Annotated in this window: 56 protein-coding genes, 1 CRISPR repeat array and 1 riboswitch (1 of these 58 running past the window's edge); of the genes, 43 read left to right on the forward strand and 13 right to left on the reverse strand. The window is 30.9% G+C overall.

Annotated elements, in window-relative coordinates; all coding sequences use genetic code 11:
• Positions 1 to 53 precede the first annotated feature (53 nt).
• A CRISPR array of direct repeats spans positions 54 to 801; the repeat unit is 30 nt; unit sequence GATTAACTTCAACATGAGATGTATTTAAAT.
• A 144-nt stretch (positions 802 to 945) separates the two neighbouring features.
• On the forward strand, positions 946 to 2055 hold the full coding sequence (locus B3Z56_RS05555) for a hypothetical protein (RefSeq protein ID WP_346878406.1): 1110 nt from the start codon (positions 946 to 948) through the stop codon (positions 2053 to 2055).
• 289 nt (positions 2056 to 2344) lie between these two features.
• Here B3Z56_RS05555 and B3Z56_RS05560 read toward each other — a convergent pair whose 3' ends face one another.
• The 5 genes from B3Z56_RS05560 to B3Z56_RS05580 all read right to left on the reverse strand — a co-directional run bounded on the left by B3Z56_RS05560 (position 2345) and on the right by B3Z56_RS05580 (position 6836).
• A complete protein-coding gene (locus tag B3Z56_RS05560; RefSeq protein ID WP_346877664.1) occupies positions 2345 to 3097 on the reverse strand; it encodes an ABC transporter ATP-binding protein in 753 nt (250 codons plus the stop codon).
• 10 nt (positions 3098 to 3107) lie between these two features.
• Positions 3108 to 3941, reverse strand: coding sequence for an ABC transporter permease (locus tag B3Z56_RS05565; protein ID WP_346877665.1), 834 nt, complete (start codon positions 3939 to 3941; stop codon positions 3108 to 3110).
• 67 nt (positions 3942 to 4008) lie between these two features.
• On the reverse strand, positions 4009 to 5151 hold the full coding sequence (locus tag B3Z56_RS05570) for an ABC transporter substrate-binding protein (protein ID WP_346877666.1): 1143 nt from the start codon (positions 5149 to 5151) through the stop codon (positions 4009 to 4011).
• Between the two features lie 270 nt (positions 5152 to 5421).
• A complete protein-coding gene (locus tag B3Z56_RS05575; protein ID WP_346877667.1) occupies positions 5422 to 5655 on the reverse strand; it encodes a BhlA/UviB family holin-like peptide in 234 nt (77 codons plus the stop codon).
• 158 nt (positions 5656 to 5813) lie between these two features.
• Positions 5814 to 6836: a branched-chain amino acid aminotransferase gene (locus tag B3Z56_RS05580; protein WP_346878407.1), complete on the reverse strand. Its 1023-nt coding sequence runs from the start codon at positions 6834 to 6836 to the stop codon at positions 5814 to 5816.
• Positions 6837 to 7089: 253 nt separating this feature from the next.
• Between B3Z56_RS05580 and B3Z56_RS05585 the strand changes: the two genes are divergently transcribed.
• Positions 7090 to 7305, forward strand: a complete 216-nt coding sequence (locus B3Z56_RS05585; protein WP_346847135.1) for a heavy metal-associated domain-containing protein — start codon at positions 7090 to 7092, stop codon at positions 7303 to 7305.
• Between the two features lie 152 nt (positions 7306 to 7457).
• Here the strand turns inward: B3Z56_RS05585 and B3Z56_RS05590 are convergent, their stop codons facing one another.
• Positions 7458 to 7727, reverse strand: coding sequence for a hypothetical protein (locus B3Z56_RS05590; protein ID WP_035130968.1), 270 nt, complete (start codon positions 7725 to 7727; stop codon positions 7458 to 7460).
• A 281-nt stretch (positions 7728 to 8008) separates the two neighbouring features.
• Between B3Z56_RS05590 and B3Z56_RS05595 the strand changes: the two genes are divergently transcribed.
• From B3Z56_RS05595 to B3Z56_RS05610, 4 genes are all read left to right on the forward strand, one after another.
• Positions 8009 to 8851 carry a class I SAM-dependent methyltransferase gene (locus B3Z56_RS05595; protein ID WP_346847136.1) on the forward strand — a complete coding sequence of 281 codons (843 nt, stop codon included), beginning with the start codon at positions 8009 to 8011 and terminating at the stop codon, positions 8849 to 8851.
• A 325-nt stretch (positions 8852 to 9176) separates the two neighbouring features.
• Positions 9177 to 9476: a DUF2089 family protein gene (locus B3Z56_RS05600; RefSeq protein WP_346847137.1), complete on the forward strand. Its 300-nt coding sequence runs from the start codon at positions 9177 to 9179 to the stop codon at positions 9474 to 9476.
• Between the two features lie 2 nt (positions 9477 to 9478).
• A complete protein-coding gene (locus tag B3Z56_RS05605; protein ID WP_346847138.1) occupies positions 9479 to 9775 on the forward strand; it encodes a hypothetical protein in 297 nt (98 codons plus the stop codon).
• Positions 9776 to 9873: 98 nt separating this feature from the next.
• Positions 9874 to 10797 (forward strand): hypothetical protein, encoded by a 924-nt coding sequence (locus B3Z56_RS05610; RefSeq protein ID WP_346847139.1) that lies wholly within the window; start codon positions 9874 to 9876, stop codon positions 10795 to 10797.
• 109 nt (positions 10798 to 10906) lie between these two features.
• On the opposite strand, the gene B3Z56_RS05615 is transcribed toward B3Z56_RS05610, so the two are convergent.
• From B3Z56_RS05615 to B3Z56_RS05625, 3 genes are all read right to left on the reverse strand, one after another.
• The gene (locus tag B3Z56_RS05615; protein WP_035130962.1) at positions 10907 to 11575 is read right to left on the reverse strand and encodes a RusA family crossover junction endodeoxyribonuclease; all 669 of its coding nucleotides are present in this window, start codon (positions 11573 to 11575) and stop codon (positions 10907 to 10909) included.
• Between the two features lie 133 nt (positions 11576 to 11708).
• On the reverse strand, positions 11709 to 12266 hold the full coding sequence (locus B3Z56_RS05620) for a chromate transporter (RefSeq protein ID WP_346878408.1): 558 nt from the start codon (positions 12264 to 12266) through the stop codon (positions 11709 to 11711).
• An 11-nt stretch (positions 12267 to 12277) separates the two neighbouring features.
• A complete protein-coding gene (locus B3Z56_RS05625) occupies positions 12278 to 12841 on the reverse strand; it encodes a chromate transporter (RefSeq protein WP_346847141.1) in 564 nt (187 codons plus the stop codon).
• 114 nt (positions 12842 to 12955) lie between these two features.
• On the opposite strand from B3Z56_RS05625, the gene B3Z56_RS05630 reads away from it, so the two are divergent.
• The 17 genes from B3Z56_RS05630 (at position 12956) to B3Z56_RS05710 (ending at position 29740) form a co-directional block, all read left to right on the forward strand.
• Positions 12956 to 13837 (forward strand): LysR family transcriptional regulator, encoded by an 882-nt coding sequence (locus tag B3Z56_RS05630; RefSeq protein WP_346878409.1) that lies wholly within the window; start codon positions 12956 to 12958, stop codon positions 13835 to 13837.
• Between the two features lie 184 nt (positions 13838 to 14021).
• Complete coding sequence (gene tsaD, locus B3Z56_RS05635; RefSeq protein WP_346870760.1) at positions 14022 to 15062, forward strand: tRNA (adenosine(37)-N6)-threonylcarbamoyltransferase complex transferase subunit TsaD; 1041 nt, start codon at positions 14022 to 14024, stop codon at positions 15060 to 15062.
• Positions 15063 to 15380: 318 nt separating this feature from the next.
• Positions 15381 to 15659 carry a CD3324 family protein gene (locus B3Z56_RS05640; protein ID WP_346847144.1) on the forward strand — a complete coding sequence of 93 codons (279 nt, stop codon included), beginning with the start codon at positions 15381 to 15383 and terminating at the stop codon, positions 15657 to 15659.
• Positions 15660 to 15788: 129 nt separating this feature from the next.
• Positions 15789 to 16508 carry an MBL fold metallo-hydrolase gene (locus tag B3Z56_RS05645; protein ID WP_346877673.1) on the forward strand — a complete coding sequence of 240 codons (720 nt, stop codon included), beginning with the start codon at positions 15789 to 15791 and terminating at the stop codon, positions 16506 to 16508.
• Positions 16509 to 17057: 549 nt separating this feature from the next.
• The gene (locus tag B3Z56_RS05650; RefSeq protein ID WP_346847146.1) at positions 17058 to 17186 is read left to right on the forward strand and encodes a CGGC domain-containing protein; all 129 of its coding nucleotides are present in this window, start codon (positions 17058 to 17060) and stop codon (positions 17184 to 17186) included.
• The gene (locus tag B3Z56_RS05655) at positions 17180 to 17776 is read left to right on the forward strand and encodes a bifunctional transcriptional activator/DNA repair enzyme AdaA (protein WP_346877674.1); all 597 of its coding nucleotides are present in this window, start codon (positions 17180 to 17182) and stop codon (positions 17774 to 17776) included. Before B3Z56_RS05650 ends, B3Z56_RS05655 begins: the two co-directional genes overlap by 7 nt.
• A gap of 33 nt (positions 17777 to 17809) precedes the next feature.
• Positions 17810 to 18283 (forward strand): methylated-DNA--[protein]-cysteine S-methyltransferase, encoded by a 474-nt coding sequence (locus B3Z56_RS05660; protein WP_346877675.1) that lies wholly within the window; start codon positions 17810 to 17812, stop codon positions 18281 to 18283.
• Between the two features lie 33 nt (positions 18284 to 18316).
• Positions 18317 to 18988: a response regulator transcription factor gene (locus tag B3Z56_RS05665; RefSeq protein ID WP_346877676.1), complete on the forward strand. Its 672-nt coding sequence runs from the start codon at positions 18317 to 18319 to the stop codon at positions 18986 to 18988.
• 1 nt (position 18989) lies between these two features.
• Positions 18990 to 20003: a sensor histidine kinase gene (locus B3Z56_RS05670; RefSeq protein WP_346878410.1), complete on the forward strand. Its 1014-nt coding sequence runs from the start codon at positions 18990 to 18992 to the stop codon at positions 20001 to 20003.
• A gap of 212 nt (positions 20004 to 20215) precedes the next feature.
• Positions 20216 to 20983: an ABC transporter ATP-binding protein gene (locus B3Z56_RS05675; RefSeq protein ID WP_346877678.1), complete on the forward strand. Its 768-nt coding sequence runs from the start codon at positions 20216 to 20218 to the stop codon at positions 20981 to 20983.
• Positions 20976 to 22949, forward strand: a complete 1974-nt coding sequence (locus B3Z56_RS05680) for an ABC transporter permease (RefSeq protein WP_346878411.1) — start codon at positions 20976 to 20978, stop codon at positions 22947 to 22949. The genes B3Z56_RS05675 and B3Z56_RS05680 overlap by 8 nt, the downstream gene beginning before the upstream one ends.
• A gap of 481 nt (positions 22950 to 23430) precedes the next feature.
• Positions 23431 to 23931, forward strand: a complete 501-nt coding sequence (locus B3Z56_RS05685) for a helix-turn-helix transcriptional regulator (protein ID WP_312654316.1) — start codon at positions 23431 to 23433, stop codon at positions 23929 to 23931.
• 361 nt (positions 23932 to 24292) lie between these two features.
• Complete coding sequence (locus tag B3Z56_RS05690) at positions 24293 to 25078, forward strand: ABC transporter ATP-binding protein (RefSeq protein WP_346877680.1); 786 nt, start codon at positions 24293 to 24295, stop codon at positions 25076 to 25078.
• Positions 25079 to 25080: 2 nt separating this feature from the next.
• Positions 25081 to 26739 (forward strand): hypothetical protein, encoded by a 1659-nt coding sequence (locus B3Z56_RS05695; RefSeq protein WP_346878412.1) that lies wholly within the window; start codon positions 25081 to 25083, stop codon positions 26737 to 26739.
• Between the two features lie 76 nt (positions 26740 to 26815).
• Positions 26816 to 27625: a MerR family transcriptional regulator gene (locus B3Z56_RS05700; RefSeq protein WP_346878413.1), complete on the forward strand. Its 810-nt coding sequence runs from the start codon at positions 26816 to 26818 to the stop codon at positions 27623 to 27625.
• 374 nt (positions 27626 to 27999) lie between these two features.
• Positions 28000 to 28533: an NUDIX hydrolase gene (locus B3Z56_RS05705; protein WP_346878414.1), complete on the forward strand. Its 534-nt coding sequence runs from the start codon at positions 28000 to 28002 to the stop codon at positions 28531 to 28533.
• 151 nt (positions 28534 to 28684) lie between these two features.
• A complete protein-coding gene (locus tag B3Z56_RS05710) occupies positions 28685 to 29740 on the forward strand; it encodes a spermidine/putrescine ABC transporter substrate-binding protein (RefSeq protein WP_346878415.1) in 1056 nt (351 codons plus the stop codon).
• A 118-nt stretch (positions 29741 to 29858) separates the two neighbouring features.
• On the opposite strand, the gene B3Z56_RS05715 is transcribed toward B3Z56_RS05710, so the two are convergent.
• From B3Z56_RS05715 to B3Z56_RS05725, 3 genes are all read right to left on the reverse strand, one after another.
• Positions 29859 to 30902 carry an ABC transporter substrate-binding protein gene (locus B3Z56_RS05715; RefSeq protein WP_346877685.1) on the reverse strand — a complete coding sequence of 348 codons (1044 nt, stop codon included), beginning with the start codon at positions 30900 to 30902 and terminating at the stop codon, positions 29859 to 29861.
• A 74-nt stretch (positions 30903 to 30976) separates the two neighbouring features.
• Positions 30977 to 31750, reverse strand: a complete 774-nt coding sequence (locus B3Z56_RS05720) for an ABC transporter ATP-binding protein (protein WP_346878958.1) — start codon at positions 31748 to 31750, stop codon at positions 30977 to 30979.
• 9 nt (positions 31751 to 31759) lie between these two features.
• On the reverse strand, positions 31760 to 32854 hold the full coding sequence (locus B3Z56_RS05725; RefSeq protein ID WP_414632836.1) for a FecCD family ABC transporter permease: 1095 nt from the start codon (positions 32852 to 32854) through the stop codon (positions 31760 to 31762).
• Positions 32855 to 33034: 180 nt separating this feature from the next.
• Between B3Z56_RS05725 and B3Z56_RS05730 the strand changes: the two genes are divergently transcribed.
• The 19 genes from B3Z56_RS05730 (at position 33035) to pdxT (ending at position 55133) form a co-directional block, all read left to right on the forward strand.
• Entirely contained in the window at positions 33035 to 33838 is an 804-nt protein-coding gene (locus B3Z56_RS05730) for an AraC family transcriptional regulator (protein ID WP_346878416.1), read from the forward strand.
• A gap of 5 nt (positions 33839 to 33843) precedes the next feature.
• Positions 33844 to 34581, forward strand: a complete 738-nt coding sequence (locus tag B3Z56_RS05735; protein ID WP_346877688.1) for an alpha/beta hydrolase — start codon at positions 33844 to 33846, stop codon at positions 34579 to 34581.
• A gap of 412 nt (positions 34582 to 34993) precedes the next feature.
• Complete coding sequence (locus tag B3Z56_RS05740) at positions 34994 to 35317, forward strand: DUF2325 domain-containing protein (protein ID WP_346878417.1); 324 nt, start codon at positions 34994 to 34996, stop codon at positions 35315 to 35317.
• Between the two features lie 150 nt (positions 35318 to 35467).
• On the forward strand, positions 35468 to 37453 hold the full coding sequence (locus tag B3Z56_RS05745) for an aminopeptidase (RefSeq protein ID WP_346878418.1): 1986 nt from the start codon (positions 35468 to 35470) through the stop codon (positions 37451 to 37453).
• 141 nt (positions 37454 to 37594) lie between these two features.
• On the forward strand, positions 37595 to 39622 hold the full coding sequence (locus B3Z56_RS05750) for a urocanate hydratase (RefSeq protein WP_346878419.1): 2028 nt from the start codon (positions 37595 to 37597) through the stop codon (positions 39620 to 39622).
• Positions 39623 to 39942: 320 nt separating this feature from the next.
• The gene (locus B3Z56_RS05755) at positions 39943 to 40947 is read left to right on the forward strand and encodes a hypothetical protein (RefSeq protein ID WP_346878420.1); all 1005 of its coding nucleotides are present in this window, start codon (positions 39943 to 39945) and stop codon (positions 40945 to 40947) included.
• A 305-nt stretch (positions 40948 to 41252) separates the two neighbouring features.
• Positions 41253 to 42104 carry a formate/nitrite transporter family protein gene (locus B3Z56_RS05760; RefSeq protein ID WP_346878421.1) on the forward strand — a complete coding sequence of 284 codons (852 nt, stop codon included), beginning with the start codon at positions 41253 to 41255 and terminating at the stop codon, positions 42102 to 42104.
• A 183-nt stretch (positions 42105 to 42287) separates the two neighbouring features.
• Positions 42288 to 43307, forward strand: coding sequence for a cell wall-binding repeat-containing protein (locus tag B3Z56_RS05765; protein WP_346847176.1), 1020 nt, complete (start codon positions 42288 to 42290; stop codon positions 43305 to 43307).
• Positions 43300 to 43869, forward strand: a complete 570-nt coding sequence (locus B3Z56_RS05770) for a hypothetical protein (protein ID WP_346877692.1) — start codon at positions 43300 to 43302, stop codon at positions 43867 to 43869. Before B3Z56_RS05765 ends, B3Z56_RS05770 begins: the two co-directional genes overlap by 8 nt.
• Positions 43870 to 44024: 155 nt before the next feature.
• A riboswitch (Lysine riboswitch) is annotated at positions 44025 to 44196 on the forward strand.
• A gap of 265 nt (positions 44197 to 44461) precedes the next feature.
• Positions 44462 to 44842, forward strand: coding sequence for a hotdog domain-containing protein (locus B3Z56_RS05775; RefSeq protein ID WP_035130526.1), 381 nt, complete (start codon positions 44462 to 44464; stop codon positions 44840 to 44842).
• Positions 44843 to 44911: 69 nt separating this feature from the next.
• The gene (locus B3Z56_RS05780) at positions 44912 to 45736 is read left to right on the forward strand and encodes a 3-keto-5-aminohexanoate cleavage protein (RefSeq protein ID WP_150845313.1); all 825 of its coding nucleotides are present in this window, start codon (positions 44912 to 44914) and stop codon (positions 45734 to 45736) included.
• A 110-nt stretch (positions 45737 to 45846) separates the two neighbouring features.
• A complete protein-coding gene (locus B3Z56_RS05785) occupies positions 45847 to 46884 on the forward strand; it encodes an L-erythro-3,5-diaminohexanoate dehydrogenase (RefSeq protein ID WP_035130522.1) in 1038 nt (345 codons plus the stop codon).
• Positions 46885 to 46955: 71 nt separating this feature from the next.
• On the forward strand, positions 46956 to 48206 hold the full coding sequence (gene ablA / locus B3Z56_RS05790) for a lysine 2,3-aminomutase (RefSeq protein WP_035130520.1): 1251 nt from the start codon (positions 46956 to 46958) through the stop codon (positions 48204 to 48206).
• A 22-nt stretch (positions 48207 to 48228) separates the two neighbouring features.
• Complete coding sequence (locus tag B3Z56_RS05795; RefSeq protein WP_035130517.1) at positions 48229 to 49254, forward strand: hypothetical protein; 1026 nt, start codon at positions 48229 to 48231, stop codon at positions 49252 to 49254.
• Between the two features lies 1 nt (position 49255).
• Entirely contained in the window at positions 49256 to 50734 is a 1479-nt protein-coding gene (locus tag B3Z56_RS05800) for a MutS-related protein (protein WP_035130514.1), read from the forward strand.
• A complete protein-coding gene (locus tag B3Z56_RS05805) occupies positions 50724 to 52280 on the forward strand; it encodes a lysine 5,6-aminomutase subunit alpha (protein ID WP_346847178.1) in 1557 nt (518 codons plus the stop codon). Before B3Z56_RS05800 ends, B3Z56_RS05805 begins: the two co-directional genes overlap by 11 nt.
• The gene (locus tag B3Z56_RS05810) at positions 52280 to 53068 is read left to right on the forward strand and encodes an OAM dimerization domain-containing protein (RefSeq protein ID WP_346847179.1); all 789 of its coding nucleotides are present in this window, start codon (positions 52280 to 52282) and stop codon (positions 53066 to 53068) included. The genes B3Z56_RS05805 and B3Z56_RS05810 overlap by 1 nt, the downstream gene beginning before the upstream one ends.
• A gap of 597 nt (positions 53069 to 53665) precedes the next feature.
• Entirely contained in the window at positions 53666 to 54544 is an 879-nt protein-coding gene (gene pdxS / locus B3Z56_RS05815) for a pyridoxal 5'-phosphate synthase lyase subunit PdxS (protein WP_346878422.1), read from the forward strand.
• Entirely contained in the window at positions 54513 to 55133 is a 621-nt protein-coding gene (gene pdxT, locus B3Z56_RS05820) for a pyridoxal 5'-phosphate synthase glutaminase subunit PdxT (protein WP_346847181.1), read from the forward strand. Before pdxS ends, pdxT begins: the two co-directional genes overlap by 32 nt.
• Before the next feature lie 115 nt (positions 55134 to 55248).
• On the opposite strand, the gene abc-f is transcribed toward pdxT, so the two are convergent.
• Positions 55249 to 57162, reverse strand: a complete 1914-nt coding sequence (gene abc-f / locus B3Z56_RS05825; protein WP_346847182.1) for a ribosomal protection-like ABC-F family protein — start codon at positions 57160 to 57162, stop codon at positions 55249 to 55251.
• Positions 57163 to 57610: 448 nt separating this feature from the next.
• Here abc-f and B3Z56_RS05830 point away from each other — a divergent pair, with 448 nt between their 5' ends.
• Positions 57611 to 57671 carry the beginning of a redox-sensing transcriptional repressor Rex gene (locus B3Z56_RS05830; protein WP_035130502.1) on the forward strand. The gene runs 590 nt beyond the window's last position, so the window shows 61 of its 651 coding nt (coding positions 1-61); it begins with the start codon at positions 57611 to 57613; its stop codon lies off the right edge, out of view.

Here is a 57671-nt window from a genome sequence, read left to right on the forward strand (position 1 = left end):
ATGAGATGTATTTAAATCCTATTGTAAGTATAGTTTTAGGCATAGTAATTACAGATTAACTTCAACATGAGATGTATTTAAATTTGAATGGCTGAGGGTCAGAAAGAAATGTATCTATGATTAACTTCAACATGAGATGTATTTAAATATAAGCAGCAGTATAAGCAAGATTATAAAGATGACTGATTAACTTCAACATGAGATGTATTTAAATCCCATTAATCCAGTTCCATCAAAATCGGATGCGACGATTAACTTCAACATGAGATGTATTTAAATGTTATGATGTTATCAGTAATGGTATTAAGTGGAGGATTAACTTCAACATGAGATGTATTTAAATTGTACAAAGGTTTTATGACCTTTTGCATTAGGTACGATTAACTTCAACATGAGATGTATTTAAATAAGGCATTACATAGAGTTCCACTTGCAGGGTCTGGATTAACTTCAACATGAGATGTATTTAAATATGATGTATCTGGATATATCAACTTAGAGGATGGCTGATTAACTTCAACATGAGATGTATTTAAATTAAAAAAATAGCCTGTAATCTAGATAGCTAGACTAAGATTAACTTCAACATGAGATGTATTTAAATGCCATACCAGTTAGTAAATTAGTCCACGCTGACTTGATTAACCTTAACATGAGATGTATTTAAATGTAAATATTGGACAAAAGACCATTACAAAGATGATAGGATTAACCTTAACATGAGATGTATTTAAATTCTAGTATGGAAAATACGCTTAAATTTGCTATAGGGATTAACCTTAACATGAGATGTATTTAAATACGAATTTAAATTTATTTAAGGGGTTGTGTTAAATTGAATGGTATTAAAACTGAACTTTTATTAATATAAATGTTTAATCAATAAGTTATATAAGTTAATATTAAAGTAAGAAAATAATCATAAGATTAAGGGGATGGTTGCCAATGAACAACTCTTTATTTACTAAAATTAAATCATACATACCTACAGTTAAAAAGGATTCGAAGGAAGATTATCTTACGGAGTTATTTACCTTTATTTTAAATGAGGTTGATGGATTAGCTAATGCTTATTGCAAGTTTTTAGTTAGTAAGTTTAAAGATAAGGATGTCTTAATAAACCATCAAGAAGATGTTACCTTAGATACTCAAGTAAGTGTTAGTAAGGGGAGAATAGACTTACTAATTAGATCTGGAGATAAAGGATTTATATGTGAACATAAGGTGGATAGTGGTTTAGGAATTAATCAAATAAAAAAATATAAGGAATGTTCAAGTGAACTAGGAAGTGAAGAATTTTATACTGTTTTAGTAACAAGAACAAAATTACAACATACGCAAAAATCAGATATATCCTTAGTATGGGGTGAAGTTTGTGTTTTCTTAGAAAAATTTAAGGAAAGTAAAGATGAACTTAATCCTGTTAATGATTTTTTAGTAGAACAGCTTATACAATATTTAAGGGATCAAGGTCTTGGATTGTATGAGAATATAAAGGTTGAAGAAGTGTTATCAAATTTCTTAGCTCAGAGTTTTTTAGAAAAGGTTAGAGAGATTTTGTACATACCAACTATTGAAGAGCTTAGAGCAGAAGTTGGTGATTTAGAAATATTTAAAAGAGAAGATTTTATTAGAAAAAGACAAAATGATAGATGGGGAAGATGCGGTATTGAGTTATTTGAAAATTGGAGCCCTGGGATATTTGTAGGAATTATATTTGATCCTAAAGATCATAAAATAGAGCCATTAGATAAGGAAAAGGGACCTGATTTTGTTATATTAGTTGATATTTCAGAGGTTAAAAATAGAGCTGCTGTGGTTAATTCTAATAATTTTCAAGAATTAACAAGAAGACTAAAGGATAATAGTGGTGAATTTGATCTAATCCATACTGGTTTCAAAAATAAATACAGATTATTAGTATTAAGAAAGTCTTTTTTAGATATTATTCAAGATAGATACACTTTAGATGAACAAATTAAGGAGATAAAAAAAGTTACCTTTGAGGGATTAAAGTTAATGTTACAAGATGATTTATTATATAGTGCATTTTAATAATTTTTAAATAATACGAATGTAGCCTTAAAGAGTTGGACATACTATTAGTGTAAAAATAAAAACTTTAAATATCTATTCTATAAGGAGATGATAGCATGGAATTAATGATAATAGGTGCAGCTATGTATGTAGTAGCAAAGGGTGTTGAAATATTATTAAACATGATTTAATCTCAACAGTAAGAGCAATAAAAAAAAGGGGGCTGTCCCATTAACATAAGATAAATATGCTAACGTGACAGCTTTTTGTAGGTCCATAGAAAATTTGATGATATTTCATGTCTTATTTACTCTTCCTCAAGCATTTTCAGTATTTTTGCAGTTATATGAGCATATTCCACATTTCCTCTATCTCTAGGTCTATCCATATTAACATCAATAATGCTTCTAATATTTCCAGGGTTTTTGCCCATTACTACAATTTTATCAGATAGATAAACAGCTTCATCTACTGAGTGGGTTACGAATAGAATTGTTTTCTTATTTTTCTCCCAAATATTCAAAAGCTCTCTTTGTAATATTATACGAGTATAGGCATCAAGTGCTCCGAAAGGTTCATCCATTAAAAGAACTTCAGGATTATTAGCCAGGGCTCTTGCTATTGCAACTCTTTGCTGCATTCCACCGGAAAGCTCATAAGGATATGCATTTTCGAATTCTTCCATATTTATTAGCTTCAAATATTTTCTTGCTTCTTCAAGTCTCTGTTTTTTAGGTGCTTTTTTAAACTCAGCACCTAGAGCAATATTATTTATAACGTTTTTCCACTGGAGTAGAGAATAATGTTGAAAAACCATACCAATCTCAAAGGATGGCTTAGTAATCTCTTTGCCCTTGAAAAATACATTTCCCTTTGTTGCTTTTTCTAAACTGGATATAATTCTAAGTAGGGTTGACTTTCCACATCCAGAGGGGCCTACAATAGATATAAAATCATTTTCTTGGACTGATAGGTTTATATCTTTTAAAGCATGTACCTCTAGTGAACCCCCTGTAATAAATGTTCTGCTAAGATTTGATATTTCAATATAATTTTCCATACTATCACCCCTATCTTACTTTACTTTGCCAGGAAAAGTATTTCTTTTCTACGATTCTATAAATTCCATCAAGGCTTGCTCCTACAGCACCAATACAAATCATTCCTGTGATAACCAAGTCAGTTCTGCCGAGTTCATAAGCATGGGTTATTAAATAACCAACACCTGATAAGCTACCTGGAAGCATTTCTGCAGATACTAGGCAGGACCAAGCAATTCCGAGGCCTGTCCTAAGTCCTGTTATAATAGTTGGGGCAGAGGCTGGTAGGAGAATTTTAAAGAATATATCCCTTTCTGAAGCTCCAAGAACCTTTGCAGATTCTACTAGCGTTTTGGGAACAGTTCTAACAGCAAATATAGTATTTGTAAGTACAGGGAAGAAGGTACCTAAGCCGATAATAAACATCATTGAGAACTTAAAGTTATTTAAAAAGGCTTGGAGTTCTCCGCCCTCTATTTTAAAAACTGTTGAAAAACTTGCTACACCAAACCACGCCAAAACTAAGGGTACCCATGCCAGTGGTGGTATAGGTCTAAATATATTAATAAAATTATTAAATAAATTATATACCCTTGCCTTATATCCCATTAACAGACCTAATGGAATGGCAATAAATACACCTACAATATATCCAAGAAGTACTCGAGTTAAACTAACTAAGACATTTACAGGTATTGATCCAAGGCCGATAAAATCGTTTGTGGCATGAGCAAAGTTATCTAAAACTGATACTATTCTTGGCAAAATTACAGCATTATTAATCCTAAAGGAGAGTATATGCCATAATAGTATAAATAGAATAGGCACTAATAACTTCCACAATATTTTTTTTAGATGTTTCAAACCTTTAACCTCCCTCTATAAAAAAGCTTCCTAGCATAAATTAGGAAGCTTTTCCATAATGATAATTCTATTCTAAAAATCTAAAATCAAAAACTAGTTTCTTGACTTTTTCAAAATCTAATCCCTTTAGTTGTCCATTAAATTTATCCATCTCATTAAGTTTTTCCACATATATTTCTATACCCTTATACCAATTTTCTGATGGAGCTGTGAAGTATTTTATCTCACATTTATTAATGGTTTCTTCTGATACACCAATAACTTCTGCCATAATCTTTGACACTTCTCCATGGTGTTCAGTACAATATTTTGCGTTTGCAGCTACAAGCTTTGTAAAAGCTTTAGTTACCTCAGGATAATCATTGATAGCTTTATCTGTAGCAGCAAATACACAACATGGGAAGTCATTCCATTGACCGTTTTCTGGGAAGTCCTTCAGATTTAATGCTATTTCACCTAAACCTTTTTCTTCTGCAGCTTCAGGATGGTGTGATGGCCCTACCCAAGCATCAACTTGCTTGCTAGTTAAAGATGGCAATAGATTGTTTGAACCTTTAAGATCAACTAAAAGAACATTTGCTGAAGTATCACTTGGATTTTCAGTTACCTTTAACCCTTGGGCTTTTAAAACTGATTCAATTACTATTCTAGGTCCACTTACTGGTGAATGATAGCCAAGTTTAAGTGGTTGTTTTAAATCTAATATGTGTTTTTTTATATCATCCCAATTCTTTAAATTAGTGTTTGGTGGAAATACTAAGGCAATTCCATCACTTTGGAAAGGTGCTGCAATTTTTAATTTAGCTCCATTGTCTACAGCAGTAAGGAAAGCTGTATTTGATCCAAATCCATAATCCACATGCCCTTGACTCATAAGATTAGCAGTTTCAGATCCACCTTTACTAGGAACAAAATTTAAGATAGCTATTTTCTTACCATTTTCTAATAATTCAAATTTATCCTTAGAAAGTGGATTGAAATATACTCCAGTTTCTTTAAATAGCTCAGGTTTTTTTGTAGCAACATTCATTATACCTGTATGTAATTCGTTTCCCCAGCTCATAGTAAGCTCTGGTACCTTTTCATCAGATTTAGAAGCTTCTTCAGTAGAGGCTGGTGAGCTTGTATTCTTTGATGCTTTCTTTGAATCACATCCAAAAGCAAAAACAAGGATTGATAATGCTAATAATAAAATTAGTAATTTTTTCATAATATCCTCCTAAAAATAAATATTTACAAACAAGTAGAATTATATAAATATATAGCATTTAAGTCCAATTAAGTTTTTAGATAATAAAATCTTTATGTATTTGTTTTTATAATAGGTGAATCTGTAGTATGTATATTTAAACACTATTATTTAATTAACATTACTAATTACTTATATGAATTCAGCAACAAATATAAAATTAATCAATAGTAAGAACAATAAAAAATAAGCCAATGACATCATTAACGTCATTGGCTTACATTTTATTTATTACTTATTATTGGTTATAATATATTTTTTTATATCTTCAACATCTTTTTTTACTTCTTCTATTATCATTAACTTATCGGTTATTTTCGATATTATCTCTTGGTAGTTCTTTTCTCTTTCTTCTTGCTTTTCATCTCTTTTTTCTTGAGCTTTTAATATATAAAACAATAGAAATATGCTGAGAACTGCCCATATACCTTGCGATAGAGCCATTTTTAATATTTCAGCTTCCATTTGCTTTAGTATCCCCCCTTAACTTTAATCAAGATATTATTAAACTTTTACTCATGCTTAAAATATCCCTTATTACTATATATGCAGATGTGTTTATTAATGCAATCAGCTAAAGAAAGGCTCACCATAATCTTTTATGATGAGCCTTAAATATTATATTAAATTTCTACGTTGAATATCCAACCTTCTGGTGCTTCTATATCGCCAGCTTGAATTCCTAGTAAAGTTTCATAAAGTTTTCTAGTTACTGGGCCAACTTCTGTTTCGCTATGGAAAACGTGTTTGTTTTCTTTATGTTGGATTGCTCCGATTGGAGTGATTACAGCTGCAGTACCGCAAGCTCCAGCTTCTGCAAATTCACCTAAGTTATCTATTAATACGTCTCTTTCTTCTACCTTCATACCTAAGTTATGCTCAGCTAAGTATAATAGAGATCTCTTAGTTATACTTGGTAATATAGATGGAGATTTAGGTGTAACAAAGGTACCATCTTTAGTTATTCCAAAGAAGTTTGCAGCACCTACTTCTTCTATTTTTGTATGAGTTGCTGGATCTAAATAGATACAATCAGCAAAGCCTGCTTTAACAGCTTCTGCATGAGGTAATAAGCTTCCAGCATAGTTACCACCAACTTTAGCAGCACCAGTTCCCATAGGAGCAGCTCTGTCAAAGTCAGAAGTTATGAAGTTAACTGGAGCCATTCCACCTTTGAAGTATGGTCCAACTGGTGTAACAAAGATTCCAAATATATATTCCCTAGCTGGACGAACACCTACATTGTCACCTACGCCTATTACGTAAGGTCTAAGATATAGTGTTGCTCCACTTCCATATGGTGGGATAAGTCTTTTATTTGCTTTAACAATTCTTCTGCAAGCATCTAAGAAGAATTCTACTGGTACTTCTGGCATTAAAACTCTTCTACAGCTTTCATTTAATCTTTTAGCATTTTGATCAGGTCTGAATAAGCATACTTTTCCATCTTTATGAGTATATGCTTTTAAACCTTCAAAACATTGTTGTCCATAATGCAAGCATGTTGAACCTTGGCTAATTGTTATTTTATCATCTTCAACTAAGTTTCCTTCATCCCATTGTCCATCTTTATAATGAGAAATAAAATTAAAATCTGCCTTTAGGTAATCAAACCCTAATTCTTTCCAATTGAATTCTTTTTCCATTACCAAATCTCCCCCTAATAAAATTAACTTTTTTATTTGATTTTTTAATGTGTAGTTAACATAATCCTTAATTTTCAATGAAATCGTATACTTGCAAATTGAACTATGTAAATGAAATCGTATACTTTTATATGTTTAAAAAATTTAGAATTATGTGCCTATAATACTATACTAACACTTTTAAATATTTTATCAATAATTTTTCATGATTATATTAATACTATATGTATATTAATGAAAGGAGAAATTAGAAATGAAAAAAAGATTAACCGTTGAAGGTATGACTTGTGGAAAGTGTGTTACCAATGTTAAAACAGCATTACAAGGAGTTCATGGGATTGATAATGTGGATGTACACCTAAAATCTCAAATAGTAGTGGTTGATGGAACAGATTCTGTTAATGATAAAGAAATGAAGTGTGCCATTGAAGATGCAGGTTATATAGTAGAAAAAATAGAGCAGGATTAGCTTAAAAAAGTAATGGAATACCTTTTACCTTTAAAAATGCTTTTGCTTAAAGTTTAGCAAAAGCATTTTTTATTTAGCATAGTCTTAATAAGTTAATATAAGGTATCTTAATTTAAAAGAAAGTTTTAACAGGCTTTACGTATTACTGCAACTTAACCTATAGACACATCAATTACTTTAGCTACATAATCATCCATACCTGACTTTGCTAGTATAGTGATAGACTGTGGCGAATTGCTTGAAATTTTAGCACTATAAGCTTCAGCACCATTTACATCTAATTGTTCGGCTCTATTTATAGTTATTTTATTTTTATCCGCAACCTTATAATCCTCAAGAATATCTGCAACTCGATTTTCTAAGTCTCCAGTAGGGCATTCAAGTATTTTTATTCTGTCAATTGCTCTTTCAAGGTTTTCCATAGGTTTTTTCCTCCATTATTTTATTAAAAAGTCTATTGTATTGTAAATCGTAATTAGTATTTCCTATAATGACTTGCTTTATCAATGAATTTAATCAAGGGAACATTCTTTAGAGTGGGTAAAATCTCTGGAATAAAATGTTATGGGGTCAGACCCCTAGGAATAAAATGTAAGGGGGTCTGACCCCATTACAAAAATTACAATGTAAATAAAAAGGTATTATGGTATATATTGAAGAATAATATATCAGTATTATTTTAAGAAGACATGGAGGGATATTAATGTACAATCCAAATGAAATTAAAAGTTTTTATAACAACTATGGTGAGAGAGAATGGCAGAGGTTAGAGCTTACACCTTATGATAGGATTAATTATTATCTTCACATGGATTTTCTTAAGGACTATATAGGAGAAGGCAAAAAGGTTTTAGATGCTGGCTGTGGAGCAGGGAGATTTAGTATAGAATTAGCTAAACTAAAAAATAGAGTTACTTTATTTGATATATCTACAGAGCAGTTAAGAATTGCCGAAGATAAATTAAAGGAAAATAATTTGATGGCTTATATAGATGGGATTATAAATGGAGATTTAGCGGATTTATCAATGCTTGAAGATAATACCTTTGATATGGTGATTTGTTATGGAGCGCCTCTTAATTATCTTTTAGGGAATGTGGAAAAGGCTGTTAGGGAGCTGGTTAGAGTTACGAAACCAGGTGGACAAGTTCTAGTTAGTGTAAATAGTAAATGGGGAGTGATAAGAACACAATTAGGTAGGGAAGATTTTGATTATGTATCCTTCTTTGGAAAACCTAATTATTGGTATATACCTGAAGTTGTGGAAACTGGTAATTTACCAAAACATGAGTTAGTGTCTCATCCTGAAAGACATTTCTTTGAAGCAGAAGAGTTAGAGGCTTTGCTATCAACTTGTGGATTAGAGAATATAACCCTAGGCGGAAGTCCTTGTATATCTAGTGGGTTTAGGAAAGCTGTAAATGACATTGAGAAGGATAAGATAGCTTGGGAGACTTTACTTGAAATGGAACTTAAGTCTTATTGTAAGAGAACTTTAGCTGATAACGGAGAGTTTTTATTAGCTAGAGGTGTTAAGATGGAATAAAATGTAATGGGGTCAGATCCCAAGGAAATTATTATAAGTACTTTATGGTCTTGATTATTTTTTTAGGCCTTTGAAGAAAGATTTACTTAGAGGTTTTCCTATAGGCTTAGGAGCTGCGTTGGGTTGGTTTTTGATAGAAACTAGATTTTTTGTAGGGAAAATGGAATAGAATATTATAAGAGGTTGAGTTTTCACTCAACCTCTTATTTGTTATATATTTTTGAGTAAAGAAAATTAATTAAATTTATATTATGTTGCTTATTGATTTTAATATTATTTAGGTTATAATTAATATTATTAAACATAATATGAAAGGAAGGTTAAAATGGATATTGATAAAATACCACAATGGATACTTGCTTTAGAGCAAGAAGATGCAGGTTTTTTGAAAAATTTTGTGCTGAAATCTGGATCTTTAAAAGATATTGCAAAAATGTATGAAGTATCTTATCCTACTGTGAGATTGAGATTGGATAAACTGATTCAAAAAATTGAACTAAATGATAAGAAAGAAGAAGAGCCATTCCAAATATTTATTAAAGGATTGGCAGTGGATTCTAAGCTTGATTTGGAAACTGCAAAGTTAATTATTGACAAGTATAAGAAATGTTTGAAAGGAGAATAACCATGTCAGATATAAGTACTATTATTATTGCATTTGTAGTTGCAGGTGCACTCTTAGGAGTTGAATATTTTCTTGGTAAACAAAAGAACTGTTTATTAGGAGGGATTATACCTTTAATATCAGTGATTTTTGCAATATGTGTGTTTAGATTTACAAAACTAACACTTAGCTTTAGAAATTTATTTCCATTTCTCATATTAACTAATATGTTTTTGGCAGAATGGGAATATGGACGTAAGAGATACAAAAAAGAAAAAGAAGCTGAACTGGATAAAATGAAAGCTCAAGATATAAATTAATTATATTAAACCAGGGGTATAACCCTATGGTTATTTACATATTGTAGAAAAAAATATATAATTTAGATAGTTATAAATATAGTAAGGGAGTAAAAGTAATGTTAGATCAACGTGGTTTGAAGTCCGTAAGAAATTTTTCAGTATGTATGTTGTTAATAAGCATTGTAATTAATATAGTACTTGTACTTCGGCATTTTGGGTATGATGTTAATATGATTCAAGATTTAGGATATGAAATTAGTATAATCGAAGAAATAAATATAAAAAATTATGTTGAATTTTTCACTTTGCCTTTTGTGGCTACTGCTATTGCAAGTGCAATAAATAGAGCTAAGGATTTATCTCAAGAGGCTAAGGATGAGATGAGATCTAAAATGAAATTAATGAAATCAGGTACTATTTTCTTCATTTTATATATTCTTTTTTCTGCACTTATAATAAAGAAGTCATATTTTATTGTTGCCGCTTTTATAATGCTAGGAATTTATGTGAACCTAATATTTATTACAGAGAAAATTATAGTCTTAGGGTTGAATGACCATCAAATGAAGTGGCGAGCAGCAGTAAACGGTACGGACTATCCCGTGGAAGGTAGTAGTATATTTTGGAGATTTAAACCTTGGTTTATGCCTTTTGAAAGGGTGCCATTTAATAAAAGGAGTCTTGGATTATATAATATTGTTGTTATGGTTATATTTACATATACCCTAATAGAAAGTAAAATATCGGATATATTTGAGGTTATATTTTTTATAATTGTTCTTAGAGAAATCTTTTCTCTTATAGAGTATATCTTAGGATTATATACATCTTTAATAGGTGTATGCACTGGGGTGACAGAATCACAGGAGAGCAGAAATGGAAGCCAGTATTGGACTGTATATGTTACTGACTTTAAAAATAAAAGAGAAATTGCCTATAGAACTTATAATTATCCTTTTATCTCTCGAGGAGAAGAGGCTAAAGTTGTTCATGGCATGTTCTCTAAACGAGTAGTTCTCATTAATGGAAGAACAATTTAAAATTTATGGCTTTTGTAAGTTATAAAAGGTTGAGCATGTACTTAATAATTATAAGGACATGCTCAACCTTTGTTTAAATAAATTTATTACTTTAAATTCCTTGTGTTTTTTAGAATAGTTTTTTAAAGCAACTTTTACATATTAGAGTTTTCCCTTTATTGCAGGACATGATATTATCTTTGGAAACTTCCTTTAGACAAAGTTCACAGATTTGTTTAGAGCCTTTACTGGAAGATAGATTGTTATCTCCAGGGGAAAACTCTTTGCATAAACCTGAGGCACTATAGCTATCTAAGGTTTTATTTTTTTTGTTACTAGGAGGTTCATAATTTATTATGGGCTGTTTTTCTTCTAGCTTAACTATTTTATAATCCATGGCATAGGAACTTTCCCCAAAGAGTTCAAGTTCAAATCTTGGATTTTCTTTATCGTAAAATTCTTCTATAATAAGTCTTCTTACTTGGGCATCATTTATTATAAGGCCACTTTTTTCAACACCATCTAAAATACTTTTTGTTATGTTATTTGTGTCTGGATGACGTTTTTCACTTTTATAATAAACCTTAAGGACAGCTATAAGTGCCTCTGTTAAGGTTACACTTGGATTTTGAACCCTACATTCGTAGGCTATTTCTTCCTCGTATAGTGCATATCTATCATGATATTTTCCAGAGTTATATGGTAAAATAGCTCTGTTACTGCTATTGAAAAGTTTAAAGTTAGATTTAGAAATTGGTGATCCCTTTACCACAACTTTAGCATAGTTAATATCTTTCATTTTAATTCCTCTTTCTATGATTGTGTGATTAATTGTTTAAATAAATAACTTTAGTAAGTATATTATAACACAGGAACTTATGTTTGAACGAAATAATAATACTTTAGGTAAAGGTCAGATTATTTTATATAATTTAAAATAGTATTCCTGCAATACCTGAGAGTATCATCACATCCATTGGATTTATTTTAGTTTTTCTAAGTAGAAAGAGGCATACTACAAAAATAATTATAGATTTTATTTGAAGACTCATTTCTACCAAATTCCATGTTGAAGTTCCTAGGAAGGAAAGCATTAGTATAGTACCAGCAGAAGAAGCAATAAGTCCTATGGAAGCTGAACGAAGTCCTTTTAAAATATTTGAAATATTTTTTGATTTAGTATGATTTTGAAAAAAATTATACAAAAAAAGTGAGATGAAAAAGCCTGAAATAATACATCCTAAGGTAGCTACAAGGGCACCGAAAATCCCATTAATTTGAATTCCTACAAAGGTGGAAGTATTAATGGCTAAGGGACCAGGAGTCATTTGAGATATAGTAATAATATCCGTGAACTCTTGCATAGTAAGCCAGGCATGTTTCTCTACTACTTGCGCTTGGATTAAGGGAATAGTTGCATATCCACCGCCTATACTAAAGAAGCCTATTTGTAAAAAGCTAAGAAAAAGTTTAAAAATATAGTTATACATAAACCTTCCTCCTAAAATTTGTTTTTAAAAATGAGACAAAGGATAATGCAACTTACTAGAATAATCATAACGTTTATATTAAAAATAAAACTAGCTATGAAAACTACAGGAATCATTAAAGAGAGTAAAGCATTTTTTTCTTTTGTAACAGTCTGAATCATGGTTACTACTAAATCTACAATCAAAGCGGCAACTCCCGCTTCCATTCCCTTTAATATAGATGAAATAGTGGCATTATCACGGAAAAAGCTATAGCAGGTAGAAATTAAAGATAGTATTATAAGTGGAGGAAGTACAGCAGAAATACAGCTGATAACAGCACCTAAAAAGCCAGCTATGCGATATCCAGATAATACTGATAGATTTACAGCTATGGCTCCAGGAGAAGACTGAGCTATTGCTGCCATATCTAGTAACTCTTCCTCACCAAAGTATTGTTTTTTCTCGACAAAGTATTTACGAATCATAGGAATTACTACATAACCTCCTCCAAAGGTAAAGGCACTAATGAAGAAGTTAACTCCAAAAAGCCAAAGGCAAGTTTTATATTTTGAATTCTTATTTAAATAATTCATGGAACCCTCCTTTCTCTAAGTTATACAATTATATTACTTGTACATAGATAAATAAAATGATAATATTTTATGAAATACATTACTAAAAAGTAATGTAAAGGAGTGAGATTTATAATGAACTTGAGGCAGATGTATATTTTTAAAGAGGTATGTGAAGAGTTGAGCTTTACGAAGACAGCAAAAAAATTATATATGACTCAACCAGCGATTTCACATGTTATAAGTGATTTAGAAGCGGAGATAGGTGGAAAACTTTTTGAACGAATTGGGAGAAAAATTCATCTTACAGGAACTGGTGAAATACTACTACATAAAGTGGTGCGAATAATTGAACTTCATGAGGAGTTAGAGAATGGTTTTAAATATCAAGAGGAATTAGTAACTATTCGAATTGGATCTAGTATTACTATAGCTAATTTCTGGCTTCAGAAATGGATTAAAGAGTGGAGGCGAAAGTATGGAAGAACACCATTAAAGATTCAAGTGGATAGTGCTACTAATATTGAAGAAAAATTATTAAATAATGAAATAGATATTGCACTAATGGAGGGAGCTATTCATAATAAACAATTGATTAGTCATGAGGTTTCTTCTTATGAAATGTCAGTGATATGTTCCTCTAATCATGATTTTGCTAAAAGTGGAAGGTTAGAAATCGCGGCGGAAGAGTTTGCTGCACAACCACTACTACTTAGGGAAAAGGGATCTGCAATAAGAGATACCCTTGATAGTGCTTTATTACTTAAGCATATTTATGTGGATCCTATGATGACAAGTGTAAATTCACAAGCACTTATTCAAGCTGTAAAGTATGATTTTGGAATAAGTGTTATTCCAGATTTGCTGGTTATGCAGCAAGTTAAAGAAGGAGATATAGCAAAATTATCAATTAAGGATATTAGGCTTTTCAATTATAACTCAATTTGTTATCATCGAGACAAGTATCTATCCAAACCAATGCAGTGGTTCATTGATTGTTGTATAAGAATTAAGTAAAACATGTGTAATTACTCTTTAAAAAATGATAAAATGTATGAAGTAATCACATTTGTTGATATAATTGTATAAATGTGTGGATATATTATTTTAGCATGTGGATAAGTTTAAGTTAGTACCTTAAGGGTAAACTTTTAATATAAACTTTCATAGTGTGTAAATTATTTAAAAGTAGGTGAAAAATATGAAAGAAGCAAATGAAGTAAAAGAAAATTTTAAAATACTTGCTATAGAGTCAAGTTGTGATGAAACAGCAGCTTCAGTAGTAGTGAATGGAAGAGAAGTTTTATCTAATGTTATAGCTTCTCAAATTGATATACACAAAAAATTTGGTGGAGTTGTGCCAGAGGTAGCTTCAAGAATGCATATAGAGGCTATTAGTGCTGTGGTGGAAGAAGCACTTAGAGAAGCAAATCTGACTTTTCAAGATATAGATGCCGTGGGCGTTACCTATGGGCCAGGGCTTGTGGGAGCTTTACTTGTGGGGCTTCAATATGCTAAGGCTTTGGCTTATGGATTAAATATTCCCCTTATAGGAGTAAATCATATTGAAGGTCATATAAGTGCTAATTTTATTGAGCATAAGGATCTAAAACCACCTTTTATTACTTTAGTAGTATCAGGAGGACATACCTTTATTGTTCATATGAAGGATTATGGCAGCTTTGAAGTTCTAGGAGAAACTAGAGATGATGCAGCAGGGGAAGCCTATGATAAAGTGGCTAGAGCTATTGGACTTGGATATCCTGGTGGACCTAAAATTGATAAGATTGCTAAAGAGGGAAATGAGGACGCTATTAAGTTTCCAAGGGCAAATTTCCATGATAAGACACTAGATTTCTCCTTTAGTGGAGTTAAATCAGCAGTACTTAACTACTTAAACTCTCTTCAAATGAAGGGTGAGAGCTATAATCAAGCTGATGTAGCTGCTTCCTTCCAAAAGGCTGTGGTAGATGTATTAGTAGATAATGCTATGAAGGCTTGCAAAGAGAAACAAGTAGATAAAATAGCTATATCTGGAGGAGTTGCATCTAATTCTTATCTTAGAGCAAAGCTTATGGAAAGAGGAGAAAAGGAAGGGATAAAAGTTTTATTCCCAGCTCCAATTTTATGTACAGATAATGCAGCTATGATTGGAAGTGCTGCTTATTATGAGTATAAAGCTGGTAGAATTGCAGATTTAACACTAAATGCAGTACCAAATTTGAAGTTAGGACAAAGATAGGCATAAAGATTTAAATTTAGGATTTCAAATGTTGAACCGTATCGTAAGTAAGTGAGGTTTTTACTAAATAGAAACTAATGAATAATTAGTATTTAGAGTTTAAAATTTAGTAAATATATAAATCAATAGTTAGTAGAAAAGAGATGAAAAACTTGACACAAAAACTAGTTATTGCATTAAGCTCCAAGCAAAGACTGTAATAACACAGAACATATTTTGTTAGGAGCTGTTTTAAAAGAGAGATTTAATCAAAATAGTTTTGTGCAGTTTTTGCTTTAATATTTTTAAAAATATAAATATTAAATAGGAGCAAAGACTATGAAGTATAAAAATGCACAAAAGATATTACCTAAGGAAATTATTAAGATAATTCAACAGTATGTTGATGGAAGTTATTTATATATACCTAGAAAAAATGAAAATAGAAAAAGTTGGGGAGAGAATAGTGGGTTTAAAAATGAACTAATAGAAAGAAATACACAAATTTACAATTCATTTAATAATGGAAGTTCAGTTAAGGAATTAGCAAATAAATATTATCTTACTCAAAATAGTATTAGGAAAATTATTAGGGAATATAAAATGTATTATAAATAAAGCATGAGAGCATGTATGCTTATGGTTAGTATGTGGGAATAAATAATACATAAATATTTATAGACTAACTACATGTTTTAAATACATGATACTATTTAAGTGACTAGATTATTATTAGGAGTGATTAACATGAGTAAGATAAATATATTAGAAGTGTCTTTCAAATTTGGTGACAAAAACGATACTATTTACCCTGTAATGTTAGAAGATGAAAATGAGATGGTATTAATAGATTGTGGATATCCTGATTTTCTCAGATTGATAGAGGATGTTGCAATAAATAATGGAGTTAATATAAAAAATTTATCTAAAATAATTATAACTCATCATGATTTTGACCATATGGGAGCGTTAGCAGAATTTAAGAGACAATATCCTAGTATACAGATATTGGCATCTGAAGAAGATGCACCATATATTAATGCTAGTAAAAAATCGTTAAGACTACAACAAGCTGAAAGTATATATGATTCTTTAACAGAAAAGGAAAAAGAGCAAGCTAATTATTTTCATAAAATCCTTGAAACAGTAGAAAGTTGTAATGTAGATGTAACATTAAAAGATAAAGATTATTTAGAGTTTTGTGGAGGAATTGAAATAATAGCTACACCTGGACATATGCCAGGTCACATATCTATTTATCACAAAGAAAGTAAATCATTAATAACTGGAGATGCTTTGGTTGTAGAAAATGGAAATTTAGATATTGCACTACCTCAGTATACTTTAGACATAGAAGAGGCTAAAAGGTCTATTAAAAAGTTTTTAGATTATGATATTGATAGAATAATATGTTATCATGGTGGAATATATGAAAATGAGATAACAAAAACACTTAAAAACATTTAATATTAAAAAATAAAGATTAGAAGGTTTATTTTGTTTTAGGGATATTGGATAAAATTTATATATAAACTATGAATCTTAAAAAAGTGCTAATCTTGCGAGGATAGAGCACTTTTTTTGCTTTTAACTTCTATATAAAGACCAAGGAATCTAATCTTAATTCTTATATGATGTATAAAAAGATTATGTTTTAGAATAATCTAATTACATAAATAACTGATATACACTTTATCAAAGTATCGAACATATCCAATACCACACGCTAAGTAAAGAATTGTAATCTATGATTTGGTGTGAATCACTTACTCCTATGAACGTATGTGAATAGTGAGCTTCCGCTATGTAGAATATATACACAAGAATAGAATGTAAAAACTACATTTGCTTGTGATACGGAAGCCGTACCATAAATGACGTAGACTCTTTCGAGTACCTGAAATACCTTAGTGAAAACACTTAAAATTAGATAGCAAAATACAGGAAGAGTTATACTTTTAGTAATGCTAGAATCAAAATATAAAATAAACTTTTACGAGGAGTGGAATTATAATTATGAGTAAAATTGGTATTACTAATTGCTATAACGAAAGTAAGGAATGTACTAGCTGCGGGTGTTTTAAAGCCTTTAATGAAAGAGTAGCAGCTTTTGAGAATTATGTAAATGCTTTTAGGAGATGGTAGTTATACAAGGAAACATAGTAATATCTGAAGATGAGAAATGGAATGCAGTAATAAGTTGTAATAAGTATTATGATGGGTTATTTTACTATGCTGTGAAAACAACAGGTATTTGTTGCAGACCTTCATGTAAAGCTAAGACACCATTGAAAGAGAATATACTGTTTTTTAATAGTGTAGATGATGCTATCAAAGAAGGTTTCAGACCATGTAAATTATGTAGGCCTGATATAAAGGAACATAATTTTGAACCGAATAGAGAATTAATTGAAAAAGTAAAGGAAAAGTTAATCCAGAATTATAATAAACCAATTAAATTCAGGTTTATTTCAAAGGAATTTGGTGTTAGTATTAGTCATTTAACAAGATTATTTAAAGAATATACAGGACTAACACCTAACGAATATGTATCACAAATAAGAATAAATAAAGCGATGCAGCTTCTAAGTAAAAGTAATGATACTATTTTAGAGATTGCATACGATGTAGGATTTAAAAGTCTTTCTAATTTTTATAAATGTTTTAAACAAAATGCAGGTATTGCTCCTAAGGAGTATAGAAAAAGAAATAGTATAAATGAGATAAAAGTATAACGGATGATAAAAATTTTATTAGGAGGTGTTTGTATGATTAAAAAATATTATGGTTATTATAATTCGCCTATTGGAATATTAGAAATAATTTGCTCTGAAGATTCAATACTATCAGTTATGTTTGTGGAGCAAGAAAAGTCCGTGATGAATAAAGGAAATGAAATATTAGAAAATACTATTGCTCAGTTAAATGAATACTTTAATGGAAGTAGAAAAGCATTCGATTTAAAGGTTTCATTAAATGGTACTGATTTTCAAAAGAATGTATGGAATGAATTATTGAAGATTTCTTATGGGGAAACCTTATCCTATAAGAGCTTAGCGATTAGGGTAGGAAATGAAAAAAGTGTTAGGGCAGTGGGAAGTGCAAATAGTAGAAATAAAATATGGATAATAGTACCTTGTCATAGGGTTATTGGAACTAATGGAAGTTTAACTGGATATGCTGGTGGCATAGATAGAAAGCAATGGCTTTTAAACCATGAGAAGAATATACTATCGATTTAGAAATATTAGAAAGAAAAGTAAGGTGAGCAATAAATGTATAAAATTCTAATAGTAGAAGATGATTTGATAATTGCTAAAACAGTGAAGAACCACATAAGGTCTTGGGGATTTGAGGCAGAATGTGTGACTGATTTTAAGGATGTACTTGCTGCATTTGTTTCCTATAGTCCGCAGCTTGTTCTTTTAGATATTACCTTGCCATTTTTTAATGGCTACCATTGGTGTAGTGAGATTAGAAAGGTTTCTAAGGTTCCTATTATTTTTATTTCATCAGCCTCAGATAGTATGAACATAGTTATGGCTATGAATATGGGGGGAGACGATTTTATTGCAAAGCCTTTTGACCTTAATGTGCTGACTGCAAAGGTACAGGCTTTATTACGTCGAACCTATGATTTTACAGGACAGACTAACTTGCTTGAGCATAAAGGTTCAATACTTAATATAAGTGATGCTACCTTAAATTATCACGACAGAAAAATTGAGCTTTCAAAGAATGAAAACAAGATACTGCAGATTCTTCTCGAAAATAAAGGCAAGGCTGTGTCTCGGGATACCATTATGACAAGGCTTTGGGAAACTGACAGCTATATCGATGACAATACCTTAACCGTTAATATAACAAGACTTCGCAAAAAGCTGCAGGAGGTAGGACTGTCTGATTTTATTACGACCAAAAAAGGTATAGGGTATATGGTGGAATGATATGAAGAAAACAGAGGTTTTTAAGTTTGTGATTTCCTATTTTAAAATGCGTGTTAAAGGAATTATTCTATTAGGTTTGTTTTGTATCACCTTTGCACTTGTATTTTCTTTATATAATCTTCCTGTAGAGCCAGTAGTTTATGCTAGTGTACTATGTGCATGCACAGGTATTATATTCCTTATAATAGATTTTATAAGGTTATATAATAGACATAAATTGCTTCAAGACTTAAAAAGTAGCATTACCTTAAGCTTTGATAAACTCCCTGAGCCTAAAGATATAATTGAAAAGGACTATAAGGATCTGCTTACTATCCTCTATAGCAATAATATTCAGATCGCCCATAGTGCAGATATGAGCCGAAGTAATTTAATAGACTACTATACTTTATGGGCGCATCAAATTAAAGTACCTATTTCAGCAATGAGTCTAATTCTTCAGTGGTCGGAAAGTGAGCTAAACTCAGAGCTTTCTATGGAGCTTTTTAAGATTGAGCAGTATGTAGAGTTTGTGCTGCAGTATCTAAGGCTTGAGAGCATGTCTTCTGACCTTGTGTTAAAAAAATACAGTCTCGATGATATAGTAAAGCAGGCAGTACGAAAATATGCAAGGATGTTTGTAAGAAAGAAAATTAAGTTAGATTTTGAAGAATTAAGCTGTGAGGTTTTAACGGATGAAAAGTGGCTGGTATTTGTCATTGAGCAGATTCTATCAAACGCATTGAAGTATACTAAAGAGGGAACTATTTCAATATACATGGATAATTACAGTGAAAAGACTCTTGTCATAGAAGATACGGGTATTGGCATAAGGGAAGAAGACATAAATCGTATATGTGAAAGAGGTTTTACAGGCTATAATGGTCGATGGGATAAAAAGTCTACAGGCCTTGGATTATATTTATGTAAGCAGATTTTAAGTAAGCTATCTCACAGCATAGCTATAGACTCCAGGGTTGATGAAGGGACAAAAGTAATGATCAATCTGGCAACAATTGAAGTGCAAATAGAATAAGATTTTGATGCAGCCTTACAACTGTGTAAGGTTAAAGGAAGAAATGTAAGCCAAAGTTAAGGCATACATTTCTTCCTTTTGTTATACTGAACATGATAAGAAGTTAGGATATAACAGTACTAAATAAACTTTACGGGTATATTAAGTTAAAAGTGCCTAAAAGGGAACGAGTAAAGCAGACTATTCAGTGTTTAGAGTGAAAGGAGAAAATTATGTCAATATTAGAAGTAAAAAAACTTAAAAAAACATATATCAGCCGTTTTGGTACAAACCATGTTCAGGCTTTATCCGATGTGTCCTTTTCAGTTGAAAAGGGTGAGTACTTAGCTATCATGGGGGAGTCTGGATCAGGTAAGACTACCCTTTTAAATATTATTGCAGCTCTAGATAAGCCCTCAAACGGCGAGGTAGTGCTGAGTGGTATAAGCAGTATGAATCTTAAGGAAAAGGAAATTTCTAAGTTTCGTCGTGATAATTTAGGCTTTGTGTTTCAAGACTTTAATCTTCTTGATACCTTTTCTTTGCAGGATAATATATTTTTGCCCCTTGTTTTATCTGGTAAGTCCTTTAATGAAATGAATAATCGTTTAAAACCTATTGCAAAGAAACTTGGAATAGATGATATTTTGCAAAAATATCCTTATGAGGTTTCTGGAGGTCAAAAGCAGAGAGCTGCCGTTGCTAGGGCATTAATTACTAATCCCCAGCTTATTCTTGCAGACGAGCCTACTGGAGCATTGGATTCTCATTCAAGTGATGAGCTTCTTCACTTGTTTAATGATATAAATAAAGAAGGAGAAACCATAATAATGGTTACTCACAGTACTAAAGCAGCCAGCCATGCAAGCCGTGTGCTTTTTATAAAAGATGGAGAGGTGTTTCATCAGCTATATAGAGCTTCCATGTCCCAAGAAGAAATGTATCAAAAAATTTCCGATACACTTACTATAATTGCTACAGGCGGTGTAAAAAATGAGTAAGATGTTCTATCAAAAGCTAGCTGTAAATAATATTAAAAAGAATGGAAAGACATATTTTCCATATATACTAACGTGTATAAGCACTATTGCCATGTTTTATATCATGCATTTTATATCAGTAAATGATGGATTAAACAGTATGTCTGGGGGAAGGGAACTTAAAATAATACTCAATTTAGGCACTTATGTTATTGGTTTTTTCTCAGTGATTTTTCTTTTTTATACAAACAGCTTTCTTATAAAGAGGCGTAAAAAAGAGCTGGGTTTATATAATATTTTGGGTATGGAGAAAAAGCATATTGCTAAGTTGTTGTTTTGGGAAACCCTTTTCGTGGCAATTATAAGCATGATATTGGGACTGATATCTGGAATTGCAGTAAGCAAGCTTATGTTTTTAATACTTCTTAAGATTTTACAATTTAAGGTGCCAATGGGGTTTATTATATCAACTAACTCCATAGTTAAAACAGTTATTCTCTTTGGCTTTATTTTTGTTTTAACTCTTATAAATAATATGAGACAAATTCATCTTGCAAAACCTGTTGAGCTTCTTAAGGGAGGTCAAGTTGGTGAAAAGGAGCCAAAAACAAAGTGGATTCTTACTTTAATTGGAATTCTCAGCCTTGGAGCAGGCTACTATATTGCCTTAACTACAGAATCACCTCTAGCTGCACTTAATATGTTCTTTCTGGCAGCAATTCTTGTTATGATAGGAACTTGGGCTTTATTTACTGCAGGAAGTATTGCCCTTTTAAAAATCCTTAGAAAAAATAAGAAGTTTTATTATAAGACCAATCATTTTATAAATGTGTCTGGAATGATTTATCGTATGAAACAGAATGCAGTAGGGCTCGCTAACATTTGTATTCTTTCAACTACTGTTTTAGTGATGTTATCTACAACAGTGTCGCTGTATATTGGTATGGAGGATGTGCTTAGAACAAGATATCCAAGAGATATTTCAATAAGCGCAAAAAATATATCAAAAGAAAAGGCAGAAATGATTAATAATATTATAAAAGAGCAATCAGACAAAGATAATATTACTTTGAAAAATATAGTTAAATACCGATCTTCATCTCTAGCTATGATACAAGATAAGAATTATTTCACAGATAATGGCAGTGATTTGGACGCAAACAATTTAGGCTTCATAGAGTTTGTACCACTAAGTGAATATAATGACTTGGAAAATAAATCTATTACTTTAAAGGAAAATGAAGTGCTGCTCTTTACTTATAGAGGAGAAATAGCCGAAGACAGCATTAATATTTTAGGCAATGAGTTTAAAATAAAAGAACGTATAAATAGCATGACAGTGGATGGAATAGCCTCCGCAGTAGTTACTAATGGCTACTTTATTATCGTACCTGATGAAAAGACAATTGAAAAAATATATGCTTCTAGCACTCAGGATGATGGCAAAATGGAGGATTTATCTTATTACTTTTCCTTTGATACTGATGATAATGCGGAAAAGGAAATTGCTTTAACTAATGAAATTAATAGCAAAATAAAGCAATTATCTATTGATGCACGTTGTGAAGGCTTGGAAGAATCCAGAGAATCCTTCTTTTCTCTATACGGAGGACTTTTCTTCTTGGGGATATTCCTTGGAGCACTATTTATTATGGCTACGGTGCTTATTATATACTACAAGCAGATTTCAGAAGGCTATGATGATAAGGAGCGCTTTGAAATTATGAAGAAGGTTGGCATGAGCAAAGAAGAGATTAAAAAATCAATTGGTAACCAAGTGCTTATGGTGTTCTTCCTGCCAGTTGTAACAGCAATTATTCATATTGCCTTTGCCTTCAAGGTTATCGTGAAGCTTCTTGCAGTATTAAATCTTACTAATGTTACATTGTTTGCAATCTGCACAGCAGGAACAATTTTTGTCTTTGCTATTTTCTATGCTATTGTTTATTTTCTCACTTCACGAGTTTATTATAAAATTGTCAGCTGATTTGATTTTTAGTTAACTTTCTTATTAGATATATTACAATAGGAAGTTGAGTGGATAAATATCACTTGCAACTAAAAAAGTCATGAATTAATAACTATGAAGGATTTGGCATACAGAACCAAAGTTATAAGTATTAACGTAGATACTCAAAAAATAAACTGCAATTAAATAATTTTAAGTTAAAAATCGCGTAATTCAAGAAAGTGAATTATGCGATTTTTCGTAATACTACTAACGGATGTACTAAAAGTATTATCATCTGCAACTGATACGGAGAACTGTATCACAAATAAGTGAGTAAAGAGTTGATATGTAAAGTTAAAATGTGTTAAGTAATCAAATTCACCATATAAAAATGATATTACAAACAGTAATAAATAGTGAAATTACTATATTCTACTTATATTCTATATACTCTACCTTTGGTGGGTTTGAATATAGTAGCTTTTGGATTATCATATTATTAAAGGGAGGTGTTATTATGGATACACAAAAAATTGGACGATTTATAACAGAAGCTAGAAAAAATAAAAAAATGACTCAAGCAGAGTTTGGAGAATATCTGAATGTAACTGATAAAGCAGTTTCAAAGTGGGAATGTGGTAAGTGTATGCCCGATAGTTCATTATTTGAAGAAATAAGTAAAGTGTTGGAGGTTTCAGTTAATGAATTGCTAAAGGGTGAATTTATTGAACAGGAAAATGAAGAGGTGGAAAATAATAAAAATACAATTTTATTACTTAGTGAAATTCAAAAGCTAAAAAGAAATGAATCATTAGTTGGGGGATTATGTGCATTATTGATATCATTTATTACAGTAATTTATTCTGGAATATATAAACCAGGTATAAAAGCTTATGAACAATTTTTTGCTGGATTTATTAAAGCTATCAGTGCAGGTTGTCTTGTTATAGGAATACTTCTTATATTTAATGTATGGGTAAAGTACTCAATAAGAAATTCAAATAAAGATAAGAGATAATCGTATTTAAAATAATATATAAGAAGTTAAAGGTTTGAGAAAATAAAGTTTTGACAGGTAGGCTTTAAAATAAGTCTACCTTATCTTCCATGAATAAACCTTTATTTTACAATAAATCATTTATTTGGTACTATATTAGTGTATAAGTTACAAGGCATCTTCAAAAAATAAATAAGTCAGAATGTTCGTCTATTTTGTGTTATACTGCGTCAACAGAACCCTTAGATAGTGCTACTATCTGCGGAACCTGTTTCCTTGGCTAACTCAAAATATACTTTCTATCTTTGACTTATTATTTATTTTCAGATGCCTAAACAAAATATTAATTTTGCACATGTTGTGTTTTGAGGTGGAAAAGCTTATGGAGAATTTAGAGAGTATAATATCAATTAAAGATCTTAAAATGAACTTTGGAGATAAACGTGTCTTAAATGGAATAAATTTAGAGATACAGAGAGGACAAATAATAGGATATATAGGAACTAATGGTGCTGGTAAGAGTACAACTATAAAAATAATGCTTGGTATAATAGAAGGCTATACAGGACAGGTAAAAATATTAGGACAAGATATAAGTAATGGAAGTGTAGAGTACAAGAAGAAAATTGGATATGTTCCAGAGCTTGCTGATATATATGAAAATTTAACTGCATTTGAATATATAAGCTTTTTAGGTGGAGTATATGGCATAGATCAAGATACCCTTATTAAAAAAGCAAAAAAGCTTATGAAGTTATTTACAATTGAAGGAGCTATAAACTCAAGAATATCTTCATATTCAAAAGGAATGAAGCAAAAGCTACTAATAATATGTAGTTTAATTCATAATCCAGATATATTATTTTTTGATGAGCCTTTAAGTGGACTAGATGCTAATAGTGTAATGATATTTAAAGAAGTTATGAGTAGTCTTGCAAAGGAAGGAAAAACTATATTTTATTCTTCACACATAATGGATGTTGTGGAGAAGGTAAGTGATAGAATTGTACTTATTGATAATGGAACAATAGCTGCAGATGGAAGTTTTGAGGAGCTTAAAAATAGTGAAAAGGAAAGCTCTTTAGAAGAAGTATTCAATGAATTAACAGGATTTAATGAACATGGACAAATTGCTAAAGAGTTTGTGTCTTTAGTTCAAGAGGTATAACTATGAATGAATTTACCATATTAAGACTATTAGATAAATTTAAAGCCCTGTATAAAAAAGCTGGTGTTAATTATGATATTATGCGAATGATTTTGCAAATAAAATTAACTATGGATGGACGCAGAGTAAGTACTGTTTTGACAAATAATAATAAGTCTTCCGAAAATAAAGATAAGAATAATTATAAGCAACTACTTCTTTTTAACGGATTTTTAAGCATTTTTATTGGAATGTTAATGTTAGCTGATATGCCAGCTTTAAAAAATATAAATATTATTATAGGTGTAAATCTATTTATGATGGTATCACTTATGATATCAGATTTTTCAGCTGTTTTATTAGATGTAAAGGAAAAAAACATACTATTACCAAAGCCTGTAAATAGTAGAACCTTTAATGCGGCAAAGCTTACTCATATATGTATGTATCTACTTGGTATATCTTTGTCTCTTAATTTAATGCCTTTAATTTTTGGAACAGTAAAATATGGAGTGATATTTTTACCAATATTTTTTTTGGAAAATATACTAATAGCTTTATTAGTTGTAGTAATAACAGCATTTTTATATACTTTAGTTTTAAAGTTCTTTGATGGAGAAAAGCTAAAGGATATTATAAATTACTTTCAAATATTATTAGCATTTTTATTTACTTTTGGGTATCAGTTATTTAATAGATTTTTTACTACTATAGATATTACGGCTATCTATGTACCTAAGCTTTGGCATAGTTTAGTTCCATCTATGTGGTTTGCAGCTCCTTTTGGAATATTAATAGATGGAAATAGAAATCCTTTTTTAATATTTTTATCTGTAATGGCAATATTAGCTCCAGTAATACTAATTATCCTTTATGTTAAGAAGGTAGTACCATATTTTGAAAAGAACCTTCAAAAACTAAATGATAATGGGGGAGTTATAAGAGGTGGAGATAAAATAAGAAAAGATTTTATAGCGGGAATAATTTGCAAAGATAAAGTTGAAAAAAGCATGTTTACATTTACTAAAAATATGATATCTACAGAAAGAAACTTTAAACTTAAGGTATATCCTTCTCTTTCAATGGCTGTATTTATGCCAGTTTTATTTATTTTTACAGATAGAGATAAATCCTTTATTGAAACTATTCAAACAAGCTATGGTGGAAAAGTACATTTATTAATGTATTTAACTGTATTAATGCTATGCTTCTGCACTGCTTATATAAACAATAGTGATAATTATAAAGGTGCATTTATATATAAGGTATTACCAATAAAAGATCCAGGAGTAATATTAAAAGGAGCAATAAAAGGAACCTTATTTAAATTAGTTATACCAGTTTATTTATTTACGGCTATAGTGTTTTTAATATTAAAGGGACCATCAATAATCTTAGACTTAATTGTAATGTTTTTAGTCCTTTTAATATCATCATTAGTTTATTTTAAACTATCAAATAAGATGATGCCTTTTAGTGTGAAATTTGCTTCAACTGATAGTGGTAAGCTTATAGGCCCAGGGGCGATTACATTTGTGCTTATTGGGATATTTGCTGCAATACACATAATAATTAGAAATAATATTACCTTTATAGGAGCATTTATAGCAACTCTTTTTGTAATTAATATAATTATTTGGAAAATCAGCTTTAAAATAAGTTGGAAAGATATAGGGATATAATATTGACTCTCACATGGTGTTAGGCATTATTCTAAAGATGTCATTCGAATGGCAGTAATTTATAGGAGTTGATTTTATGTTCAAGATTGGAGATTTTTCTAAGTTGACCAGGGTATCTGTCCGTATGCTCAGATATTATGATGAAGTTGGACTTTTTAAGCCTTCTAAAATTGATGACTTCACAGGTTATAGATATTATTCGGCAAAACAGATTTCAGATATTAACCTAATAGTATCATTGAGAGATATGGGTTTTAATGTGGCTGATATAGCAGTATGTATGAAGGAAAAGTCTGAGGAAAAGCTAGAAGATATTTTAAAAGTGAAAGGTGAAGAAATTAAGGATAATATAAGAGCTGAGGAAATAAGACTTGAAAAAATCAACTTCGCCATTAAGGATATGAAAAAGGAGAGGGTTAATATGAGTTACAATGTTACATTAAAATCAATACCTAGTTACAAGGTTATTTCTTTGAGGGATACTATACCAGCTTATAATGCAGAAGGCATGCTTTGGGAAAGGTTAGATAAATACATTGTATCAAAAAACATTCATTGCAACGACATTGCTTATGCTACTTATCACGATGAGGACTATAAAGAAGGTGAAGTTGATGTAGAGGTAGTAATGGGCGTTGACAAGCTTATTGAGAATGAAAATGAGTTTATATTCAAGGAAACTGAAGTAGTGGAGAAAGCTGTTAGTATATTAGTTCCAGGAGATTATTCTAATTTAGCACCAGCATACAACTTTTTAGGAAATTGGATTGAGGAAAATGGATATAGTATAGTTGGAAATCCACGCCAAGTTGCTATAAAAGGACCTTGGAATGAAGGGAATAAAGAGGATTATTTGAGTGAAATACAGATACCAGTAAAAAAATAAAGAAGCTTAAAAAAATGGCTGTACATGATGATTTAGTTATCATTATGTGCAGCCACTTTATTTAAATTAGAAAAAATTTAGAAGCCTTTAATAATTTGTGGATATAAATTGTTTTTGACTAAAAAGTCTACGTTATGCCAATTACAGTGAATCGTATCATAAGTAAGCCTCCAAATCTTTGATTTAGTTAGGCGAACTTACTCAGCGAACGAAGTGAGTCGAGTTTCCTTTAAGACCAAGTACAATTTCTAGCCTTAGGCATTGATATGACTTAACTAGGGCTGTTATTATACGTGAAAATACTGTAACATAAGTAATGAGATATAATAAACTTATCAGTAGATATAATAATATATATTATGGGAGGTATGAATATGGAACTTTGGGATGTATATGATATTAATCGAAATAAAACAAATGAAACTATGGTTCGAGGTGAACCTATTGAAAAAAATAATTATCATTTAGTTGTGCATGTATGTGTTTTTAATTCAGATGGTGAGATGCTAATTCAACAGAGACAACCTTTCAAAGAAGGTTGGTCAAATATGTGGGATATAACAGTAGGTGGAAGTGCTATAAAAGGTGATACAAGCCAATCAGCAGCTGAAAGGGAATTGTTTGAGGAAATTGGGTTAAGAGTAGATTTTAAAAATATTAGACCTCATATTACCATGAACTTTAACAATGGATTTGATGATATTTATTTAATTGAACAAGATGTTGATATCGATGAACTATCATTGCAGTATGAAGAAGTTCAGAAAGTGAAGTGGGCGTCTAAAGAAGAGATATTTTCAATGATAGATAGTGGTGAATTTATACCATATTATCAGAGTTTGATACAACTATTTTTTGATGCTCGAAAAAAATATGGTACTGTCAATGAAAATAAGTATACTCTGTAACTTAGCACATTCCAATATTTTTTCTTAGGGCTATTAGATGAATTAAATAATAAATACTATACAATTAGACATATATTTAAAATAATGTTATAATCCGAAAGAATATTTAGGATTTAAATAATATATAAAATCATGTGGGAGGAAGTGTAGTATGAAAAAATTATTTAAATTATTGAGCCTATCAACATGTCTTTTAATGATGTTGGTGGTTTTTGCAGGTTGTAGTAAAGATTCTTCTAAAGAAATAAGCTTTTTCAATTATGGTGAAAATATAGATGAAGAAACTGTAAAAGAATTTGAGAATGAATATGGCATAAAGGTTAATGTAGAAACCTTTGATGATATGGAAACTATGTATCAAAAAATTAGTCAGGGCGGTGTGAACTATGATGTTATATTAGTATCTGATGTTTTAATGCCTAGAATGATAAAAAGTAAGTTTGTTCAAGAATTAAATAAAGATAATATACCTAATATATCTCAAATGGATGAAGCCTATTTAAATCTAGAAATAGATCCAGGTAATAAATATTCAGTTCCTTATATGTTTGGAACAGTAGGACTTATTTATAATAAAGATGTAGTAAAAGAAGAAGTGGATAGCTTCGATATATTATGGGATGAAAAGTATAAAGATAAGATTTTTATGTTTGATACCTATAGAGACACCATAGGAGTGGCTTTAAAGAAACTTGGATATTCTTTAAATTCAACTGATCCAAAAGAAATTGAAGAAGCTAAAGAGCTACTATTAAATCAAAGGAAATTAGTTAATCCAATATATGGGATTGATAATGGAACTGTAATGATTCCAGCAGGAGAGTCTGATATAAACATGATTTGGTCTGGAGAGGGATTAAATCTTCAAGCTGAATACACTAATTTAGTTTATGTAGTACCTAAGGAAGGGGCAAACTTCTGGATTGATAGTTTATGCATACCTTATAATGCTAAAAATGTTGATGGCGCTGAAAAGTTCATAAACTTTGTAAGTGATAAGGAAAGTGCATTAAGAATAGCTGATGAAATAGGGTATACAACTCCTAATAAAGAAGCAAGACTTGAACAACCAGAGGAAGTTAGAAATAATCCTAATGCATATATGACTAAAGAAATAATGGATAGATGTGAAATCTATGTTGATTTTCCTAGTGATGTGAAAAAGGTATATGATGATGCATGGATACGCATAAAATCAAGTAATTAGAAATCATCTATAGTATTATATAATAATAAAAAAGAGAATAGATAAATTTGTGTTTATACAAACCTATTTATTCTATAATAAAAATGCTTAGTGAGTCAACACTAAGCATTTTTACATTTTAGTTTTTAAAAATATCGGGATAGAAGTCTTTAGCTAATTTTTCTAAGCAATCGAAGGTTCTGTAGCCATATCCCATAAGTTCAGTGTATTCAACAGAAACGATATTTTTATTCTTTATAGCTTCAACACTTTGAAGTGTAGGTTCGGCTAATAGCCTATCTACGGCATCAACATCTACTGAAGCATTTTTATTTGCTGTTACATAAACAATATGGTCAGGGTTAGAAGAAATTATATTTTCTAATGATATAGAACCCCCTTTTTCAATAACGTTATCCGAATTTAACACATTTAACATTTCCTTTTGTAATGAAGCATTAGCACCATAAGCAGTAAAGGATTCTCCATTATAATTAACTATTAGCATAACCTTTTTTCTTTCACTAGTGGTTGGAACTTTTGATTTAATGTTATCAAATGAATTCTGAAGTGAATCAGCTAATTTATTACCTTTATCTTGAACATCGAACATAGTACCTACGTTCCTAACATCTTGAATAATTGTGTCTAAAGAAATATGGGCATTCATTTTACTTGCCAATTGAACGTAAGTATTAATACCAACTTCATTTAAACTTGGTATTGAACCATATCTATCATCTTTAAATGAAGCAGATCTTCCGATTACTAAATCTGCACCTGAGCCAACAACAACTTCTTTAGCAACATCACCTTTGTTAGCAATTGCAGGTATAGATTCGTAGTCTGCTTTTAAATTTTCTAACATAGGAGTATCTAAGTCACCTGTTCCAATTATAGAATCCTTTAACCCTAAAGTTAAAAGTAGTTCAGTTGAAGTTTGATTATTAGTTATAACTTTCTTTGGAGCTTCATTAAAAGTCTGTTTGTACACATTTCCTTCAGAATCAAAAGCATCAAAGGTTATTGGATAAGTTGTTTTATTAGTTGATGCAGCTGTAGAAGTGCTAGTTTGCTCTTGCTTTGATGGTGAGTCTACATTTTCAGTTTTATTACTGCAGCCTACAAAGACTACAGCAGATAGAGCTAATGATGTAAGTAAAAGTAAAGTTTTTTTATTCATGATAATTCTCCTCTCGATTTTCATATTAAAAGTTTTAATTTTTATATAATAGAATAATTAGTTATAGTTTTTGTTTAATGTAATGATGGTGGTAAGTATTCAATAGAAAGCTTTTTAGTAGCTGGATTTATGTGAACAATAGATTCAACATCATATACTTCTTTAATTGTTTTTTCTGTTATAACTTCATTTGGAATCCCGTTATACACAATAACTCCATCTTTCAAAACATAAAGTTCATCACAAAATTGAGAAGCTAATGTTAAATCATGCAAAGCAGCTAAAACACATATATTTAAATTTTTAACTATTGACATAACTTCTAGTTGATACTTTATATCTAGATGATTAGTGGGCTCATCTAAAATTAATATTTTAGGATTTTGAGTTATTGCTCTAGCCAATATAACCCTTTGCTTTTCACCTCCAGATAATAGGCTGAAGTTTTTTTGAGCAAAATCTATCATTCCAACTTGAGATAAAGCTTTAAGTGCCATATCATAATCATTTTTATTATCTTGCTCTAATAAACCTCTATAAGGAGCCCTACCCATTAGAACTATATCTATAACTTTAAAATCAAAGTTAATATTATTAAATTGACTAACCACTCCAAGAGTTTTAGCAAGAGATTTTTTGTTGTAATTTTTTATATCCTTATCAGATATAAAAACATCTCCAAAGGTTGGCTTTATTACACCATAAACAGCTTTCAATAATGTTGATTTCCCACTCCCATTTGGACCTATTAAGCCTATGAACTTATTACTTGTAACTGCTAAATCAATTCCTTTTACAATTTCTTTTTTCGATAAATTGACCTTTAATTCTTTAATTTTCAAATCCATTATAATCACCTACTTATCTCCATATCCGAAGCCTTTTCTCAATAAAATGTAAACAAAGAATGGTGCTCCAACTAAACCAGTAATAATACCAATGGATAATTCGGCATTAGGGATGATTATTCTAGCAAAAACATCAGCCCAAATTAAGAATATAGAACCTAAAAGTATTGAAGTTGGGATTAGTCTTTTATGATCAGACCCAACTATAGATCTTGAAATATGGGGGATTATTAATCCTACAAAGCCTATAATCCCGCAATTAGCTACTAAAATACCTGTTAGTAATGATGTGATTATCATATAAATTTTTCTGTATAAATTTAAATTAAGCCCTAAAGTCATTGAGGCTTCATCACCCATTAACATTAAGTTTAAAGTTCTTCCTTGAGTTAAGAAAAATAAACAACATATAGTTACAGCTAAAATTACAAAACCTATATTTTGCCACTTAGCAGTTGCCAAAGAACCCATTGTCCAGAATTTTACCGTTTGCATACCTTCAGCATTACTAGCAATAGAAATTATAAAATTAGATAAAGATGTACATAATGCACTGACTACAGTTCCCGAAAGGACTAATTTGGAAGATGACATTTTATTTCCCATTGAGGATAATACCAATACCAGGATAGAGGCACTTAAAGCACCTAAAAATGCCCAAAGTGATACACTGCTTATGGAAAAGAGACTAAATGAGCCCAATCCTAACATTATAGAGAAGGTTGCACCTAGTGATGCACCAGAAGAAATTCCTAAAATATATGGCTCAGCTAGAGGGTTTTGAACAGTTGCCTGCATTATTGTTCCGCATACAGCAAGTCCAGCTCCAACAACAATTGCAAGTAAAACTCTAGGCATTCTAATTAACCAAATAACATTATAAGTAGATATATTACTTACTTTGGCAGCATCACCTAAGGATAATCCAAATAGTTCATTTAAGATTATGCTATAGGATACAGAAGGTTTTATTCTAAGTGAACCAAAGGATACTGATAAAATTACAGAAATAAATAATAATATAATTAAGCCTAAGATAAATAAATTGAAGGATTTTTTTATCTTTTGGTTTTTCTCATAAGAAGCATTTAAAATATCTTTCACATTTAACATCCTTTCTTGAACTCCTACTAAAAATGAGGTAAACTTATTCTAGAGAATTAAATGATAATAATTATCAATTTCATTAACTATTATAATATAGAAAAAATCGTAATAGAATATACTAAAATAAAAACATGGACAATTATTTAAAGTTATATGTATTGAAAGGAGCCTATTTACTTGAAAAATGTTAATAAAGGTGATTTATTAAAAGAATTTAGAAAAAATACTTTTGAAGTTTTTAGAATAGAAAGGTTTATCAAGAATTCTATGTCATCGAAAAATGGTTATACAACTAATCTCTCAGCATTCATTTTTACTATAAGAGGAAGAGCCCAAATAGAGTTTGATAATGAGGTCTATATTGCTGAAAGAGGAAAGGTGATTCATGGATGTAAAAATAAAAACATATCCTTTAAGGTTTTAGGAGATGAAGAATTTGAATATATGAATATCTATTATATGGCAGATAAATGTATTAAGCCTGATTCTTATATGAATTCAACCTTCGAATTTGACGTAATAAATTATGACGAGATATTGAAATCCTTGTATGAGCTTAAAGAAATATCTTCAAAACAACAATTAACATCAAAAGTAAATCTTCAAATACAAACCTCATTATTTTTAAGAGAACTCTTTACTGATCATAACTACAAAAAGGGATTAAGTGAAAAAGATTTTACCATAGATGTAAGTGAATTTATTTCACAAAACTATATGGAAGAGATTACATTAGGCACGCTTTCAGAAAAATATGGAGAGAAAGCTAATAGAATATCATACTTATTCAATAAGTATTTAAATATTCGTCCCATAGATTATTTAATCCAATGCAGAATGACTGCTGCATTCAAGTTATTAAATGAAGGTTTTGCAGTAAAGGAAGTTTCAAAAAAGATTGGCTATAATGATGAATTCTATTTTAGTAGGTTATTTAAAAAAAATTTTGGAGTTACTCCAAGCAAGTTAAAGAAAGGGTAGAAGATATGCGAGGAAGAATTTTAACGAGGACAGTTTTTGATAGAGAGATTTTCATGTATTTACCATGGGAGTATGATATATCTGATAAAAAATATCCTGTAGTTTATGTTCATGATGGTGATAAATTTAGAAAGTTTTTAGGTGGAATAATTGATGAAATAGAAGATAAATTTGAAAATAAATCTTTAGAGGAACATATAATAATTGGAATTACACCTTTTGACAGATTAAATGAATATACCCCTTGGGCAGCAGAATCTAACCATGAAAGATTTCATCCATTTGAGGGCATGGGGGATGAATACTTAGAATTTTTAATAAGCGATTTACAAACCTATATTGAAAAAGAGTTTAGAGTAAGCAGTAATAAGAATGATAGAAAAATTATGGGACATTCTCTTGGAGCTTTGATTTCTTTATATTCAGTTTTCAAAAATGATAATTATAGTAAGGTAGCAAGTATATGTGCATCTCAATGGTATGATGGATGGATTAAATTTATTCAGGAAGAAATTTTAGTAAATGATGATTTTAGACTTATTATTATTGCTGGAAGAAAGGAGGGACATAGCAAGACTACAATTCAGAAGGACATGCCTAAGTTTTCTAGTATGTCCTATGGAATATTTAAGAAACATATAGGAGAAGAAAATGTAGAAATGGTTTGGGATGATTATGACCACCACGAAAATATATTAAATAGAAATAAAATTGCTTTGGAATTTTTAATGAGAAAAGATTAATTAGTTTGATAATTACAAGAAGGAATTTTTGTATTTCATTGCAACTTGATAATGTTAGGATAAGAACTTTATACTAAAGTTATATTGACACAACATAGCTTTAGTAGTAAACTGAAAGATAAGTTAATTGATGCTAACTTATCTTTTTACAGTTAAGTAAGCAATGGCTAACTCACTTTCTTAAAGGTAGTTAAGTATTTACCTAATTTTATTTTAGTAGTAGGTAAGCCGAAGCTAACTATATAACTATTTAAGTATGTAAATAGTTAACATCATAAATATGCAAAATTAAAATACTTAGACATTTTAAAATTTCTTATTATAACATCTTAATATTTTAAAATTCTAGAAGTACATAGCTATATATACATAAGAGCTTATATAAATAATATAAATTTTAGGAGGTAAAGAAATGAGTATAGTAATAATTGGTGGTCATGATAGGATGGTTTCTGAATATAAAAAGATATGCGATAAATATAATTGTAAGGCTAAGGTGTTTACACAAATGCCAGGTCGCTTTAAATCTCAAATAGGATGTCCAGATTTATTAGTAATGTTTACTAACACAGTATCTCATAAAATGGTTAATGCAGCTATGCAAGAGGCAGCAAGAAAGAATATCAGTATAGCAAAATCTCATAGTAGTAGCTCTAGCTCTTTAAAGAGTATATTAGAAACTCATTGTTTAAATTGTTATGGGGATTGCGAAAACTGCACTAAACATAGTAATTAAATATAAAGTTAAATTAAGGAAACATTTTTGGGGTAGAGTTTAATCTTTTAGCACTTTACCCCGATAACAAAAATCGCCTAAAGTATTGTATTAATTTTCTGAATATGATACGTTTTTGTTATGGATATTTTTAGAAGGGTGGGGGATGAAATGAGGAACATATGTAATCTTAATGGAGTAAAAGAAATATATTTAATAAATACTCAGGGGAAAAATTATTTAACTTTCTTTAAGACAATGGGGGAAAAACTATATTCAATATGTAGTTTAGAAGAAAAGTTAAATGATGAGTATTTTCAAAAGAAAGACTTTGATGAACTTTTAAAAGAAAATCATGAAATTTATAATGATTTACTAGGTGACAACTATAAAACAAGTTACGGCAACCCAGACTATGCAGTGAAAGAGCTAGGAAAAGAAATGGGCCAAATAGCTACATATTTATATAATAGGTTAAATGAATGTATATCTTTAGTATTTTCTCATAAGACTGAGAAGATAGAAAAGTTACTACAGCTATTTACAGATGCCTATGCTTACGTAGTTAAAAATGGTGATAATGCTAATGGTTTAATGGAGCTTATAAGGGATTTTGAAGTTAGCATTTTAGACATGGAAGCTGAGGAAAAGGTTAATAATATAGCTTTAGATACTAAGGGTTATTACAGAGCTATAGTTGATGAAGCAAATGCAGAAGATTTAAGATACTTATTTAAGTACGGAAAATATATAACTGATAATGAAATAAAGACAGCTAAATTTTTGTCTACCTATGAAGATGTAAACAAGATTGCATATACCATGGTTAAAGGATATATGGATAGCTTTATAAGAGAAAAGAAGGATTACACTATTAAGTCTACAGTTAGACTAATATACTTTGTTGGTCAAGAGGCTATTGTTAAAGAGGTTATAAAGGAGTTTGGTAAATACAACTTAACCCCTGTCCTTGCAATGGTAGAATCTACTGAAGCAAATAAACAGTTTACTTATGATCATAGATTTGATAATGCTTTATTCTTCAGTAAAAACTATGCAGAAGTTAAAGAAGAAAGATTTACAGCTACCTTTGAAAGATTTAAAGAAGGTTTAGGAAAGTATTCAGGAATTGCAGTTATTGAAAGCTTTGGAGAGGTTCCGTTTGCACCTGAAAGCAAGAATACAGCTTTAAAATTAAGTGAAGAACAAAGTAAGGTTTACCAAAATGCAACGGTAAGACTTAGAACTATTCAAGATAAGTACATGCCATCTAAGGAAACAACCTTTACTATTATAGCTTTCCCTAGTCCAGAAATAGGAGAAAATTTTGAGGAAATCTTTGCTGATACTATGAAGATAAATACTCTTGATTCAGACAAGTGGGAAAGAATCCAAAATGATATTATTGGGGCTTTAGATAAGGGTGAGTTTATCCATGTTAAGGGCTGCAATGGAAATAGAACAGATATAAAGGTTAAAATGCAGGAGATCAACAATCCAGAAAAGGAAACAAACTTTGAAAACTGTATTGCCACTGTAAATATACCGGTTGGAGAGGTATTTACATCTCCAATGTTAAAAGGAACAAATGGACTTCTACATCTAGAAGAAATCTTCCTAGATGGCCTTAAATATATAAACTTAGAACTTTTATTTAAGGATGGATATATTGCTGAATATAACTGTTCTAATTTTGATGAAGAATCTAAAAATAAAAAGTATGTAGAGGAAAATCTGTTGTTCCCAAATAAAACTTTACCTCTTGGTGAGTTTGCAATAGGTACAAACACCTTAGCATATGTTATAGCGCAGAAGCATAATATAGTACCTATACTTCCTATCCTTATTGGAGAAAAGATGGGACCACACTTTGCAGTGGGTGATACTTGTTATTCTTATAGTGAAGATGAAAGAGTTTATAATGCTTTTGATGGAAAAGAAATAATTGCTAAGGATAATGAAAAATCTATTCTTAGAAAAACGGATATAGAGAGTGCATATACTCAATGTCATACAGATATAACTATACCTTACGATAGCTTAGAGTTTATAAATGCTATAACAAAGGATGGGGAAGTTATTGAAGTAATTAAAAATGGTAGATTTATTCTAAAGGGCACTGAGGAATTAAATGAACCTTTCAATGGAGAGGCTTAATAAACAGAGTTCTTAGCTTCTTCGAAGCTTAGAAATCGTTATCCAGGGACGTAGCTGCTCTTTATTCCTACTTTAAAAAAGATAGGAATATTAGAGCAGGTAGTCATCGGATATATTTTTTATAGAAATAGGAGGAAAATTATGATTAATAACATTGATATTAAAAATAAGATGGTAATAAAGTTAGATGATGAATTACCAGAAATGCCTAAGTTTCAAGAAGGAATTAGAAGAGCTCCTGACAGAGGTTATAGCTTAACACCTGCACAAACTGAATTAGCTCTTAAAAATGCTTTAAGATATGTTCCAGAACATCTTCACGAGAAATTAGCTCCAGAGTTTATGGAAGAGCTTTTGACAAGAGGAAGAATATATGGATATAGATTTAGACCAGAAGGAAAATTAAGTGGTAAGTCTATAGATGAATATAAAGGAAATTGCGCAGAAGGTAAGGCCTTCCAAGTAATGATAGATAACAACTTAGATTTTGATGTGGCATTATATCCTTATGAACTTGTTACTTACGGTGAAACAGGACAAGTATGCCAAAACTGGATGCAATATAGACTTATTAAAAAATACCTAGAAAATATGACAGATGAACAAACTTTAGTAGTAGAGAGTGGTCATCCATTAGGATTATTTAGAAGTTCTAAAACTGCTCCAAGGGTAATAACTACTAATGGTCTAATGGTTGGTATGTTTGATAATCCAGAAGACTTCCATTTAGCAACTCAACTAGGAGTAGCTAACTATGGACAGATGACAGCTGGTGGTTGGATGTATATAGGACCTCAAGGTATAGTTCATGGTACCTTCAACACTATAGTAAATGCAGGAAGATTAAAACTTGGAGTGGCTGATGATGGAGATTTAAGAGGTAAGATATTTGTAACTTCTGGTCTTGGCGGAATGAGTGGTGCTCAACCTAAAGCTATAGAAATAGCTAATGGAGTAGGAATTGTAGCAGAGGTTGACTATTCAAGAATTAAAACAAGACTTGATCAAGGCTGGGTTTCCATGGCATCAAGTGATTTAGAAGAAGTTATAAGAGTTGCTAAGGAAAAGGCTAAAAATGAAGAGTCTATCTCTATAGCATATCATGGAAATATCGTAGATTTGCTTGAATACATCTTAGAAAATGATATTCATATAGATTTATTATCAGACCAAACTTCTTGCCATGCTGCATATGATGGTGGGTATGCACCAGTAGGAATTTCTTTTGAAGAAAGAACCAGATTATTAAAAGAAGATAGAGAAAAATTCAAAGAGCTTGTAGATATGACCTTATTAAAACACTACGACATAGTTAAAAAGTTAGTTGCTAAGGGAGTTTACTTCTTTGATTATGGTAACTCATTTATGAAGGCAATCTATGATGCTGGTGGAAAAGACATAGCTAAAAATGGTGTAGATGAGAAGGATGGATTCATTTATCCTTCTTATGTTGAAGATATCATGGGACCAATGCTATTTGACTATGGATATGGACCATTTAGATGGGTATGCTTAAGTCATAAACATGAAGATTTAATAAAAACAGACCATGCTGCAATGGAATGTATTGATCCAAATAGAAGAGGACAAGATAGAGATAACTACATTTGGATTAGAGATGCTGAAAAGAACCAATTAGTTGTTGGTACAGAAGCTAGAATATTATATCAAGATGCACAAGGTCGTATGGATATTGCTCTTAAGTTTAATGAACTTGTAAGAAATGGTGAAGTTGGACCAATCATGCTTGGAAGAGATCACCATGATGTAAGTGGTACAGATTCTCCATTTAGAGAAACTTCTAATATAAAAGATGGAAGTAACATGATGGCTGAAATGGCAATCCAATGCTTTGCAGGAAATGCAGCAAGAGGAATGAGCTTAATTGCTCTTCACAATGGTGGAGGAGTTGGAACAAGTAAGTCAATCAATGGAGGATTTGGATTAGTTCTTGATGGTAGCGAAAGAGTTGATAATATTATAAAATCATCTATGGCATGGGATGTTATGGGCGGAGTTGCTAGAAGAGCTTGGGCAAGAAATCCACATTCTATTGAAACAAGTATGGAATATAATGAGAAGAACCAAGGAACAGATCATATAACTCTTCCATATATACCGAAGGATGAATTAATAAAATCTGTTATTGAAAAAGCTTTAAATAAATAAATCATAATTTAAATAATTGAATAATTTAATTGGGTATATAGTATTAAAAGATTAAGACTATATACCTGATTTTTTATTTTTTTAGTTTGTATTTAGTTGTAAATAAAATATATTAATAAAAATATAAAAAAAATAAGTTCTAAGTTGAAGGTTGCTTCGTATATTTTTATGGGGATGATTTTTTAATATATGTAGTAAATTTAAATGAAATAAAAACAATGATTAAACAATGTATATACATTAGTAGATAATATTGAATAGAGTATTTGCAAGTAGTATAATAGTTAGGGTATTTGATGTGTAGATAAGGAGGGGTAGTGTTGAATTATAGAAAAAAAGTTAGAAAAGTTAATAAAATAAAAATATTTGTCGTAGCAATAACACTAATTAGTACCCTTTTTATTTTAGTTGGATGTAAATCCGATATTGAAGAAGAAAGAGATCCAATTATAAACAATTATACAAGTGCTGTAATAGAAAAAAACAACAACATATATATTTTTGATGAGCATGAGGAATATTTAGAAGGGGTAGGAGATTTGCATAGGCTGAAAGAACTTTCTGCTTTAAGTAATGACTGGAGTAATATAGCTTTTAAATATTTAGATGAGAAAGATAAAATAAATATATATAGTATGAAAGATGAGGAATATAAAGTATTACAAATAAATGATATAGGTGAAAATCAAATATCTAATATATCATGGATGAATAATAAATTAGTAGTTCATTTATATATAGATCCTACCACAAGTAAATATCTAATTTATGATGCAGACACTTTAGAACTTTTGAATTCCTGCGAAGGAATCTTAATAGATGTTCTTAATGAAGGTAATACTATAGTTTATGGTAGAGCTAGTAATGGAGTTACTAATATATACTTTAATAATGCACAAATAATTAGTTTGGAAGATAGTGGAGAAGTTTTATTAAAGGGAAAAGTATCTCCTAAAAAGGATGAGATAGCTTTTATTACTTTTAGTTTTGATAAGGAAAAATTAACTCAATGTGAATATTTGTATAGAGGAAAAATTGAGAATGGTAAAATAAAGGATGTTTTTAAGACTGTTAAGCCCTATGAAATAAATGGAGACATAGTATATGAGGGTGATGAACTGGTTATATATAGCCAAGAAGGAAATTATTTAGTAAAAGATGAAGAGTTTATAGAAGAAGAAAATGAGGAAATGAAGAAAAAGCTCAATGAAAATTCTATGAAACTTAAAAACATGCTTAAAAATACCTTTGAAAGCGAAAGTATAAATGAAAACTTATCATGGAATGAAATTGGAGTTTTTAATATTACCTGGTTTACTAGGTAATATTTTTTTGTTGTATAGGAAAGTATAGATTTTTACGCTTTATAGGTTTTACCGTTAGGAATGCGGCGCATGCCACTTTTTTTTATGTCTAAATTGTGAACATGCATATAAATATAGCTGTAATAATATATGAAATTTCATGAAAGTTATTGTAATATTTAAAATATACAGATAAATTTTCGAGGTGGATTTTTTCCAGGTTTTATTAAGGGGAAATCTGTTGACACCTTGTGTAGGGTTCAATATAATTAACGTGGAAAGTAAAAAAAACAAATTAAAATGTAGAAATACTGGAGGAACTTCTAATGGATAAAAAAATGCTTTCACCTGATGAAATTACTAATTATGTAGAACAGGTTGGAGTAAAAAAGGCTAATAATAAATGTGTACAAACTTTATTTTTAGCTATTTTAGCAGGAGTATTTATAGCTTTAGGGGCATATGCATCATCAGTAGCATCACATGGAATCAGTGATCCTGGATTACAGAAATTTGTGGCAGGTATAGTATTTCCAGTTGGATTAATTTTAGTGTTAATATGTGGAGCAGAATTGTTCACAGGAAATTCATTATTAAGTGTAGCTTGGGCTGAAAAAAAGATAACCACAGGTCAAATGTTTAAAAATTGGGCACTTGTTTGGATAGGAAACTTTATTGGAGCTGCTTTTGTAGCAATACTAGTTTTTGAATCGGGTCTTTTATCAACGGGAAACGTTGGAGGTTATGCTGTAAAGGTAGCAGCGGCTAAGGCCAGTATGGGTTTTGTACCTGCAATTTCAAGTGGAATATTGTGTAATGTCATAGTATGTGTATGTGTATGGGGTTCCTATGCAGCTAAAGATGTAACAGGAAAAATATTCATGGGTTTCTTTCCGATATTTGCTTTTGTTATAGCAGGTTTTGAACACTGCGTAGCTAATATGTATTACTTTTCTATAGGATTGCTTGCAAAAACAAATTCAGCTTTTGTTGAAGCATCTCATGTAGCTGTTGAAAAATTAGATAATTTAACTATAGTTGGAATTTTTAATAATCTAATTCCTGTAACCATAGGAAATATTATTGGTGGTGCAGTTTGTATTGGATTAGTTTATTGGTTCATATATAGAAAATGTAATAAAAAGAATATTGAGATAAGAGAGAAATTATCAGCATAGTATATATAAATTCATGGAAAATTGTGTTAGAATTAAGTTTTAGCATGATTTTTTTTTATAAGATTTTATGGAAAATTGTAAAAATTTCTATTGATTTGTAAAAATCTATTTTATATTTATAGCACATAATATAAAATAGATAGTATGAAGATAAATACTAAATTAATTAATGGGGAGGGTTATATGAAGAAGAAAGGAAAAGTTATCAGTTCAATTGTAGCTTTAAGTATAATGGGGGCAATAGCCTTTAGCATTAATAATAGAGTAGAAGCAGATGCAGTAAAAATAAGATTAGGTGGGAGCACTAGATATGAAACTGCTGTAGAAACATCTAAACAGGGATGGCCTAGTGGAAGTAAAACCATAGTACTAGTGTGTGGAACGGATTATCCTGATGCACTAAGTGCGGCACCTTTAGCTAAAAAGTATAATGCTCCTATATTGCTAACAGAACAGAGTGCATTATCTACTGTAGTGTCCAATGAGATAAATAGATTGAAGCCTTCTATAGCTTACATAGTTGGTGGAGATGGAGTTGTATCTAAAAATGTACAATCCCAGTTAAAGGGAATGGGCATTGATGTTAAAAGATTAGGTGGTATCAATAGGTATGAAACAGCTGTAAAAGTAGCTGAGCATATTGGAACATCTAATGGAGTTGTTTTGGCTTCAGGGGTAAGTTTTGCCGATTCTCTATCAATAGCTCCGGTGGCGGCAAAACTAGGAATGCCTATATTGCTAACAGATGTGAATGAATATAACAGTTATAATAAAAAGTTCATTCAAAATAATAGCATACCTAAAACTTATGTTATAGGTGGGGATGGTGTGATATCAAACTCTAATATGGCTAATTATAAAAGTCCTGAAAGAATTAGTGGAATTGATAGATATGAAACTAATACAGCAGTTTTTAATTATTTTAAAGGAAATGTTAATTTAAACAAAATTTATTTAGCATCAGGAATAGATTTTCCAGATGGATTAGTAGGAGCACCAATAGCTGCATTAACTTCTTCTCCAGTAATTCTTATGGAGGAATCAGGAACTTATTATCCTAAAGTTTTAGCAGCAATAAAAGGAATAAAATCCGATCAAGTATTGGTTTTAGGTGGAGTTGGAGTAGTTAGCGACAACATAGTTAATAAGGTTTTAGAGGCAGTAAATTATGAGGAGAAATTTAAGGTTTTAAGTATTGAATAGCTCAAAAGTGGGTGAAATTAAAGTGAGACCTATAGAAGATATGCTTAAAGACCTACCCTTGGGGGTATCTGCTTTAACAGAACAAAAGGTTCATAATAAAAAGTTGACTTGTATAATAATTAAAGATGATTTTAAAGATTTTATATATTTGCCTAATTCTATGCAGTTTAATTTCAAAAGCGCCTATGTAAAAAGTAATAAAGTAATTTCAGGGCACTTGATTATAAGAATGAAAGATGATATAAAAGAAAAGTACTATCCTTTTCACTTTAATTATTATGATGAAAAAACATTAAGTTTAATTATAAATTTAAGTCATCAAAGAAAATTATACTTAATACTAGGTAATAAATATAACGAATATAAAATTGTTTGTTTTAGAAATAGTTTAAAAAGTTTTTTTAGAAGATATATAATTAATTGTATAAACTATGGTTATCGATGGAGTGATGAAGATTACAAGGAATCAATTTGTAATCTTGTATCTTCATTTCCTAGTATAGATGACTTATGGAAACGATTAGGTGGACAAATTACTATGAGTATACTGAAAAAAGTATAAGAAAAACGGTGAAATGTTAAGTAAAATTCAAAATCTACAAAAAACTTATATTAATTTAAAAATTTTTTAAAAAAACCATTGCATTTCTAAAATATTAGATTTATAATAGGTACATGATAAATAATAAATTGAATTGTTTAAAAATTTAATATTGAATCATAAGTAGAGGCGCTTATAAATTGGTAACTGATAAATGTTAAAGAGAATACCCTCTGATGTTACAGTGAATTGTTTATAGGCCGAAAGGGTACAAAGGTATTTTGTATTACTTGGGGATAAGACACAAGGTTTTATCACTGCCATGTTATATGGAGAGCTATTTATGGAATGAAAAATATTCATTGCATTGATAGTTCTAACTAACCAAGTTATCTAATGGTGTTGAATATTTTCAACGCCATTTTTTATTTACTATATTTTTATCCGATGACTATCATCTCTAATACTATGAACTTTTTCAAAGTGAGAGTAAAAGAGCTGCTACGTCCCTGGATAACGATTTCTAAGTTTCAAAGAAACTAAGAAATCTGTTTATACTAAAAAGTTATACATAAATAAAAAGTAAACGATTATTTTATAGGGGGAAAAGAAAATGAAATCAGTAATCAGATTAAGAATGAGCGCACATGATGCACACTACGGTGGAAATCTTGTTGATGGAGCAAGAATGCTACAATTATTTGGAGATGTAGCTACAGAATTATTAATACAAAATGATGGAGACGAAGGTCTATTCAAAGCTTATGAAAACGTAGAATTCATGGCACCTGTATTTGCTGGAGATTATATCGAAGCTGTAGGTGAAATCGTACACGTTGGAAATACATCAAGAAAAATGACTTTTGAAGCTAGAAAAGTAATAGTTCCAAGACCTGAAATCAACGATTCAGCTTGTGACGTTTTAGAAGAGCCAATAGTTGTTTGTAAAGCAACTGGAATATGCGTAGTACCAAAAGATAAGAAGAGAAAGTAATTAAGTAACTATATGCAAGAATTCTTGCAGAAACATTGTTAAAAAATTAACTATATAGGAGGATTTTAAATGGAAAAGTTAATAATTGCTGCAGCTATTTGTGGTGCAGAGGTTACTAAAGAGCAAAATCCAAATGTTCCTTACACAGTAGAAGAAATTGGTCAAGAGGCAGAAAAATGTTATAAAGCTGGAGCTAGTATAATTCACCTTCATGTTAGAAAAGATGATGGTACTCCAACTCAAGACAAAGATAGATTTGAAGCTTGTATGGCTGAAATAAGAAGAAGATGTCCAGATGTTATCATTCAACCATCTACTGGTGGTGCTGTAGGAATGAGCAATGAAGAAAGACTTCAACCAGTTGATTTAAGTCCAGAAATGGCAACATTAGACTGTGGAACTTGTAACTTTGGTGGAGACGAAATATTTGTTAATACAGAGAACACAATCAAAGAATTCGGGGAGAAGATGATCCAGTTAAACGTTAAGCCAGAAATCGAAGTATTCGATAAAGGTATGATTGACATGGCCATCAGACTTCATAAAAAAGGATTTATAAAAGCACCAATGCACTTCAACTTCGTTATGGGAGTTAATGGTGGAATAAGTGCTGGAATGAGAGACTTTGTATTTATGAAAGAAAGTATTCCAGCAGGAAGCACTTACACAGTATCAGGAATAGGCAGAAATGAATTCCCATTAGCTGCAATGTCTATGATAGAAGGTGGACATGTAAGAGTTGGATTCGAAGATAACGTATACCTATCAAAAGGTGTTATGGCAGAAAGCAATGCTGATCTAGTTGAAAAAGCTGTAAGAATAGCTAAAGAATTAGGAAGAGAAATTGCAACTCCAGCAGAAGCAAGAGAAATATTAGGACTTAAAGCTTTATAATTTGAAGCATAATATAAGAAGCTATTTTTAACGTATAAGATTAAAAATATAATAAACAATAATTAAGTAGAAAAAATTTATTGAGACTAAAGTAAAAAGGAGTGTTTTTAATGAAAAAAGGATGTAAATATGGAACTCACAGAGTAATAACACCAGCAGGAGTATTACCACAACCAGCTTTAAAAATAGACAATACAATGGAAATATATGATAATGAAATACTTATCGACGTTCAAGCTTTAAACGTTGACTCAGCAAGCTTTACACAAATAGAAGAAGAAGCTGGACATGACGTAGAAAAAATAAAAGCAAAAATCCTTGAAATCGTTGGAGAAAGAGGAAAAATGCAAAACCCTGTAACTGGTTCAGGCGGAATGCTTATCGGAAAAATAGCTAAAATAGGAGCTGCATTAGAAGGAAAAACTGATCTTAAAGTTGGAGACAAAATCTCTACATTAGTATCTCTTTCATTAACTCCACTTAAAATAGAAGAAATCATCGATATTAAACCAGACATCGATAGAGTAGAAATTAAAGGTCAAGCAATATTATTCGAAAGCGGATTATATGCTAAACTTCCAGAAGATATGGAAGAAACTTTAGCACTAGCTGCACTAGACGTAGCAGGAGCTCCAGCTCAAGTTGCTAAATTAGTTAGACCAGGACAATCAGTTCTTTTATTAGGAGCAGCAGGAAAATCAGGAATGTTATGTTGCTACGAAGCAGTTAAAAGAGTTGGACCAACAGGAAACGTTATTGGTTTAGTTAGAAACGAAGAAGAAGCTGCAAGATTAAGAAGATTAAACTTAAACATGAAAATAGTTATCGGAGATGCTACTAAAGCTATCGACGTAATGAACTTAGCTTTAGCTAACAACAACGGCGAAGAAGTTGATGTATCTATCAACATAGTTAACGTTCAAAACACAGAAATGTCAACTATATTACCAGTTAAAGATGACGGTATAGTTTACTTCTTCTCAATGGCTACAGCATTCACTAAAGCTGCTTTAGGAGCTGAGGGTGTAGGTAAAGACGTAACTATGATAGTAGGAAACGGATATACTAAAGGACATGCTGAAATAACATTACAAGAGTTAAGAGAAAACGAAACTCTAAGAGCTATATTCCAAGAATTATACGTTTAATCCGTAAATTATAATTGATTAATTAATAAAATTAATATATATAAATGTGAAATTATAGGGGGTAACAATTAATGAATACAACTCGTAGAAAAGAATTATTTCCAAACGTTACAGATGAACAATGGTTTGACTGGAAATGGCAAACAAAAAACAGAATAGAAACTTTAGATGAATTAAAGAAGTATATTCCATTAACTCCAGAAGAAGAAGAAGGAGCTAAAAAATGTCTTGAAACTTTAAGAATGGCTATAACTCCTTACTACTTATCATTAATCGATCCAAACAATGCTAATGACCCAGTAAGATTACAAGCTATCCCAACAGGATTAGAAGCTCATAAATCTGCTGCAGATTTAGAAGACCCACTACACGAAGATACAGATTCTCCAGTACCTGGATTAACTCATAGATATCCAGATAGAGTATTACTTCTTATAACTGACCAATGCTCTATGTACTGCAGACACTGCACAAGAAGAAGATTTGCAGGACAAAGCGATGACTGCATGCCAATGGAAAGAATAGATAAAGCTATAGATTATATCAGCAAAACACCAGTAATCAGAGACGTTCTATTATCAGGTGGAGATGCTTTACTAGTTGACGATTCAGTACTTGAGTACATCATCAGCAAATTAAGAGCAATACCACACGTAGAAATAATCAGAATTGGTTCAAGAACACCAGTAGTTATGCCACAAAGAATTACTGATGGCCTTGTAAATATGTTAAAGAAATACCACCCAATCTGGTTAAATACTCACTTTAACCATCCAAACGAAATCACAGAAGAGTCTAAAGCTGCATGTGAGAGAATGGCTAATGCTGGTATACCACTAGGAAACCAATCAGTACTTCTAAGAGGAGTAAATGACTGTGTTCACACAATGAAACAATTAGTTAACGATTTAGTTAAAATCAGAGTTAGACCTTACTACATCTATCAATGTGACTTATCATTAGGACTAGAGCACTTCAGAACTCCAGTTTCTAAAGGTATCGAAATCATTGAAGGATTAAGAGGACATACTTCTGGATATTGCGTACCAACATTCGTTGTTGACGCTCCAGGCGGCGGTGGAAAAACTCCAGTTATGCCAAACTATGTAATTTCTCAAAGCCATGACAAAGTAATACTTAGAAACTTTGAAGGAGTTATAACTACTTACTCTGAGCCAACAAACTACACTCCAGGATGTACTTGTGATGTTTGTACAGGTAAGAAATCAGTTCATAAAGTTGGAGTTGCTGGATTATTAAACGGTGAAAAACTTGCTTTAGAACCAACAGGATTAGAAAGAAACGAAAGACACGCTCACTAGAATATAGTTAGAAGTGATCTTAATGAATGAAATTTTAAAGTTATTGAAACCATATAAAAGTGTATCTATTATAGGTATGAATAAAAATGTGGGAAAAACTACAACTTTAAACCATATCTTGAAGGAGGCTAGGGGCTCTGTGTCCCTTGGCCTAACTTCTATAGGGAGAGATGGTGAAGAGTTAGACAGGGTTACGGCTACAGAGAAACCTAAGATATATATTGAAAAGGGGACTGTGATTGCTACAGCCAAACAATGTCTTTTAAATAGTGATTTCACAAGAGAGATTGTAAGAACTACAGGAATAAATACTCCTATGGGAGAAGTTGTTATTTGTAAAGCCTTAAGTGATGGTTATGTGGATTTAGGAGGACCTTCCGTGAATTCATATATGACCAATATAAAAGATCAATTATTAAGTCTTCAGTGTGATCTTGTAATAGTAGATGGAGCTTTAAGTAGAAAGACCTTTGCTTCACCCGCCATAACAGAAGCTACAGTGTTATCTACAGGAGCCGCTCTATCAAGAAGTATGAAGACCGTCATAAGTGAGACAAAACATACTATGGATCTATTAAGTTTACCCCATGAGCAAGATAGGTCTATTTTAAATGTCGCAACAAAAATATGTGATTCAGGAATTGTAGGCATCATTTATAAGGATGGTACCTATAAAGTACTAGAGGTTTTAACTGCCCTAGAAGCTTCAAAAGAAATTGTAGAAGCTTTGAGTGAACAAGTATCCCATGTAGTTATTAAAGGTGCAGTTTCTGACAAACTTATTAAAAATATCATGACTTCTACTAACCTATATAAAGATATAACTTTTCTTGTGGAAGATGGTACTAAGCTATTTATTAGTAGTGAAAGCCTTTATAGATTCCATAGGCAAGGTGGAGTCATAAAGGTCCTAAATAAGATAACTGTGGTTTGCATAACTTCAAATCCAAAATCACCTTATGGATATGAATTTCCAAAGGATGAATTCTTAAAAGGTCTTAGAGAAGCTGTCAATGTTCCAGTATTTGATGTATTAGGGGGGAAATAATATGAAGTTTTTAGATAATGAACAAAGGGCTCAAATAGGGTTTTCCTTTATCATGGATGAGCTTGGTATAATAACTCCTTATGGTACTGAGGAAAAGAAGCTGATAAAGCCTTTTAGAATTAATGAGTATGATAAATTGGTAGAAGAGCTTACTAACGTTGAGCTGATGATAGGTCATATGAATGAATATCATGATGAGTTTAACGATATAGTAAGACTTCTACACAAGATTAAAGATATAAGAAATACATTAAGAAGAGCAGAGAAGGTAGAAATATTAGATGAAGTTGAACTTTATGAGGTTAAATATGTATCTATGCTTTTGGAAGAGCTTAAATTAGTCTTAGATAATATTAATTTATCTGTAGGTAAAATTAAGCTTCATTCCCTAGAAGAAGTAATAGATATATTAGACCCAAGTAAAAAACGTTTATCTACATTCTATATTTATGAAGAATATAGTGAAAAACTTTCTCAGATAAGAAAACTAAAAGGTGAAAAGGAAAAAGCAATTTTTTCTTGCAATGATGAAGGTCTTATTGAAAAGTTAAAACAAGAGCGATTAGATATTGTTATTCAAGAGGAAGAAGAAGAGTTACATATTAGAAAAGAACTTACTTCTAAATTGTCCTCCTTTAGTAGATATATATCAGAAAATTTAAAAGTGGTAGGTATTTTAGATTTATTAATGGCAAAGGCAAGCATTGCTATTAAATACAATTGTGTTAAACCTAACATAGTTAAAGAGATGAATATTGATATAGAGGATGGAATAAATCCTGAAATTGAAGCGATCCTTAAGAAAAAAGGAAAAGCATTCTCTCCTGTTAATATACAGCTTCATGGAGGAACTACGGTGATAACTGGAGCTAATATGGGAGGAAAGAGTGTAGCATTAAAGACTATTGTTTTAAACCTATTTCTTGGACAATTGGGCTTCTTTGTATTTGCAAAAAAAGCAACTTATCCAGTATTAGATTTTATTCATTTTGTTTCAGACGATATGCAATCTATATCTAAGGGATTGAGTACTTTTGGAGCTGAGATAATTAAATTAAAAGAAGTGGTAGAGTGTGTAAAACGTGGAGATGGATTTGTAGCTCTTGATGAGTTCGCTAGGGGAACAAACCCTAAAGAAGGATATTACCTTGTAAAATCTCTTGCAAATTATCTACAAAAATTTAACACTGCTAGCATAATATCTACCCATTATGATGGTGTGGTAGAAGAACCTATGGTTCATTATCAAGTTGTAGGACTAAAAAATATAGACTTTGAGAAACTAAAATATAAGATTGATCTTAATAAGACTCATTCAGTTGAAATTATCCAAGAGCATATGGAATATAAACTTGAAAGAGTATCTAAGACAAATCAAGTACCTAAGGATGCGCTAAATATAGCGATGCTATTAGGATTAGAAAAAGACATAGTGAATATAGCGAAAACATATTATGAGGAGGAGTACAATGGAAAGTAAATTAAATTTAGATTTAAATCTAGTTGCTAAAGCTAGAGAATCATCAAAGAATATAGCTCAAGACACTCAAAAGTTCATAGACAGACATACTACAGTAGCTGTAGAAAGAACTGTATGTAGATTATTAGGTATAGATGGCGTAGATGAATTTGGAGTACCACTACCAAACGTAGTTGTAGAAAACATTAAAGCTGGAAACGGATTATCTGTTGGAGTTGCTGTATTAGTAGGTAATGCTATGGTTAACACTGGATTAACTCCACAAGAAATAGCAGAAAAAGTAGCTAAAAATGAATTAGATTTAACTAAACTACCTATGAAAGATATGTTTGAAATAAAAATGGCAGTTGAAAAAGTTGCTAAAAACATGGTAGCTACAATCAAAGCTAACAGAGGCGAGAGAGAAGCTTACCTTGAAAAATTCGGCGATAAAACAGGTCCATACCTTTATGTTATCGTTGCTACAGGAAATATCTATGAAGATATAATTCAAGCTAAAGCTGCTGCAAAACAAGGTGCAGACGTTATAGCTGTTATTAGAACAACAGGACAAAGCTTACTTGACTACGTTCCATACGGAGTAACAACTGAAGGATTCGGAGGAACTTTTGCAACTCAAGAAAACTTTAGACTTATGAGATCAGCTTTAGATGAAGTTGGAGAAGAATTAGGAAGATACATCAGATTATGTAACTACTGTTCAGGATTATGTATGCCAGAAATAGCTGCTATGGGAGCTATGGAAAGACTTGACGTAATGCTTAACGATGCATTATACGGAATTCTTTTCAGAGATATCAACATGCAAAGAACTATAGTTGACCAATATTTCTCAAGAGTAATCAATGGTTTTGCAGGAGTTATAATCAACACTGGTGAAGATAACTACTTAACAACTGCTGATGCTGTTGAAGAAGCTCACACAGTGCTTGCTTCTCAATTCATCAATGAGCAATTTGCTTTAGTTGCAGGACTTCCAGAAGAGCAAATGGGTCTAGGACACGCATTTGAAATAAATCCAAATGTTGAAAATGGATTCCTATATGAGCTTGCTCAAGCACAAATGGCTAGAGAAATATTCCCTAAAGCACCACTAAAATACATGCCTCCAACTAAGTTCATGACTGGAGATATATTCAAGGGTCAAGTACAAGATGCATTATTTAACATGGTTACAATAATGACTAGCCAAAAATTACACTTATTAGGAATGTTAACAGAAGCTATACACACTCCATTTATGAGTGATAGAGCACTATCTATTGATAATGCACAATATATATTCCATACAATGAAAGACCTTGGTTCTGAAATCACTTTCAAAAAAGGTGGAATAATGGAAACAAGAGTTGATGAAGTTCTAGGAAAAGCTGCTGATCTATTATCTGTAATAGAAAAAGAAGGTTTATTCAGTACTTTAGAGCAAGGTAAATTTGCAGGTATTAAGAGACCTCTAAACGGAGGAAAAGGATTAGATGGAGTTGTTGAGAAGGAAGCTAATTACTTCAACCCATTTATAGATTTAATGTTAGGAGGAAACAGATAATGAGTGGTGGATTATATTCAACAGAAGTTAGAGATTACGATACTAATTTAGATCTAACTAAACTTAAACCTTACGGAGATACTATGAACGATGGAAAGGTTCAAGTGAGTCTTACTTTACCAGTTAAAGATGATGAAAGAGGAATAGAAGCTGCTATTCAACTTGCAAAATCAATGGGACTTAAAGATCCAAACGTTGCTCATCACGGATCATTAGATAAAGAGTTTACATTCTATGTAGTATATGGTTCATTAACTCATACTGTTAACTATGAAGAAATTCATGTTCAAACTGTAGAAGTAGATACTATGTCTATGTCAGAAGTTGGAGAATACATTGAAGAGCACATCGGAAGAGATGTAGTTATCATAGGAGCTTCAACAGGAACAGACGCTCACACAGTTGGAATCGATGCTATAATGAACATGAAAGGTTTCGCTGGTCACTATGGTCTTGAAAGATACAAAGGTATCGAAGCTTACAACCTAGGAAGCCAAGTAGAAAACGAAGAGTTCGTTAAGAAAGCTATCGAGCTAAAAGCTGACGTTCTTCTAGTATCTCAAACAGTTACACAAAAGGATGTACACATCCAAAACCTTACTAACCTTGTAGAGTTATTAGAGGCAGAAGGTTTAAGAGATAAAGTTGTATTAATCTGTGGTGGTCCAAGAATAACTCACGAACTTGCTAAAGAATTAGGATACGATGCAGGATTCGGACCAGGAAAATATGCAGATGACGTTGCTAGCTTTGCAGTAACTGAAATAGTTGAAAGAAAGTTAGTTTAATTTAAAAAGTTTAATGTTTAAAAGTCTAGTTTAATGTTTATATATATATTTAGTTTATAGGGATAAAAACTAAAAGGGTTACGTGAAATAAAATTATAGGGTATATAAGTAGAATGAAGAAATTCATTCTACTTTATTTTTTACTCCAAATCTACGATTTGGCTAAGTAAAAAATACTCATTCGAATGAATATGAGAAGGAGTTTCCTCGAGAGCAAAGCGAAAAGTCACGTTAGTGACACCACTCCAAATCTACGATTTGGCTAAGTAAAAATAAGTGAGAATCTAAATCTTTGATTTAGTAGTTCGAACTTACTCCTTAGAACGTATGTGAAAAGGAGTTCCTAAATTGAAAATGAATATGAGAAGGAGTTTCCTTATAAATACAATAACTATTTAACTATGAATCTATTTAAATGTTTTTATACATAGATAGATATATAGTTATATTGTACCCATACAAATAATACAAAATACTAATATTTATCAAATTGTATTGATTTAATATGACGTTTATGGAATAATTGTATTGTAAAGATTAAATGAATAGATACAAAATATACATACAATTTTGTACTATACTGTAGGGGGAATATAAATGAATACAAGATCAGAGTTAAACAAAAACCTAGCAGAAATGCTAAAGGGTGGAGTAATAATGGATGTAGTTAATGCTGAGGAAGCTATAATTGCAGAGAAAGCAGGAGCGGTTGCTGTAATGGCTTTGGAACGTGTGCCTTCTGATATTAGAAAGCAAGGTGGCGTTGCTAGAATGTCAGATCCTAAGATGATAAAAGAAATTCAAGAAGCTGTATCTATTCCAGTAATGGCAAAGGTGAGAATAGGTCATTTTGTAGAGGCACAAATATTAGAAGCCTTTAAGATTGATTATATAGATGAAAGTGAAGTATTAACTCCAGCGGATGATTTATTTCATATAGATAAAAAAGGATTTAATGTACCTTTTGTATGTGGAGCTAGAAACCTAGGAGAAGCACTAAGAAGAATAGGTGAGGGAGCTTCCATGATAAGAACTAAAGGAGAAGCTGGTACTGGAGATGTTGTAGAAGCTGTAAGACATATGAGAACTATGATGAGTGAAATAAGAAAAGTACAAAACACACCGAAGGAAGAGCTTATGACTATAGCTAAAGAAATGGGTGCACCATATGACTTAATAGTTTATGTTCACAACCATGGAAGACTACCAGTAGTTAACTTTGCTGCCGGTGGAGTAGCTACCCCAGCTGATGCAGCTTTAATGATGCAACTTGGAAGTGATGGAGTTTTCGTTGGTTCTGGTATATTTAAATCAGCAGACCCAGAAAAAAGAGCTAAAGCTATAGTTCATGCTGTAGCAAACTATAATAATCCTGAAATCTTATCACAAGTTTCTGAGGATTTAGGAGAACCTATGGACAGTATAAATACTAAGGATATACCAGATGGCAAATTATATGCATCAAGAGGATGGTAGTACCATGATAACTATAGGTGTACTAGATTTACAAGGAGCTGTAAAAGAACATGTAGATAAGATTAATAATATAAGTGGAGCCACAGCCTTAAGAGTGAAGAATGTGAAGGACCTAGAGGATATAGATGGCCTTATAATTCCAGGAGGAGAAAGTACTACCATAGGAAAACTATTAAGGGATTTTCAGATGCTATCTCCACTAAAAAGCAAAATTGAAAGTGGGATGCCAGTATGGGGAACCTGTGCAGGTATGATAATTCTCGCTAAATCCATCCTAGGAAGTGATTACAACCATTTAGGTGTTATGGGTATAGAGGTAAGAAGAAATGCCTATGGCTCTCAATTAGACAGCTTTATAACAGATGAAATAGTGGAAGTTGTCAGTGAAGAAAAAATACCTCTAGTATTTATAAGAGCTCCTTACGTTGAAAAAGTGCATGAAGGGGTAAAGGTGCTATGTAAACTAGATGAAAAAATAATAGCATGCAGAGAAAACAATATGCTAGCAACATCATTTCATCCAGAGTTAACAAAGGACTTATCAATGCATAAGTATTTTTACAACATGTGCAAAGATAGATTAAAATAAATAATGAGCTTTTGCAAAATAAATCATTAATCTTATATAAAATGCTGAGGATGTGCTTTAATAATATAAGTGCATCCTCAGCATTTATTTAGTTTAATTTATTTTGAAGAAGTTCCTAAGCTAGTTCTTCCCATTGATCATATAGGCTTTGAAGTTCTTCTTCAGTTTTTTGTATTTCTTTATTTATTTCTATGCTTTTTTCAGGGTTTGAATAGACTTCTTCAAGGCATAGCTGCCCTTGAAGCCCTTCAAGAGATTCCTCAGTAGCTGCTATTTTATTTTCAATGTTTTTAAGAATATTAGCTTTTTCTTTTTCAGCTTTTTCAGCTTCACGTTTTTTCTTTTTATCTAGCTTTAACTGAGTCTTAGTAATCCCTGAACCTTCCTCTATATCCTCAAACCTTAACGGGTTTTTCTTTTTCTCTACGTAATAGGAATAGTTGCCTAAGTATTCCTTCACTCCATCTTCATTAAGTTCAAAGATTTTGTTTATAATTTTATTTAAGAAGTATCTATCGTGGGATATGAGAATTATTGTGCCATCATAGTTTAAGATTGCATCTTCTAAGGCCTCACGAGAGACAATATCTAAGTGGTTTGTAGGTTCATCTAGAAGAAGAAAATTAGCTTTAGAAAGCATTAGTTTTAGTAAATTAATTCTACATTTCTCTCCACCACTAAGGGTAGATATGGACTTAAATACGTCATCCCCTGTAAATAAGAAGGCTGCAAGAGCCGATCGTATCTCAGTGGTAGTCATATGAGGAAAATCATCCCATACCTCATCTAAAATAGTTTTATTAAAGTTTAAATTAGATTGCTCTTGATCGTAATATCCAACAAATACGTTTTTACCTAATACCTTAATCCCATTATCTGAAGGTATTTTATCCATGATTATTCTAAATAAAGTAGTTTTACCACGACCGTTTTCACCTATAAGAGCAATTTTTTCTTCACGTTTAATATCCATATTTAAACCTTCAAATAGAAGTTTTTCACCAAAACTTTTACTTAAATTTTCTACATAAAGAACATCATTACCACTTTTAATTTGTGTTTCAAACTTTATTTTTGAAGCCTTTGCATCTTTGATAGGTGCTTCTATTCTTTCTATCTTATCTAAGGCCTTTTGGCGACTTTCAGCAGCTCTTATACTTTTCTCACGATTAAAGGACTTATACTTAGTTATGATTTCTTCTTGTCTTTTAATCTCTGCTTGTTGAAGGTCGTAAGCCTTCTGCATCACTTCTTTATTTTTCTCTTTAAGGTCGATAAAGGCTGTATAATTTCCGTTATAGCACTGTGCAGTTCCACCTATTAGTTCTATAGTTTTATTGGTGATAGCATCTAAGAAGAATCTATCGTGGGAAATTACTATAATTGTGCCTTTAATCTCTTTAAGGTAGTTCTCTAACCATTCTATTGCATCAAGGTCAAGATGGTTTGTAGGTTCGTCTAGAAGCAAAATTTCAGGTTTTCTAAGAAGGAGCTTACATAAAGCAACTCTAGTCTTTTGACCACCGCTTAATATAGATATGGATTTATCAAAATCAACTTCTGTAAAGCCTAGGCCTTTAAGTACACGACTAATTTCACCTTTATAAGTGTATCCACCACGATTTTCGTAAACCTCTGTTAAAGTAGTATAATCACGTATAATCTTATTGTGATAATCTTCTTTAGCAGCATCATAAGGTTCCTTCATCTTCTCTTCTAAATTGTGTAATCTTTCCTCCATATCTATCAGTGACTTAAACACAGAAAGAAGTTCAGTATATATGGTTTTATCTGAATCTAGAGAAAGGTTTTGAGAAAGATATCCAAGTTCCTTTGATTTATCTATATATAGCTCACCACTATCATATTCCATTTGGTTGGTTAAAATTTTAAATAGGGTTGATTTACCTGCACCATTAGCACCTATTAATCCTATTTTTTCACCTTCATTTATGTTGAAGGTAATATCTTTTAAAATCATATCTATTCCGAAGTATTTACTTATATTTTTACAACTTAAAACTATCATTTATTTCACCGTCCTACTAGCATTTTAACATGAAAGTTAGAAATTTAAAATAATTTGTATAGTACAGTGGAGGAATGGGTATTGTGAGTAATAGGAAACATTGTTATATATAATACAAAGAAAAGTAAAATTGGCATAAAAATTAAGTTTATGAGATCTTATATATTATTTATGATAAAAAGTTAAAAAAATTTATAATTTATATATACAATAAAGTATTTTAAATGTACAATATAGCATTATAGTTTATTTATTAAAAAATATATAACAAATCAATGGTAATATAGTATAATATCTATATGAATAAAACCTACGTTGAATATGAGATCAGAATAGTTATTTTAAATAATATTTAATAGAGAATTATAGTATGAAAAAGCATGAAAATAAAAGGCAGAAAGAATAAATAAGAAATATATAAAGAATATAAATAAGGAGTTGATAAGAGGTGGAGAAGAAAAGAAGCATTTCTATGGCTGTAATAAAAAGGCTACCTAAATACTACAGAT

This window comes from Clostridium sp. UBA7791, from assembly GCF_002480755.1.
Classification (GTDB): Bacteria; Bacillota; Clostridia; order Clostridiales; family Clostridiaceae; genus Clostridium_J; species Clostridium_J sulfidigenes.

Excerpts from the sequence above, each read along its gene's own strand:
- B3Z56_RS05590 (WP_035130968.1), bottom strand. The coding sequence starts at position 7,727 with ATGGAAAACCTTGAAAGAGCAATTGACAGAATAAAAATACTTGAATGC.
- B3Z56_RS05680 (WP_346878411.1), top strand. The coding sequence starts at position 20,976 with ATGAGTAAGATGTTCTATCAAAAGCTAGCTGTAAATAATATTAAAAAG.
- B3Z56_RS05740 (WP_346878417.1), top strand. The coding sequence starts at position 34,994 with ATGAGTATAGTAATAATTGGTGGTCATGATAGGATGGTTTCTGAATAT.
- B3Z56_RS05625 (WP_346847141.1), bottom strand. The coding sequence starts at position 12,841 with ATGAATTATTTAAATAAGAATTCAAAATATAAAACTTGCCTTTGGCTT.
- B3Z56_RS05630 (WP_346878409.1), top strand. The coding sequence starts at position 12,956 with ATGAACTTGAGGCAGATGTATATTTTTAAAGAGGTATGTGAAGAGTTG.
- B3Z56_RS05645 (WP_346877673.1), top strand. The coding sequence starts at position 15,789 with ATGAGTAAGATAAATATATTAGAAGTGTCTTTCAAATTTGGTGACAAA.
- abc-f (WP_346847182.1), bottom strand. The coding sequence starts at position 57,162 with ATGATAGTTTTAAGTTGTAAAAATATAAGTAAATACTTCGGAATAGAT.
- B3Z56_RS05775 (WP_035130526.1), top strand. The coding sequence starts at position 44,462 with ATGAAATCAGTAATCAGATTAAGAATGAGCGCACATGATGCACACTAC.
- B3Z56_RS05615 (WP_035130962.1), bottom strand. The coding sequence starts at position 11,575 with ATGAAAGATATTAACTATGCTAAAGTTGTGGTAAAGGGATCACCAATT.
- B3Z56_RS05585 (WP_346847135.1), top strand. The coding sequence starts at position 7,090 with ATGAAAAAAAGATTAACCGTTGAAGGTATGACTTGTGGAAAGTGTGTT.
- B3Z56_RS05570 (WP_346877666.1), bottom strand. The coding sequence starts at position 5,151 with ATGAAAAAATTACTAATTTTATTATTAGCATTATCAATCCTTGTTTTT.
- B3Z56_RS05805 (WP_346847178.1), top strand. The coding sequence starts at position 50,724 with ATGGAAAGTAAATTAAATTTAGATTTAAATCTAGTTGCTAAAGCTAGA.
- B3Z56_RS05785 (WP_035130522.1), top strand. The coding sequence starts at position 45,847 with ATGAAAAAAGGATGTAAATATGGAACTCACAGAGTAATAACACCAGCA.
- pdxS (WP_346878422.1), top strand. The coding sequence starts at position 53,666 with ATGAATACAAGATCAGAGTTAAACAAAAACCTAGCAGAAATGCTAAAG.
- B3Z56_RS05705 (WP_346878414.1), top strand. The coding sequence starts at position 28,000 with ATGGAACTTTGGGATGTATATGATATTAATCGAAATAAAACAAATGAA.
- B3Z56_RS05640 (WP_346847144.1), top strand. The coding sequence starts at position 15,381 with ATGAAGTATAAAAATGCACAAAAGATATTACCTAAGGAAATTATTAAG.
- pdxT (WP_346847181.1), top strand. The coding sequence starts at position 54,513 with ATGGCAAATTATATGCATCAAGAGGATGGTAGTACCATGATAACTATA.
- B3Z56_RS05600 (WP_346847137.1), top strand. The coding sequence starts at position 9,177 with ATGGATATTGATAAAATACCACAATGGATACTTGCTTTAGAGCAAGAA.
- B3Z56_RS05745 (WP_346878418.1), top strand. The coding sequence starts at position 35,468 with ATGAGGAACATATGTAATCTTAATGGAGTAAAAGAAATATATTTAATA.
- B3Z56_RS05610 (WP_346847139.1), top strand. The coding sequence starts at position 9,874 with ATGTTAGATCAACGTGGTTTGAAGTCCGTAAGAAATTTTTCAGTATGT.
- B3Z56_RS05620 (WP_346878408.1), bottom strand. The coding sequence starts at position 12,266 with ATGTATAACTATATTTTTAAACTTTTTCTTAGCTTTTTACAAATAGGC.
- B3Z56_RS05800 (WP_035130514.1), top strand. The coding sequence starts at position 49,256 with ATGAAGTTTTTAGATAATGAACAAAGGGCTCAAATAGGGTTTTCCTTT.
- B3Z56_RS05780 (WP_150845313.1), top strand. The coding sequence starts at position 44,912 with ATGGAAAAGTTAATAATTGCTGCAGCTATTTGTGGTGCAGAGGTTACT.
- B3Z56_RS05760 (WP_346878421.1), top strand. The coding sequence starts at position 41,253 with ATGGATAAAAAAATGCTTTCACCTGATGAAATTACTAATTATGTAGAA.
- B3Z56_RS05605 (WP_346847138.1), top strand. The coding sequence starts at position 9,479 with ATGTCAGATATAAGTACTATTATTATTGCATTTGTAGTTGCAGGTGCA.
- B3Z56_RS05670 (WP_346878410.1), top strand. The coding sequence starts at position 18,990 with ATGAAGAAAACAGAGGTTTTTAAGTTTGTGATTTCCTATTTTAAAATG.
- ablA (WP_035130520.1), top strand. The coding sequence starts at position 46,956 with ATGAATACAACTCGTAGAAAAGAATTATTTCCAAACGTTACAGATGAA.
- B3Z56_RS05720 (WP_346878958.1), bottom strand. The coding sequence starts at position 31,750 with ATGGATTTGAAAATTAAAGAATTAAAGGTCAATTTATCGAAAAAAGAA.
- B3Z56_RS05660 (WP_346877675.1), top strand. The coding sequence starts at position 17,810 with ATGATTAAAAAATATTATGGTTATTATAATTCGCCTATTGGAATATTA.
- B3Z56_RS05650 (WP_346847146.1), top strand. The coding sequence starts at position 17,058 with ATGAGTAAAATTGGTATTACTAATTGCTATAACGAAAGTAAGGAATGT.
- B3Z56_RS05690 (WP_346877680.1), top strand. The coding sequence starts at position 24,293 with ATGGAGAATTTAGAGAGTATAATATCAATTAAAGATCTTAAAATGAAC.
- B3Z56_RS05665 (WP_346877676.1), top strand. The coding sequence starts at position 18,317 with ATGTATAAAATTCTAATAGTAGAAGATGATTTGATAATTGCTAAAACA.
- B3Z56_RS05555 (WP_346878406.1), top strand. The coding sequence starts at position 946 with ATGAACAACTCTTTATTTACTAAAATTAAATCATACATACCTACAGTT.
- B3Z56_RS05695 (WP_346878412.1), top strand. The coding sequence starts at position 25,081 with ATGAATGAATTTACCATATTAAGACTATTAGATAAATTTAAAGCCCTG.
- B3Z56_RS05750 (WP_346878419.1), top strand. The coding sequence starts at position 37,595 with ATGATTAATAACATTGATATTAAAAATAAGATGGTAATAAAGTTAGAT.
- B3Z56_RS05700 (WP_346878413.1), top strand. The coding sequence starts at position 26,816 with ATGTTCAAGATTGGAGATTTTTCTAAGTTGACCAGGGTATCTGTCCGT.
- B3Z56_RS05810 (WP_346847179.1), top strand. The coding sequence starts at position 52,280 with ATGAGTGGTGGATTATATTCAACAGAAGTTAGAGATTACGATACTAAT.
- B3Z56_RS05715 (WP_346877685.1), bottom strand. The coding sequence starts at position 30,902 with ATGAATAAAAAAACTTTACTTTTACTTACATCATTAGCTCTATCTGCT.
- B3Z56_RS05595 (WP_346847136.1), top strand. The coding sequence starts at position 8,009 with ATGTACAATCCAAATGAAATTAAAAGTTTTTATAACAACTATGGTGAG.
- B3Z56_RS05795 (WP_035130517.1), top strand. The coding sequence starts at position 48,229 with ATGAATGAAATTTTAAAGTTATTGAAACCATATAAAAGTGTATCTATT.
- B3Z56_RS05575 (WP_346877667.1), bottom strand. The coding sequence starts at position 5,655 with ATGGAAGCTGAAATATTAAAAATGGCTCTATCGCAAGGTATATGGGCA.
- B3Z56_RS05685 (WP_312654316.1), top strand. The coding sequence starts at position 23,431 with ATGGATACACAAAAAATTGGACGATTTATAACAGAAGCTAGAAAAAAT.
- tsaD (WP_346870760.1), top strand. The coding sequence starts at position 14,022 with ATGAAAGAAGCAAATGAAGTAAAAGAAAATTTTAAAATACTTGCTATA.
- B3Z56_RS05765 (WP_346847176.1), top strand. The coding sequence starts at position 42,288 with ATGAAGAAGAAAGGAAAAGTTATCAGTTCAATTGTAGCTTTAAGTATA.
- B3Z56_RS05560 (WP_346877664.1), bottom strand. The coding sequence starts at position 3,097 with ATGGAAAATTATATTGAAATATCAAATCTTAGCAGAACATTTATTACA.
- B3Z56_RS05710 (WP_346878415.1), top strand. The coding sequence starts at position 28,685 with ATGAAAAAATTATTTAAATTATTGAGCCTATCAACATGTCTTTTAATG.
- B3Z56_RS05735 (WP_346877688.1), top strand. The coding sequence starts at position 33,844 with ATGCGAGGAAGAATTTTAACGAGGACAGTTTTTGATAGAGAGATTTTC.
- B3Z56_RS05580 (WP_346878407.1), bottom strand. The coding sequence starts at position 6,836 with ATGGAAAAAGAATTCAATTGGAAAGAATTAGGGTTTGATTACCTAAAG.
- B3Z56_RS05655 (WP_346877674.1), top strand. The coding sequence starts at position 17,180 with ATGGTAGTTATACAAGGAAACATAGTAATATCTGAAGATGAGAAATGG.
- B3Z56_RS05675 (WP_346877678.1), top strand. The coding sequence starts at position 20,216 with ATGTCAATATTAGAAGTAAAAAAACTTAAAAAAACATATATCAGCCGT.